The sequence below is a fragment of the Roseateles sp. P5_E4 genome, from assembly GCF_054049255.1.
In genome coordinates, this window is sequence record NZ_JBFUMS010000009.1 from 1 (window position 1) to 57,671 (window position 57,671).

General features: G+C 66.8%; 50 protein-coding genes and 1 pseudogene (1 of these 51 running past the window's edge). 14 read left to right on the forward strand and 37 right to left on the reverse strand.

All coding sequences use genetic code 11. The features are described from left to right. From ACXJLH_RS17740 to ACXJLH_RS17770, 7 genes and pseudogenes are all read right to left on the reverse strand, one after another. A pseudogene (locus ACXJLH_RS17740) lies at positions 1-307 on the reverse strand (hypothetical protein); the annotation flags it as partial. Further along, the gene (locus tag ACXJLH_RS17745; RefSeq protein ID WP_457355971.1) at positions 307-1,266 is read right to left on the reverse strand and encodes a polysaccharide deacetylase family protein; all 960 of its coding nucleotides are present in this window, start codon (positions 1,264-1,266) and stop codon (positions 307-309) included. The pseudogene ACXJLH_RS17740 and the gene ACXJLH_RS17745, both read right to left, overlap by 1 nt. After that, positions 1,263-2,579: a putative O-glycosylation ligase, exosortase A system-associated gene (locus ACXJLH_RS17750; RefSeq protein WP_056195828.1), complete on the reverse strand. Its 1,317-nt coding sequence runs from the start codon at positions 2,577-2,579 to the stop codon at positions 1,263-1,265. The genes ACXJLH_RS17745 and ACXJLH_RS17750 overlap by 4 nt, the downstream gene beginning before the upstream one ends. Then, positions 2,572-3,768, reverse strand: coding sequence for a glycosyltransferase family 4 protein (locus tag ACXJLH_RS17755; RefSeq protein ID WP_457445782.1), 1,197 nt, complete (start codon positions 3,766-3,768; stop codon positions 2,572-2,574). The genes ACXJLH_RS17750 and ACXJLH_RS17755 overlap by 8 nt, the downstream gene beginning before the upstream one ends. Before the next feature lie 5 nt (positions 3,769-3,773). Continuing rightward, the gene (locus ACXJLH_RS17760) at positions 3,774-4,979 is read right to left on the reverse strand and encodes a glycosyltransferase family 4 protein (RefSeq protein WP_457445602.1); all 1,206 of its coding nucleotides are present in this window, start codon (positions 4,977-4,979) and stop codon (positions 3,774-3,776) included. After that, entirely contained in the window at positions 4,976-6,292 is a 1,317-nt protein-coding gene (locus ACXJLH_RS17765; protein ID WP_457445603.1) for a nucleotide sugar dehydrogenase, read from the reverse strand. The genes ACXJLH_RS17760 and ACXJLH_RS17765 overlap by 4 nt, the downstream gene beginning before the upstream one ends. A gap of 26 nt (positions 6,293-6,318) precedes the next feature. After that, complete coding sequence (locus ACXJLH_RS17770; RefSeq protein ID WP_457445604.1) at positions 6,319-8,238, reverse strand: XrtA/PEP-CTERM system amidotransferase; 1,920 nt, start codon at positions 8,236-8,238, stop codon at positions 6,319-6,321. A gap of 249 nt (positions 8,239-8,487) precedes the next feature. Here ACXJLH_RS17770 and ACXJLH_RS17775 point away from each other — a divergent pair, with 249 nt between their 5' ends. Genes ACXJLH_RS17775 through ACXJLH_RS17785 form a run of 3 tightly spaced genes read left to right on the forward strand, consistent with a single transcriptional unit; the run spans position 8,488 to position 11,529 of the window. Then, positions 8,488-8,868, forward strand: coding sequence for a GtrA family protein (locus ACXJLH_RS17775; protein ID WP_056195815.1), 381 nt, complete (start codon positions 8,488-8,490; stop codon positions 8,866-8,868). A 13-nt stretch (positions 8,869-8,881) separates the two neighbouring features. Next, complete coding sequence (locus ACXJLH_RS17780) at positions 8,882-9,889, forward strand: glycosyltransferase family 2 protein (protein WP_457355976.1); 1,008 nt, start codon at positions 8,882-8,884, stop codon at positions 9,887-9,889. After that, positions 9,886-11,529, forward strand: coding sequence for a hypothetical protein (locus ACXJLH_RS17785; protein WP_056195811.1), 1,644 nt, complete (start codon positions 9,886-9,888; stop codon positions 11,527-11,529). The genes ACXJLH_RS17780 and ACXJLH_RS17785 overlap by 4 nt, the downstream gene beginning before the upstream one ends. On the opposite strand, the gene ACXJLH_RS17790 is transcribed toward ACXJLH_RS17785, so the two are convergent. From ACXJLH_RS17790 to ACXJLH_RS17845, 12 genes are all read right to left on the reverse strand, one after another. After that, complete coding sequence (locus tag ACXJLH_RS17790) at positions 11,484-12,623, reverse strand: TIGR03088 family PEP-CTERM/XrtA system glycosyltransferase (RefSeq protein WP_457445605.1); 1,140 nt, start codon at positions 12,621-12,623, stop codon at positions 11,484-11,486. The two genes, ACXJLH_RS17785 and ACXJLH_RS17790, sit on opposite strands and share 46 nt — an antisense overlap. An 83-nt stretch (positions 12,624-12,706) precedes the next feature. Then, the gene (locus ACXJLH_RS17795) at positions 12,707-13,987 is read right to left on the reverse strand and encodes a nucleotide sugar dehydrogenase (protein ID WP_457355979.1); all 1,281 of its coding nucleotides are present in this window, start codon (positions 13,985-13,987) and stop codon (positions 12,707-12,709) included. A 42-nt stretch (positions 13,988-14,029) separates the two neighbouring features. Continuing rightward, positions 14,030-15,589 carry an exosortase A gene (xrtA, locus tag ACXJLH_RS17800; protein WP_056195804.1) on the reverse strand — a complete coding sequence of 520 codons (1,560 nt, stop codon included), beginning with the start codon at positions 15,587-15,589 and terminating at the stop codon, positions 14,030-14,032. After that, positions 15,586-16,779, reverse strand: coding sequence for a TIGR03087 family PEP-CTERM/XrtA system glycosyltransferase (locus tag ACXJLH_RS17805; RefSeq protein ID WP_056195801.1), 1,194 nt, complete (start codon positions 16,777-16,779; stop codon positions 15,586-15,588). The genes xrtA and ACXJLH_RS17805 overlap by 4 nt, the downstream gene beginning before the upstream one ends. Before the next feature lie 10 nt (positions 16,780-16,789). Further along, positions 16,790-17,839, reverse strand: a complete 1,050-nt coding sequence (locus tag ACXJLH_RS17810) for a FemAB family XrtA/PEP-CTERM system-associated protein (RefSeq protein ID WP_457445606.1) — start codon at positions 17,837-17,839, stop codon at positions 16,790-16,792. Then, positions 17,840-18,733, reverse strand: coding sequence for an XrtA system polysaccharide deacetylase (locus ACXJLH_RS17815; RefSeq protein ID WP_457322867.1), 894 nt, complete (start codon positions 18,731-18,733; stop codon positions 17,840-17,842). Between the two features lie 13 nt (positions 18,734-18,746). Next, the gene (locus tag ACXJLH_RS17820) at positions 18,747-19,844 is read right to left on the reverse strand and encodes an XrtA/PEP-CTERM system-associated ATPase (RefSeq protein WP_056195797.1); all 1,098 of its coding nucleotides are present in this window, start codon (positions 19,842-19,844) and stop codon (positions 18,747-18,749) included. 194 nt (positions 19,845-20,038) lie between these two features. After that, positions 20,039-21,586, reverse strand: coding sequence for a TIGR03016 family PEP-CTERM system-associated outer membrane protein (locus ACXJLH_RS17825; protein WP_457445607.1), 1,548 nt, complete (start codon positions 21,584-21,586; stop codon positions 20,039-20,041). Beyond that, entirely contained in the window at positions 21,567-22,556 is a 990-nt protein-coding gene (locus ACXJLH_RS17830) for an XrtA-associated tyrosine autokinase (protein WP_056195792.1), read from the reverse strand. Before ACXJLH_RS17830 ends, ACXJLH_RS17825 begins: the two co-directional genes overlap by 20 nt. 1 nt (position 22,557) lies before the next feature. Then, entirely contained in the window at positions 22,558-24,147 is a 1,590-nt protein-coding gene (locus tag ACXJLH_RS17835; protein WP_056195789.1) for an XrtA system polysaccharide chain length determinant, read from the reverse strand. A gap of 69 nt (positions 24,148-24,216) precedes the next feature. After that, entirely contained in the window at positions 24,217-24,795 is a 579-nt protein-coding gene (locus ACXJLH_RS17840) for an XrtA/PEP-CTERM system exopolysaccharide export protein (protein WP_235531973.1), read from the reverse strand. A 297-nt stretch (positions 24,796-25,092) separates the two neighbouring features. Further along, the gene (locus ACXJLH_RS17845) at positions 25,093-26,679 is read right to left on the reverse strand and encodes an FAD-binding oxidoreductase (RefSeq protein ID WP_457445608.1); all 1,587 of its coding nucleotides are present in this window, start codon (positions 26,677-26,679) and stop codon (positions 25,093-25,095) included. A 220-nt stretch (positions 26,680-26,899) separates the two neighbouring features. Here ACXJLH_RS17845 and ACXJLH_RS17850 point away from each other — a divergent pair, with 220 nt between their 5' ends. Continuing rightward, complete coding sequence (locus ACXJLH_RS17850; protein ID WP_457322870.1) at positions 26,900-27,634, forward strand: PEP-CTERM sorting domain-containing protein; 735 nt, start codon at positions 26,900-26,902, stop codon at positions 27,632-27,634. Positions 27,635-27,750: 116 nt separating this feature from the next. On the opposite strand, the gene ACXJLH_RS17855 is transcribed toward ACXJLH_RS17850, so the two are convergent. The 9 genes from ACXJLH_RS17855 to ACXJLH_RS17895 form a co-directional block, all read right to left on the reverse strand. Further along, positions 27,751-28,530 (reverse strand): S1C family serine protease, encoded by a 780-nt coding sequence (locus ACXJLH_RS17855; RefSeq protein WP_457445609.1) that lies wholly within the window; start codon positions 28,528-28,530, stop codon positions 27,751-27,753. Continuing rightward, complete coding sequence (locus ACXJLH_RS17860) at positions 28,527-29,810, reverse strand: GNAT family N-acetyltransferase (RefSeq protein ID WP_457445610.1); 1,284 nt, start codon at positions 29,808-29,810, stop codon at positions 28,527-28,529. Before ACXJLH_RS17860 ends, ACXJLH_RS17855 begins: the two co-directional genes overlap by 4 nt. Before the next feature lie 40 nt (positions 29,811-29,850). Further along, positions 29,851-32,637, reverse strand: coding sequence for an XrtA/PEP-CTERM system TPR-repeat protein PrsT (gene prsT, locus ACXJLH_RS17865; protein ID WP_457445611.1), 2,787 nt, complete (start codon positions 32,635-32,637; stop codon positions 29,851-29,853). Beyond that, positions 32,634-33,995: a PEP-CTERM-box response regulator transcription factor gene (prsR, locus tag ACXJLH_RS17870; RefSeq protein ID WP_056197184.1), complete on the reverse strand. Its 1,362-nt coding sequence runs from the start codon at positions 33,993-33,995 to the stop codon at positions 32,634-32,636. The genes prsT and prsR overlap by 4 nt, the downstream gene beginning before the upstream one ends. Positions 33,996-34,140: 145 nt before the next feature. Next, a complete protein-coding gene (gene prsK, locus ACXJLH_RS17875) occupies positions 34,141-36,225 on the reverse strand; it encodes an XrtA/PEP-CTERM system histidine kinase PrsK (protein WP_162247761.1) in 2,085 nt (694 codons plus the stop codon). 131 nt (positions 36,226-36,356) lie between these two features. Beyond that, a complete protein-coding gene (locus ACXJLH_RS17880; protein ID WP_457445612.1) occupies positions 36,357-37,739 on the reverse strand; it encodes a TIGR03013 family XrtA/PEP-CTERM system glycosyltransferase in 1,383 nt (460 codons plus the stop codon). 688 nt (positions 37,740-38,427) lie between these two features. Continuing rightward, entirely contained in the window at positions 38,428-39,570 is a 1,143-nt protein-coding gene (locus tag ACXJLH_RS17885) for a branched-chain amino acid ABC transporter substrate-binding protein (RefSeq protein WP_457445613.1), read from the reverse strand. Positions 39,571-39,687: 117 nt separating this feature from the next. Further along, the gene (locus ACXJLH_RS17890) at positions 39,688-40,110 is read right to left on the reverse strand and encodes a DNA polymerase III subunit chi (RefSeq protein ID WP_056195768.1); all 423 of its coding nucleotides are present in this window, start codon (positions 40,108-40,110) and stop codon (positions 39,688-39,690) included. Beyond that, entirely contained in the window at positions 40,111-41,574 is a 1,464-nt protein-coding gene (locus tag ACXJLH_RS17895) for a leucyl aminopeptidase (protein WP_457445614.1), read from the reverse strand. A gap of 30 nt (positions 41,575-41,604) precedes the next feature. Here ACXJLH_RS17895 and lptF point away from each other — a divergent pair, with 30 nt between their 5' ends. The 4 genes from lptF to ACXJLH_RS17915 all read left to right on the forward strand — a co-directional run bounded on the left by lptF (position 41,605) and on the right by ACXJLH_RS17915 (position 45,215). Beyond that, positions 41,605-42,705, forward strand: a complete 1,101-nt coding sequence (gene lptF / locus ACXJLH_RS17900; protein ID WP_457355990.1) for an LPS export ABC transporter permease LptF — start codon at positions 41,605-41,607, stop codon at positions 42,703-42,705. Then, positions 42,702-43,829, forward strand: coding sequence for an LPS export ABC transporter permease LptG (gene lptG / locus ACXJLH_RS17905; RefSeq protein WP_457445615.1), 1,128 nt, complete (start codon positions 42,702-42,704; stop codon positions 43,827-43,829). The genes lptF and lptG overlap by 4 nt, the downstream gene beginning before the upstream one ends. Before the next feature lie 64 nt (positions 43,830-43,893). Beyond that, positions 43,894-44,274: a sirohydrochlorin chelatase gene (locus tag ACXJLH_RS17910; RefSeq protein ID WP_327082878.1), complete on the forward strand. Its 381-nt coding sequence runs from the start codon at positions 43,894-43,896 to the stop codon at positions 44,272-44,274. After that, positions 44,271-45,215: a CysB family HTH-type transcriptional regulator gene (locus ACXJLH_RS17915; RefSeq protein WP_457445616.1), complete on the forward strand. Its 945-nt coding sequence runs from the start codon at positions 44,271-44,273 to the stop codon at positions 45,213-45,215. Before ACXJLH_RS17910 ends, ACXJLH_RS17915 begins: the two co-directional genes overlap by 4 nt. Positions 45,216-45,303: 88 nt before the next feature. Here the strand turns inward: ACXJLH_RS17915 and ACXJLH_RS17920 are convergent, their stop codons facing one another. Then, complete coding sequence (locus ACXJLH_RS17920; RefSeq protein ID WP_457445617.1) at positions 45,304-46,959, reverse strand: type IV pilus assembly protein FimV; 1,656 nt, start codon at positions 46,957-46,959, stop codon at positions 45,304-45,306. 177 nt (positions 46,960-47,136) lie between these two features. Between ACXJLH_RS17920 and ACXJLH_RS17925 the strand changes: the two genes are divergently transcribed. Continuing rightward, positions 47,137-47,841 carry a Crp/Fnr family transcriptional regulator gene (locus ACXJLH_RS17925; protein ID WP_457445618.1) on the forward strand — a complete coding sequence of 235 codons (705 nt, stop codon included), beginning with the start codon at positions 47,137-47,139 and terminating at the stop codon, positions 47,839-47,841. Positions 47,842-47,917: 76 nt separating this feature from the next. After that, positions 47,918-48,991 carry a phosphotransferase gene (locus tag ACXJLH_RS17930; RefSeq protein WP_457445619.1) on the forward strand — a complete coding sequence of 358 codons (1,074 nt, stop codon included), beginning with the start codon at positions 47,918-47,920 and terminating at the stop codon, positions 48,989-48,991. A 14-nt stretch (positions 48,992-49,005) separates the two neighbouring features. On the opposite strand, the gene ACXJLH_RS17935 is transcribed toward ACXJLH_RS17930, so the two are convergent. Continuing rightward, a complete protein-coding gene (locus ACXJLH_RS17935; RefSeq protein ID WP_056195743.1) occupies positions 49,006-49,743 on the reverse strand; it encodes a hypothetical protein in 738 nt (245 codons plus the stop codon). A 61-nt stretch (positions 49,744-49,804) separates the two neighbouring features. On the opposite strand from ACXJLH_RS17935, the gene ACXJLH_RS17940 reads away from it, so the two are divergent. Next, complete coding sequence (locus ACXJLH_RS17940; RefSeq protein ID WP_457445620.1) at positions 49,805-50,497, forward strand: glutathione S-transferase N-terminal domain-containing protein; 693 nt, start codon at positions 49,805-49,807, stop codon at positions 50,495-50,497. A gap of 9 nt (positions 50,498-50,506) precedes the next feature. On the opposite strand, the gene ACXJLH_RS17945 is transcribed toward ACXJLH_RS17940, so the two are convergent. The 7 genes from ACXJLH_RS17945 to ACXJLH_RS17975 form a co-directional block, all read right to left on the reverse strand. Continuing rightward, complete coding sequence (locus ACXJLH_RS17945; RefSeq protein WP_457391587.1) at positions 50,507-51,304, reverse strand: hypothetical protein; 798 nt, start codon at positions 51,302-51,304, stop codon at positions 50,507-50,509. Between the two features lie 44 nt (positions 51,305-51,348). Further along, positions 51,349-52,041: a sulfur oxidation c-type cytochrome SoxA gene (soxA, locus tag ACXJLH_RS17950; protein ID WP_457445621.1), complete on the reverse strand. Its 693-nt coding sequence runs from the start codon at positions 52,039-52,041 to the stop codon at positions 51,349-51,351. A gap of 83 nt (positions 52,042-52,124) precedes the next feature. Beyond that, positions 52,125-52,451 carry a thiosulfate oxidation carrier complex protein SoxZ gene (locus ACXJLH_RS17955; protein ID WP_457445622.1) on the reverse strand — a complete coding sequence of 109 codons (327 nt, stop codon included), beginning with the start codon at positions 52,449-52,451 and terminating at the stop codon, positions 52,125-52,127. After that, positions 52,451-52,861, reverse strand: coding sequence for a thiosulfate oxidation carrier protein SoxY (locus ACXJLH_RS17960; protein WP_056195729.1), 411 nt, complete (start codon positions 52,859-52,861; stop codon positions 52,451-52,453). Before ACXJLH_RS17960 ends, ACXJLH_RS17955 begins: the two co-directional genes overlap by 1 nt. Beyond that, positions 52,858-53,223 (reverse strand): sulfur oxidation c-type cytochrome SoxX, encoded by a 366-nt coding sequence (gene soxX, locus ACXJLH_RS17965; RefSeq protein WP_056195726.1) that lies wholly within the window; start codon positions 53,221-53,223, stop codon positions 52,858-52,860. Before soxX ends, ACXJLH_RS17960 begins: the two co-directional genes overlap by 4 nt. Continuing rightward, on the reverse strand, positions 53,223-55,373 hold the full coding sequence (locus tag ACXJLH_RS17970; protein ID WP_457445623.1) for a molybdopterin cofactor-binding domain-containing protein: 2,151 nt from the start codon (positions 55,371-55,373) through the stop codon (positions 53,223-53,225). The genes soxX and ACXJLH_RS17970 overlap by 1 nt, the downstream gene beginning before the upstream one ends. A 71-nt stretch (positions 55,374-55,444) precedes the next feature. Beyond that, entirely contained in the window at positions 55,445-55,939 is a 495-nt protein-coding gene (locus ACXJLH_RS17975; protein ID WP_457445624.1) for a (2Fe-2S)-binding protein, read from the reverse strand. Between the two features lie 89 nt (positions 55,940-56,028). Here ACXJLH_RS17975 and ACXJLH_RS17980 point away from each other — a divergent pair, with 89 nt between their 5' ends. From ACXJLH_RS17980 to ACXJLH_RS17990, 3 genes are all read left to right on the forward strand, one after another. Further along, a complete protein-coding gene (locus tag ACXJLH_RS17980) occupies positions 56,029-56,787 on the forward strand; it encodes a type 1 glutamine amidotransferase domain-containing protein (RefSeq protein ID WP_457445625.1) in 759 nt (252 codons plus the stop codon). 94 nt (positions 56,788-56,881) lie between these two features. After that, complete coding sequence (locus ACXJLH_RS17985; protein WP_457445626.1) at positions 56,882-57,349, forward strand: (2Fe-2S)-binding protein; 468 nt, start codon at positions 56,882-56,884, stop codon at positions 57,347-57,349. Further along, positions 57,346-57,671 carry the 5' end (the start) of a molybdopterin cofactor-binding domain-containing protein gene (locus ACXJLH_RS17990; protein ID WP_457445627.1) on the forward strand. 1,990 nt of this gene lie beyond the right edge of the window, so the window shows 326 of its 2,316 coding nt (coding positions 1-326); the start codon lies at positions 57,346-57,348; its stop codon lies off the right edge, out of view. Before ACXJLH_RS17985 ends, ACXJLH_RS17990 begins: the two co-directional genes overlap by 4 nt.

Here is a 57,671-nt window from a genome sequence, read left to right on the forward strand (position 1 = left end):
CTTCGGACCGCGCACGCAGCCGCCAGGCCAGCGCCGCGACGGCGCGCTCACGCAGGCGCCCGGGCAGCCAGCCGGCCCAGCGGCGGGCCAGCACGCGGCTCTGCAGCGGCACGCGCTCGACCCGCGTGCCAGGCCTGACCTCACTCAGCAGCTCCGAGTCGACGTGGGAGCGCGGGTCGGGCTCCAGGCTCAGCACCAGCGGCTCCCAGCCCAGATCGGGCAGATGGTTGGCGAAAGCGAGGCTGCGCCGCGTGCCGGAGTTGGTGATCGGCGGGAACAGATAGGCGATGAAGAGGACGCGGCGCATCAGCTGAGCAGGTTGCGCGCCAGCCGCAGGCCGAACTTCAGCCGGTCGCGATCCCAGGGCGTGAAGCGCGGGATCTGGAACACGTCGTCGCCACGGCGGGCCGCCGCCCAGCGCGTGGACACGGCCGCATCGAAGCCGAGTTCGCGCACGAGGGCGGGATGCACCTCGGGCAGGTAATCCGTCCCCGGCTTGCCGTTGGGATAGGCGAACAGGCCGACCTTCTCGCCCAGCAGCTGCTGCAGCACATCGCGGCTGCGGCCGATCTCGTCGGCGGCCTGGCTGGCGTCGAGCGTGGCCAGGATGGGATGGCTGACCGTGTGAGCACCGATCTGCATGCCGGCACGACGAAGGCTGCGCACCTGCTCGCTGCTCATCATCAGGTCGTCCGGCGGGTTGACCTCGGCGCGCGCCGCGATGGCATTGACGCAGGCCAGCCGCGGCTCGGGAGGCAGGTATTTCACGCGTTCGATGAGCTTGCCCAGCATCGCGCGGCGGCCAGCGGTATCGCCCAGTGCCAGTTGGCCCAGGTCCTCGCCGCGACCGTCCTGCAGGCCGCGCAGGTCCAGCATGGACTTGGCGCTGAGCCGCACCGATTCGATCAGCGTGTCGTTCCACATGCGGCCGCCATCCAGAAAGCCGGTGGCGACAAAGAAGCTGCAGGGCAGGCCGTGCTTCTGCAGCAGCGGCAGGGCGACGTCATGGTTGTCGGCATAGCCGTCGTCGAAGCTCAGCGCGGCAGCCCGTGCCGGCAGGCTGCCATCGTGAAGCTGCCGGATCGCCGTGTCCAGCGGCAGCACGTTGAACCAGGACTTGGCCCAGCCCAGCAGTTCATCGAAGCGGGCCGCGTCGACCTCGTCGGGAAACAGCGGGTCGAGCTCGCGCAGCACGCGGTGGAAGATCAACACGGTCAGGCGCGCACGCGCGCCGGCCGGGGACAGCAGGCTGAACAGGGGCTTCATGGCAGGGGGATGCTTTTCTTCTTCTCGAAGCGCTTCTTCAGGAACTCGGGCCAGTAGATGACCGGCTCCTCCTTCTCCCGCAGCCACTCCTTGCGCTCCAGCCAGCGCCGGCCGACGACGGCCAGCACCAGCACGTTGTACGGCAGGTCCCAGTAGCTCAGGCTCAGGAAGGCGCCGCCCACGGCATAGCCGGCCAGGCTCACCTGCAGCATGCCGCCGAGGTCCGACAGCCATTGCGTCTCGGGCTTGCCGCGCGCCTTCGTGCGCAAGGTGCCGGCCGTGAACCAGCCCATGGTGAACAGCGCCAGGAAGATGAACAGGCCGACGAAGCCCTGTTCGCCCAGCACCATGAAATAGATGCTGTGGGCCGCGTGCACGTCGTTGGGGTCCGGGCCATAGACGGCAAAGATGACCCCCGTCCAGATCATGAAGCCGCCGCCGAAGAAGTTGGATTTCGCCAGATTCCAGGCCATGCCCCAGGCATTGATGCGGCCCATGGCCGACTCGTCCTGCTGGTAGGTCTTGATGGTGTTCATGCGTTCCCACCATTCAGCCGGCATCAGCGACAGCAGGGCCACCGCGACGACGACCATCGTGACCGCACCCACCATCTTGTTCTTGCCGCGCCACCACAGCACCAGCGCCATCGCGGCAATGGCCAGCAAAGCGCCGCGCGAATGGCTGCCCAGGGCCGCCATCGCCATCAGCACCATGCAGATGGTCATCGTCGTCTTGGCCCATTTGGCCTTCATCTGCATCTGCAGGAAGCGCATCAGCGGGATGACGATGACGATGGCCAGCGCGATCTCGTTGTTGCCTTCGATATAGGTGTTCTCGGGCCCCCAGACTTTGTAGCTGCCGCCGGTCAGGACCGTGAAGGCGCCCCCCTTGACACCGAAGAAACCGATGGAGGCGACCAGCACCCAGGTCAGCAGCATCATGTGGCGCTTGCTGTGCAGCAACACCATGGTGACCAGGATCATCAGATCGATCTTCATGACCCGGCTCCACAACTCGAAGCTCTGATCAAAGATCATCGAGAACGGCAAGGTGATGCACATCCACAGCATGAAGACCATCAGCGTGACGTTCTCGCGGTTCAACGAATAGTCACGTCTGTCCTTCGTGATGAAGAGGCCGATCAGCGTCGCCCCGCCGATGGCGGCGGCGAAGGGCATTGTCTTCAGCGCCCAGGACAGCTGGTGGGGATTCATGATGCTGAGCCAAGTCCAGCCGAGGATGCCAATCCAAGGCCGCCTGAACGCCTGCAAGAAGATCCAGCCCAGGATCACCAGCAATGTCAGATCACGCATGCGCGGCCACTCCGGTGATGGACTTGAACAAGGCGATCTGACCGTCCGTCGTGGCCTGCCAGCTGAAGCTTTCGGCATAGCGGCGCGTGGCCGCGCGGTCTATACCCTTGGCCAGCAACGCCCCGATGGCCGCGGCGAACGCGCTGCCCGTGCGTTCGCTCACCAGCCCACCCGCCTCGGGTGCGGCAACAACCTCGGGCGTGCCCCAGATATCGGTGGCGGCGACCGGCGTGCCACAGGCCATGGACTCGAGCAGCACATTGGCCCAGCCCTCGCGGCTGGAACACAGCAGCAGCACGTCGGCGGCGCTGTACCACTTCAGCAGCTCGGTGTTGGGCAGCGAGCCCGTCAGGCGCACCTTGTCGGCGACGCCCAGACGCGCTGCCAGCGCCGTCAGTGCCGCCCTCTCCTCGCCCTCGCCGATGACGACGAGGCGGGCTCCGGGTCGTTGCTTCGCCAGCTCTGCCAGCGCCTCGATAGCGATGTGGTGGCCCTTGCGTTCGATCAGGTGCCCCACGGACAGCAGCAGCGGCTCGCCGGACACACCGAGCTCCGCGCGCATGTCGGCCTGCGGCAGGGGGCGGAAGCGCTCCAGGTCTACGCCATTGCGCAAGGTATTCAGCTTCGCCGGGTCATGGCCCCAGCCGCGCAGCACGTCCATCAAGGCGGCGCAGACGCCGATGGAGCCTGATGCGCGCCCGGCCGCCCACTCGATCATGCGTTTGGGCAGGGCGTACTGGGGAATGAGGTTCAGGTCGGTGCCGCGCGCGGTGATGGTCAGCGGCTTGTTGAACCACTTGGACAGCAAAGCCGCAGCGACGCCGTCGGGGTAGTAGTAGTGCGCGTCGATGAGGTCGAAATCGAAGCCCTCGTCGATCAGTTTCTGCACCGCGCCACGCGCGCCCAAAGCCAGCGTCAGCGGCGCCAACGTCATGCCCACTTTGGGCAGCAACAGATAGCGCGGGTGCAGCACATCCAGGCCGTTGCGCTGCTCACGCGCCGGCGTGGCGGCGAACCTGGCGTAGTCGCCCCAGCGAGGGCTGGTGGACGGGAACCAGGGCACGGGGGCCACGACGCGAGATTCGACCTCGCCGCTCTTCATCAGCTCGCGCAGCCGCGTCTCCACGAAGATGCCGTGGCTGGGCCGCACGCTGCTCGGGAACAGCGTCGAGAAGGTGAGGACCTTCAGCTTTCTCACGCGACGGCCTCCACGGCTTCGATCAGGATGCGGCCGAAGACGTCGGCGGCCACGCGATGACCGAATTGGGCCTCGACCAACCGACGCGCCGCCTGCGACAGCTGCAGGCGCAGGGCGCCGTCATGGATGAGCCTGAGCGTCGCCTCGGCCAGCGCCTCGGCGCCGTCGGCGCGCAGAAAGTGGGTGCCGTCGTCAACGTCCAGGCCCTCGATGCCGATGCTGGTGGACACCACCGGCAGGCCCATGGCCATGGCCTCGAAGGCCTTGATGCGGGTGCCGCCGCCGACACGCAGCGGGATGACGAAGGCCTGGGCATCACGGGCATGGTCACGCACGTCGTCGACGAAACCCGTGAAGCTGACGCCGGGAACATTGCGCTGCACCAACGACGCCGGCGGATTCTTGCCGACGACGCGCAGCTGTGCATTCGGTACCTGGGCGCGCACACGCGGCCACACCTCTTCGATGTAGAAGCGGATGCCGTCGACATTGGCTTCCCAGTCCATCGAACCGGTGAAGACGACGGTTGGGCTGCCGTTAGCCGGTGCCTGCCAGGAGAAGAAGTCCAGGTCCACGCCGGTGGGGATGGCGCGGGCCGTCTTCAGCCCGTCGTTTTTCTCGAACATCTTGGCGTCGCGCTCGGACACAGCCACCACCCGCGTGAAGCGGGCCAGCGCCTCGCGTTCGAAGCGGCGCATCTTGGCCGCCTGCGAGGCCCACAGCCAGCGCAGCGGCGCGCTCGCCGCTGTCTTGGCATGGCGCTCGAAGATCTCGGCCTCGACGTTGTGCGTGAAGCAGACCGTCGCGCCTTTCAGCTTCTCTGGGCGCAGCACGGCGGCGTGGACGAAGTCGAAGACGACCACGTCGAAGTGCTCGGCTGCCAGCGCCTGCTCGACCGCGGCCACCGCGGCCGGCGTGCGGTCGTTGACCACGTTGATCGGTAGCGAAGACAGCAGGTCAGGTGCGCGCTGCCAGCGGGGGCGTGCCTCGCTCGGCTGCCAGCCGATGAAGCGTTCGCACAAACGGTCGAGTTCGCCCTGCCATTCACGCTGCTGCTCAGGCGTGGCCGGCGACAGCAGCGTGACATCGAACCGGTCGCTCTCCTTCAAGCCGCGCAGGATGTTGCCCGTGCGGATCTTGCCGCCGGCATCGGCCGGGAACAGGAAAACCGGCGAGACGAACGCGACCCGAAGTCGGTTCACCAGCAGATGCCCTCGTACTGTGCGAATCCAGCGTCGCGCAGGTCGGCGTAGCCGTTCAGGTCGACCACGCGCGCTTGCTTGCCCAGCGCGATGATGCGCTGGCGGGTTTCGGCGTCGGCATGGCCGACGACGATGATCTCGGCGCGAGCCAGCACGGCGTCGGGCGTCTCCTGCAGCAGCTTGTCGAGGTGGGGGATCTCGCGGTCGATGTATTCCTTGTTCTTGCCGAGCAGGCGCGCGATCTTGACGAACTTGTCGTAGATCGTCAGATCGAAGCCCTTGCCCAGCAACTTCTCGGCCAGCACCACCAGCGGCGAGTCGCGCAGGTCGTCGGTACCGGGCTTGAAGGCCAGGCCGAACAGGGCCACGGGCTTGCGGCCGTTGGCGGCGATCAGCTCATAGGCACGGCCGATGTGGGCGTCGTTGCTGTCCAGCAGCGCGCCAAGCACGGGGATGTTCACGCCGCGCTCGCGGGCGATGGTCAGGAAGCCCTTGACCTCCTTGGGCAGGCAGGAGCCGCCGAAGGCAAAGCCAGGGCGCAGATAGGCCTTGGAGATGTTGAGCTGGGTGTCGCGGCAGAACAGCTCCAGCACGTCGCGCGAGTCCAGGCCGGTTTCCTTCAGCACGGCGCCGGCTTCGTTGGCAAAGACGATCTTCAGCGCGTGGAAGACGTTGCACAGGTATTTGACCGACTCGGCCACGCCCACCTCGGCCGCGACGAAGTTGCCCGGCACGCCGGTGTACAGGCGCTTCATGACCTCGACGCCAGGCTCGTCCAGGCTGCCGACGATGGTCTGCGGCGGATTGTGGAAGTCGGACACCGACGAGCCCTCGCGCAGGAACTCGGGGTTGAAGACCAGCGACAGCCGATCACCGATCTTGCGGCCGGCGGCCTTCTCCAGCAGCGGCGCGATGCGGGCGCGCGTGGTGCCCGGCGCGACGGTGCTGCGGATCACCAGCGTGTGCTGGCCGTCTTTCTTGGCAATCTCGGCGCCGATCTGCCCGACGACGGCGTCCAGCGCCGTCAGGTCGGGCATGTAGTTGGGCAGGGACGGCGTGGCCACCGAGATCAGCGAGATCTCGGTGTCGCGCACCGCGGCGGCCACATCGCGCGTGGCCGTCAACTTGCCGGCCTTCACGGCGGCGCCAATCAGCTCCTCGATGCCTTCCTCGACGACCGGCGACTGCCCGGAAGCGATCAGCTCGACCTTGAGCGGGTTGATGTCCACGCCCACCACTTCGTGGCCGAGTTCGGGCAGGCAGGCGCAGGAGACCGCGCCGACGTAGCCGAGACCGAAAACCGAAACCTTCATGTCGTCCCTTTATCTCTTGAAATCGTTCAGGCCGCGGCGCGCGCGGTTGCGGCGCCCAGGCCTGCATTGCGCAGGAAGGCATCGAACATCAGCAACACCCACAGCGGCTGGGCGTGGTCCATCACGCCGCGCTCATGCTGGTCCAGCAGGCGGCCGATGACGGTCGGGTTGAACCAGCCCGTCTGGGCCAGCGCGCCCTGCTGCAGGGCCTGGCGGGTCTGCTCGCGCAGCGGGCCGCGCAGCCAGCGTGCCAGCGGCACCGCGAAGCCCATCTTGGGCCGGTACAGCACGTCATGCGGCAGCATGGGCTCCAGCGCCTTCTTGAACAGGTATTTGCCTTCCTGGCCGCGCAGCTTGAGGTCGGAAGGCAGCGAGGCGACCCATTCGACCAGTTGGTGGTCCATCAGGGGCTCGCGCACCTCCAGGCTGTGGGCCATGCTGGCGCGGTCGACCTTGGTGTTGATGTCGCCCGGCAGATAGGTGTGGATGTCCAGGTACTGGATCAGCGCCAGCGGGTCGTCGGTGTTGGCGCGCTGGGCGTGATGGTGGAAGACCTCGCTGGCATGCCAGCCCTGCAGGTCGCGCTTGAAGGCGTCGCTGAACAGCTCCTGGCGCAGCGGGTCGCGCACCAGGCCCATGGTGTTGAAGTAGGCGTCGACCGAGTTGCGGGCGATGGCCTGGAAGGTGGTCTTGGCACGGAAGACGCGCGGCGCCCAGTCGGCTTTCGGGTAGAGCTTGGCCAGCGGGCCGAACACGCCCTTGCGCAGGGCCAGCGGGAAGGCGCTGCGCATGCGCTCTTCCATCATGTGCATCTTGTAGCGACGGTAGCCGCCCAGGCTCTCGTCGCCGCCGTCGCCGGACAGCGCCACCGTGACGTGCTTGCGCGCCAGCTCACAGACGCGGTAAGTGGGAATGGCCGACGAGTCGGCATAGGGCTCGTCGTAGAGGTGGGCCAGCAGGTCGACGAGGCCGAAGTCGTCGCTGCTGACGACCTCGACGCGGTGGTTGGTGCGATAGCGGTCCGCCACCTGCTGGGCGAACTCGGTCTCGTTGAACTTGGGGTCGTCGAAGCCGATGGAGCAGGTGTTGACGGGTTGGTCGTCCAGCTGGGCCATGGCCGCGACGACGGCGCTGGAGTCCACGCCACCGGACAGGAAGGCGCCCAGCGGCACCTCGGCCTTCAAGCGCAGCTTGACCGACTCGGACAGGCGCCGGCGCAGTTCCTCGGCGGCCTCTTCCTCACCGATCTTGGCGTCGAGCGTGAACTTGACGTCCCAATAGCGCTGCGGCGTGCCGATGGGCTGGCCGCGCTTGACGAGCAGGCGGTGGCCGGGGGCGAGCTTCTGCGCGTGGCGGTAGATGGTCCAGGGGTCGGGCACATAGCCCAGCGCGAAATAGGCCTCGACGGCGCGCGGGTCGATCTCCTGGCGCAGGCCGCCGTGGGCCATCAGGCTCTTCAGCTCGGAGCCGAACAGCAGCCAGCCGTCCTCGGTCATTGCGTAGTGCAGCGGCTTCACGCCCAGGCGGTCGCGGGCCATGAAGAGGCAGTCGCGCTTTCGGTCGTGGATCATGAAGGCGAACATGCCGCGCAGGTGGTGCACGCAGTCCTCGCCCCAGTGCTCCCAGGCGCGCACGATGGCTTCGGAGTCGCTCTTGGTACGGAACACATAGCCGTGGCCGCGCAGCTCGTCCATCAACTCCAGGTAGTTGTAGACCTCGCCGTTGAAGACCAGGGCCACCGTCTTGTCGTCGTTGAAGATGGGCTGCTGGCCGGTCGCGATGTCGATGACCGACAGGCGCCGGTGGCCGAAGCCCACGCCGGGCTCGATGTGCAGGTCGCCCTCATCCGGCCCGCGGTGATGCTGGGACTCGTTCATCCGGTGCAGACGCTCGCGCTCGGGGAGGCGCTGGCCGCGGGTATCGAACAGACCGGTGATGCCGCACATGGGTTGGACCTGGTTCAGCCAATCATTGGGTAAAGCCGCGCCTGCCGAAACGGCAAGGCACGGGGAAAGGCGGATTCTTACCGAGCTTGGTGACCGCGCCGGGCGTTCGCTGTCCCTGGTGTGATGTCAGGCACGGGTTATCCCCCTGTCCGGGGGATGCTTGACCCGCGGGCAACGGGGGCTGCGGCCTGCCGGCAACGCCGATACTTCGGCGCCCTCCACCGCCCTGCTCCCAAAGCGCCGGCCATCTTGATCGCCCAGCTGTTCTCCTTCCTGTCCGTCGGCGTGCTCGCCACGGGCCTGCAGTACGTGCTGACGGCCGGCCTCGTGCTGGCGGGCTGGCTGCCGCTGGTGCCGGCATCCACCGTGGGTTTCCTGGTCAGCGCGACGTTCAATTACTGGGCCAATGCACGCCTGACCTTCGCCGCCCAGGGCAGCGCTGCGCGCAATCGCCCCCAGCAGTTGCGCTTCATCGCCATGGTGGCCCTGGGCTGCGCGCTGAATGCCGGCCTGCTGCGCGTCGCCGTGTCGCTGGGCCTGCACCCCGTCTTGAGCCAGCTCATCGCCACCGCCGGCGTGCTGGCCAGCAATTTCACGCTCAGCCGCCTCTGGGTGTTCCGCAAACCTTGACTGCCATCCCGCCATGGAACTGATCGACCCCGCCCAATTCCACCGTGCCAGCTGGGCCGGCGCCCAAGCGCCGGTCGTCAACTTCGTGCTGCCCTGCTACAACGAAGAGGCCGTGTTGCGCGAGACGGCCAGCCGCTTGGGGCTTTTGCTGAACGAGCTCAAAGCCGAAGGCCTGATCGCCGCGGCCAGCTCGGCCTACTACATCGACGACGGCAGCCGCGACGGCACCTGGGCCCTCATCGAGACGCTGGGCCGCGAGCGCGATGACGCCTGTGGCATCAAGCTCAGCCGCAACCGCGGCCACCAGAACGCGCTGCTGTGCGGGCTGATGACGGTGAGCGGCGACGCACTGATCAGCCTTGACGCCGACCTGCAGGACGACCTGTCCATCATCCCGGACATGATCCGCGCCTTCCGCAATGGCGACGAACTGGTCTACGCCGTGCGCCGCCGCCGCGACACCGACACCTTCTTCAAGCGTTTCACGGCGGAGGGCTACTACAAGGTCCTGGCCATGATGGGCGTCGAGGTCGTCTTCAACCACGCCGACTACCGGCTGATGGGGCGCCGCCCGCTGGAGGCGCTGCGCAACTATGAGGAAACCCACCTCTTCCTGCGCGGCATGATTCCCCAACTCGGCTACCCCAGCAGCGTCGTCAGCTTCGACCGCGCCGAGCGCTTTGCCGGCGAATCCAAATACCCGTTATCCAAGATGCTCAGCCTGGCCTGGCGGGGCGTCACATCGTTCTCCGCCGCACCACTGCGGGCCATCACGGGCCTGGGCGCCATGGTGTCACTCGTCAGCGTGGCCTTCGGTCTGTGGGCGTTGTTCATCAGGCTGTTCACCGAGGTCGCCCTGCCCGGCTGGGCGTCCACGGTAATCCCGATGTATCTGCTCGGCGGCATCCAGTTGCTCAGCCTGGGCGTCATCGGCGAGTACCTCGCCAAGGTCTACGAGGCCAGCAAGCAGCGCCCGCGCTTCCATGTGGAGGCCATTTCGGGCCACTGGGGCCAGAAGTGAGCGGCACAGCGCAACGCGCCCGCCCGCTACAGCTGCTGGGCGTCGGCCTGGCGGTCGCGCTGGCCTACGCCTGGCTGTGCTCGGCGCTGAAGGTCGATGACGTCGACCGCTACTGGCACGAACTGGGCGCCAACAGCTTCTTCTGGGACCTGGGCCACCTGTGGATGCAGCCGCTGGCGATGCTGCTGTATCGCGCCACCGGCGGCGTGCTGGGTGTGAACCACAGCCTGGAGGCGATCAATGTCCTCTCGGTGGCCTGGGGCTGCGCGGTCTTTTTCGCGACGCTGCGGGAGGCCGGCCATTCGATGCTGAAGAGCGTCGCCGCCGTCGTCTTCGTCGCGGTCAGCTTCAATCTCCTGACCCTCGGCCCCACGGCGCACATCAAGCTGATGGTGTTCCCGCCGCTGGCGCTGGCCCTGCACCATGCGCTGCGCTGGGAACGCGCCGAGGCCGCCGGCCAGCCCGGCACGCGCGACATGATCGCAAGCGCGGCCTGGTCGGGCGTGGGCGTGAACCTGCTCGTCAGCGTACTGCCCCAGGCCCTGCTGCTGGCCCTCTTCATGCTGATCCGCGGCGCACGCCGCCGGGGCTTCATGGTGGCACTTCGCCAGACCCTGCCTTATGCGATCACGCTGGCCGTCGTGGGCTTTGCGCTGCTGCTGGCCGCCTATGTGATGGCACGCCAGACCGGCACGACGCAGGCGCAGGACCTGCTGGGCTTCACGCTGGGTGGCCTGAAGGAGAAGCAGGCCTTGCAGAACTGGCTGGTCTCCTGGAAGGAGATGCCGGTGCGCTTCGCCTTCAGCCTCATCAACAACTTCGCCTTCCTGCCGTCCCTCGGTACGCTGGGCCGGGCCTATATGTGGGGCTGGCTGCCCGATGTGCATGCGGTGCTGCCATCGTTGCTGGGCCAGGCTTTGCTGGCGGCGCTGGTGGGGCTGCTGCTGGCAGCCATCGCCGTCGTGGGTGCCCGCCAGGCGCTGCGCAGCGCCGAGCCCGGCCTGCTGTCACCCTGGGCCTTTGTGCTGGGCGCGGCGGCCTTCTCGTACTACTACAACCTCAACGACCCGGAGCACTGGTTCCAGTTCACGATGCCGGTCGCGGTGCTGGCGCTGCAGTTGCGCCGGCGTTGGCTGGACGTGTGGCTGCTGGGCGTCGCGATGCCGGCGCTGCTGGTCGTCAACCTCATCGGCTACGGCATCCCCAAGGCGCGCTTCGCGCTGGCCGAGCGCCAGCAGGCGCTGCAGGCGGCGCTGGGGCCGCAGGGCTTGTACGTGGGTTTTGCCGCCTACCCGGGTGAGCCGGACAGCAGCCTCTTCGACACGCCGGGCGTCGAGCGCTTCAACATCGACCTCGTGCAGATGAACGACACCAAGGCCGATACGGCGGCGCTGCTGGCACGCCTGGATGCGCAGGTCGATGCCGCGCTGGCACGCGGCGGTCGCGTGCTGGTGTTCCGTGCGCTGGACGAGCAGGACTGGCGCGGCCCGGTCATGCAGGTGGCGCTGGCCGGCTTGCCGCGCGCCAAGCTGCGCGAACACCTGGCGGCGCGCTATGCGATCAGCGGCCCGGTTGATGCCGGCGGGTTCCCCGCCTACGAGCTTCGGCCGCGCGCCGCCGACGCGTACAAGGCCCCATAGGCGGCGATCATGCCGTCCAGGCTGAACTGCGCCCGTGCGCGGGCCAGCGACGCCTCGGCCAGACGCTGGCGCAGCGCCGCATCGTTGACGAGCCGGGCCAGCGCCGCGGCGAGCGCAGCGCTGTCCTGCACCGGCACGAGCAGGCCGTTCGCGTCGTTCTCCACCAGTTCGGGGTTGCCCCCCACGTCCGTCGCGACCGGCGCGCAGCCGCAGGCCATGGCCTCCAGCAGCGTATTGCTGATGCCTTCGGCCTGCGACGGCAGCGCAAAGATGTYGAAGTTCGGCAGCAGGGCCGCGACATCGCTGCGGTCGCCGGGCAGCCAGGCCTGATCGGCTGCGCTCCGTTCGGCCAGCCGCGTACGCGCCGCGTCGAACAGTGGGCCGCCGCCGAGCATCACCAGGCGCAAGCGCGGCCAGTCGGCCGGGCAAAGCTCGCGCAGGCTCAGGAAGGCGTTGACGAGGTTGAGCGGGTCCTTCACGGCCTGCATCCGTCCCACCGCGCCGATGACAAGATGCTCGCCGCGGCGATAGGGCCAGGCCTCGGGCGGGACGGCCGCGGGCATGAACCGCTGCGTATCCACGCCGTTGCAGATGCGCTGCACGCGCTCGGCCGCAAAGCCGACCGGGCCGGTCAGATAGGTTTCGATGGCCCTGGACAAGGCCACGAAGCGATGCACGCCAGAACCGTAGACACGGCGCAGGCGCTGGTTGGTGCGGCTGACGCCGCCGAGATCGTTGACGTCCCAGCCGTGCTCGCTGTGAACCCGCAGTGGCACACGGGCGGCCCAGGCCGGCAGCTGAAACTCCATCGCGCCGAGGTTGCGCGTGTGCACGACGGCGGGGCGCAGTTCGCGCAGCAGCCGGTAGACACGTGGATAGAGCCAGAAGCCCTGGCCAGGCGGCTTGTGCAGGGCGATGAACTGCGTGCCGGGCGCTTTCACCCGCTCCTTGAACGCAGTGATCTCGGTCACCGCCACCACCGCGTGCCGGAACGCCGGCAGGTGGTTGATGACGTTGACGACGCCGTTCTCCAGCCCGCCGGTGTCGAAGCGGTGCAGCAGATGCACGACCAGGGGTCGCAGGTCCGCTTGCACAGGTCAGCGCCGCCCGGCCGCCCGTAGGCGCTGACGCGCCCCCTCGGGGGGCAGCGTGCGAAGCACGCGTGGGGGCTCCATCCTTACAGGCGCCAGAGGCGGAAGCCCGCGTCCACCAGCGCCTTGGCGTCGAAGGCGGCCTTCACGTCGATGAAGGCGCCGCCCTTGACGAGCTTCTTGCCAATGTCCGCGGCGCTGAGGCCGGCGTACTCGCGGTGCGACACGGCGGCCACGATGGCATCGGCCTGCGGCAGGTCCTCGAAGGGCATCAGGCGCACACCGTACTCGTGCATGGCCTCATCAGCCTCGGCTTGCGCATCGGTGACGAAGATCTCGACGCCGTAGGTCTTGAGCTCGTTGATGATGTCGATGACCTTGGAGTTGCGCAGGTCGCCGCAGTTCTCCTTGAAGGTCAGGCCCAGCACGTTGATGCGCGCGCCTTTCACCGGGCTGCCGCTGGCGATCATCTGCTTGATGGTCTGCTCGGCGATGAACTTGCCCATGCCGTCGTTGATGCGACGGCCAGCCAGGATGACCTGCGGGTGGTAGCCCAGCATGTCGGCCTTGTGCGTCAGGTAATAGGGATCGACGCCGATGCAGTGGCCGCCCACCAGGCCCGGCTTGAACTTCAGGAAGTTCCACTTCGTGCCGGCCGCCTCCAGCACCTCGGAGGTGTCGATGCCGAGCTTGTCGAAGATGATGGACAGCTCGTTCATCAGCGCGATGTTGAGGTCGCGCTGCGTGTTCTCGATGACCTTGGCGGCCTCGGCGGCCTTGATGCTGGACGCGCGGTGCACGCCGGGCTCGACGATCATCTCGTAGACCTTGGCGACCGTGTCGAGGGTCTCGGGTGTGTCGCCGGAGACGATCTTCAGGATCTTGGTGAGCGTGTGCTCCTTGTCGCCCGGGTTGATGCGCTCGGGGCTGTAGCCGACGAAGAAGTCCTGCTTCCATTTCAGGCCCGATTCGCGCTCCAGCACGGGGATGCAGACCTCCTCGGTAGCGCCGGGGTAGACCGTGCTCTCGTAGACGACGATGGCGCCCTTCTTCATGTGGCGGCCGACGCTGGTGGAGGAGCCGATCAGCGGGCGGAAATCGGGGATGTGGGCCTCGTCAACCGGCGTGGGCACGGCGACGATGATGACGTCGGCCTCGGCCAGCATCTTGGGATCGTCGGTGTAGACGGCGTGCTTGGCCGCCTGGACTTCCTCGTCCGTCAGCTCGCGGCTCGGGTCGGTGCCGCGTTGGCAGGCTTCCACCTTGTTCTTGGCGATATCGAAGCCGATGGTGCGCACCTGCTTGCCGAACTCCACCACCAGGGGCAGGCCCACGTAGCCCAGGCCGATGACTGCGAGCGTATTCATGGATCGTTTCTCGTTGCTGTGATTTTTGAAGGCGCGTGATTGTCACTGCTGGCGCGCGGCGTCGCGGTCGCGCACCCCGCGCAAAGCGGTGTCCAGACTGCCCCAGTGCGCGTGCAGGAATTCGCGCAGCAGGGCGTCATCAGCGCCGGCGACGGTCTTGTCGGCATAGACCAGGATGACCGCCGCATCGTCGCCGTGGCCCAGCAGACTCTGCCAGGCGCCATAAAGCTTGGCCTGCCAGTCGCTGGTGAAGGGCCGGCCGTTGATCCAGTAGATCTGCCAGACGCGCAGCCGCGGCGCCATGTTGCCGCCGCCGCTGACCTGGTTCAGGGCCTGGCCGCGCAGCTCCCCGGTGCGCCAGGTCAGGCCGTCCAGCTGTGCCTGGCCGGCGCCCGTGCGCGACCATTCCTTGTCGTCCTCGTCATTGACGAGGTCGTTGACTGAGGTGACGAGCTGGCGACCATAACGCTGGTCGCGGTAATAGCCGACATAGACCCCCACCGGCGCGTCGCCGGTGGCGGGCGCGAACCGGCCACGCAGGACCGCTCTGGGGTTCTTGAAATGGGGGTTCCAGTTGGTCAGGGCTTCGGGCGACCAGGTCCAGCCCGCCAGTTGAGGCGCTGCAAGGCTGGGCTCGCCATGGGCACCCGAGTGCGCGGCCTGGGCCCGCATGCCCGAAGGCAGGGCCGCCAGCAGCAGCGCCGCCACCAGGACCGTCGCGAAGCGCGCAGGCGACAGCCCCAGTCCGGCCGCATCCGGCGAGGCCAGCACGGGCTCGGGGTCGGGGTCCGACCAGCGCGCCCCGATCATGAACATCGCCAGCATGATGAGTCCGAAGAAGACCCAGCCGTAGATGATGTGGTCTACGCCCACGGCGAGCTTGTTGCCCGAAAGATGGCCCAGCATGACGATCATGTAGGCGCGCAACCAGTTGGCCACCAGCGGCGTAACAATGGCCACGCCCACAAAGGCCCACCGCTTGCCGGTCGTGCGGTAATTCAAGTAGGCGAACAGCGTGCCCACCATGACCGAGGCCATCAGGTAGCGGATGCCGCTGCAGGCTTGCACCACGGACCACGAGCCCGACGGAATGACGAACTGCAGCGCCTCGCGGAACACCGGGATGCCGGTGGCGCGCAGGGCAACGATGGTGAAGTCGGCCGTGCGCTCCATCAGCCAAGGCGTCAGGAAGTCGCCGAAAGGCACGGCGAAGAACAGGAAGCCCAACGGGAAGGCAATGCGCCCGGCGGCCTGCGTGCCGATCAGCGCAGGCACCAGGGCCACGGCCATGCCGAGCAACGCGAATTGAGTTGCGGCATTGGCGGCGGCAAGGTCACCGATCAGCCACAGCAGGCCCAGGGGCAGCAAGGCCAGCAACCACCAGGGCGCTGGCCGCGGCGTGATCGACGCCAGCTCGGCGCGCCGACGCCAGACCAGCCAGGCCGAGATTGGCGGCACCACCCAGGCATGGGCAAAGGTCTCGGAACGGTTCCAGATCTCGACCATGGCGGCGCCGGTCGCGAAATACAGGATCGCGAGCAGCCCCCAGGCCAGGGCCAGGCCGAGCAGGGGCAGTCGCCAGGGCTTGGGCAGGGTGATCAAGCAACCTCCAGGTAGCGGTCCAGGCCAGCCAGATGGGCGTCCCAGCTGTAGGCGCCGAGCACGAAGTCGCGCGCCGTACGGCCGGCCGCATTGGCAGCCTCGTGATTGGAAAGCAGCGCGCCGAGGCGTTCGGCGTAGTCCGCTTCGGTATCGGCCGGCTGCAGCCCAGGCTGCACACCCGCCGCGATCGCACGCACGCAGGTACTGGCTGCGACAACCGGACGTGCCATGGCCATCGCCTCCAGCACCTTGTTCTGAATGCCACGTGCCAGCCGCAGCGGCGCAACAACCGCGGCCGCGTATTGCAGATACGGTCGCACGTCGGGCACAGTGCCGGTCACGTTGATGGTGTCGCCAGCGAGCGCCTGCACGGCGGGCGCCGGGCTGCGACCGACGATGTGAAAGCGCAGTGCCGGAAAGCGCTCGCGCAGCGCGGGCAGGATGTCGCTGGCGAACCAGGTCACCGCGTCGACGTTGGGCCAATAGTCCATGGCGCCAGTGAACACCAGCGGCAGCTCGCCGGACGCAAACGGGTTGGTGCGCGCCGCGTCCGGCGTGAAGAAATCGGCATCGACGCCGTTGCCCAGGGCCGCGAGGCGTAGCTCATGGCCGGGGCTCAACGCGCGGAACAGCGCGACTTCGTTGTCGGTGACGAAGAAGCTGCAGGCGGCGCCTTCTGCCACGCGCTGCTCGAAGCCAAGCAGCTTGGCGAACTCGCGGCGGTAGAGCCAGGACATCGGCCAGGCATGCTCGGGTGCGTAATCGCGCCACTTGGCGGAGTCGACGTCGACGAAGTCCACCAGCGTCTTCACGCCCTTCAGGCCGTGCGTGTATTGCGCCATCACGCCGCTGAAGACGACGACGGCATCGAAGCCGACACGGGCCGCGGCGTCGTCCACCCAGGCCTGCAGGCCGGCGTCGCGGTAGTACGGCAGGCTCAGCGCCTCGCCGCTGAGCAGGCCGCGCAGGCTCAGCAGCTTGGCCGAGCGCGGGTTCAGGCGCGCCACATGCACGTTCTTGCACAGCGCGCGCACGCGCGGCAGGTGCTGCTCGTCATCGGGGTCGTCGAGGAAGGTGCCGAGATGGACCTCGTGCCGCGCCGCCAGGTGCTTGAGCAGATGGTAGGAGCGCACCTTGTCGCCCTTGTTGGGCGGGTAAGGCAGGCGGTGGACGAGGTAGAGGATCTTCATGATCCGACGTTCACCCGAGGTTCTTCACGATGAAGGGCCCGAGCCAGTTCGCAAAGCCGATGGGCAGCTTGCGCCAGGCCTTGATCATCAGCTGGTACTTGGGGTTGTTCGGGTTGTTCTGGGGAATCGCGTCGCGCTTGAACAGCCGGTACTCGTAGCTCAGCGGCTGCGGCTCGAAGCCCCAGTTCTTCTTGAACGCATAGGGGCCGGTGCCCTGCTTGCTGCGGCCGTAGTCGAAGACCTTGAGGCCCCGGGCGCAGGCCCGGCGCATCAGCTCCCAATACTTGAAATCGTTCGCAGCCAGGTCGCGTGCCGCTTCATCGTCACCGGCGTAATAGGGCAGGCATTCGTCGCGGAAGTAGAACGTCAGCACGGTCGACAGCGGCTTGCCGCCGGGGCTCGTGACGGTCAGCACCTCGGCATCCGCGCCAAATTCGTCCAGCAAGGCCTGGAAGTACTTCTTGGGCATGGCCGGCGTGCCGTGGCGGTGCACGTTGTCGGCGTACAAGTCAAAGAAGCGGTCGACGTTGGCATCGATCTCGGCCTTGAGCTCGTTCTTGATGCCCTTGCGCACCATCGCTCGTTGCTTGCGAGGGATGGCCAGCATGTTGGCCTCCTCCTCCGCAAGGATCTCCTTGCGGAAGGTCACGTAGAGATCCTGGCGCGGCCAGTCGGCGTGGCGCGTGGGGCCGAGGTTGCGGTATTCGAGGTGCTCGGCGCCCTGCCCTCGCGCGATCTTCTCGGCCTCGGCCTCCAGCGCTGCGGTGGCCTCGTCGTTCAACGCGGCCACGCCGCCATAGACGCCGAACGGCAGGCTCGTGACCGAGTGGCCGAACAGCCGGCTCTTGACCTCGGCCAGCGGCAGCACGCCCTCGATGACACCGTCTCGCTCGGCGTAGAGGAAGAATCCCTTGTGGCCAAACACCGACTGGATGATGCGCAGCCAGCCGCTGCGGTGGAAGAAGGTCGCTTGCGGGTGGGCGAAGACGAAGGCGTCCCAGCGCGCGGACAAGGCTTTGTCTTGCGCGGCCAGGCGCGCAATGCGAAGGGGGGAGTTCATTCAGGCCGGGCTCAGCGAGGGCGCCGAAGCGCGCGGGCTGGCCTCACGGCCGAGGAAGATCTCGTCCATCCGGCCCCAGCGGAAATCGCCGAGCAGCCGCGCGATCCGGTCGTGGGTGCGCGGGATGTTGACGTAATGGCGGAAGCGCGTCTTGGCGTTGATGCCGGGGATGCGCGGCTGCTCGCTGTCGATCTCCCACGGATGGAAGTAGAAGACCGCTGGCTCGCCGTCAATCTCGTTGACGCGGCGGATCATCCAGCGTGACAGCGCATAGGGCAGCAGCCGGAAATAGCCACCGCCGCTGCTGGGCAGGTTGCGCGAGCCCATGCGCAGGGTGGTCACCGGGATCTCGAGCAGGCCCTCGCGCACCGGGTAGGCGAAGCGGGGCGAGTCGGGCATGCCGTAGTGGTCGTGGGCGATGGGGTAGACGCTGCTGGAGTAGCGGTAGCCGGCATCGCGCAGCACGTCGAAGGCCCAGAGGTTGGCCTTGCCAATGGAGAAGCTCGGCGCACGGTAGCCGATGACGGGCACGCCGCCCAGGTCCTCGAGCATTTTCTTGGCACGGCTGATGTCGTCCAGGAAGGCCGTCGGGCTGAGGTCGCTGGCACGCTCGTGGCCATAGCCATGGCTGGCCAGTTCGTGCCCGCCGGCCACGATGGCCTTCACCACCTGCGGATAGCGCTCGGCGATCCAGCCCAGCGTGAAGAAGGTGGCCTTGACCTGCTTGGCGGCCAGCAGCGCGAGGATGCGCTCGATGTTGCGCTCGACGCGGCATTCCAGGCCGTTCCAGTCCTCGCGCTTGATGTAGGGCGCGAAGGCGGAGACCTGGAAGTAGTCTTCCACGTCAATGCTCATCGCATTGCGCAGGGCCGGAGTCTTGGTGGGCATCAGCATGATCGGGACTCCATCAGTGCTGCTTCACGGCGTCCACCAGCTTCTGCAGCAGCGCCAGCGTCTGGAGATTGATCCGCTCCAGCCGCATCATGCTGCGCTCCAGGCGCTGCAGGCGGTCGGTGTGGTGATCGGCGCTGAGGGCCGCGATCTCGCTGGACAGGCCATCGACCTCGGCGACGCTCAGCTTCAGCCTGGACACGTCCAGTGCGCCAGGTGCACTGTCCAGCGCACCGGGGCGGCTGTCGGGCAGTTTGGCCGGCGTGCTGTCCAGCGGGCTGACGTCGCTGTGGCGCGGGATCTCGCTCTCCTGGGCGATGTCGCGCAGCACTTCCTTCACGTCCGCCAGCGTCAGATGGCTGCGCCCCTGCATGAAGCCCAGCAGCAGCAGGCGGTCGCACAGGCGATTGATGCGGCGTGGGATGCCGTTGCTGGCCTTGTGGATGGCCGGGAAGGCGTCGTGGTCGAAGGTCGGCTTGCCGGCGGAGCCCGCGCACTTCAGGCGGTGCTCCATGTAGCGCTGGGTCTCGTCTTCGTCCAGCGGGCCGATGTGGCAGGTCGCCGCGACGCGCTGGCGGAACTGCTCCATCTCGGGCTTCTGCAGGATGCCGCGGAACTCGGGCTGGCCGACGAGAAAGGTCTGCAGCAGCGACTGGTTGGCAAACTGGAAGTTGGACAGCATGCGCAACTCCTCGACCGCGCGGGCCGTCAGGTTCTGCGCCTCGTCGACGATGAGCAGGCAGCGCTTGCCCTGGGTGACCTGGTTGACGAAGAAGGCTTCCAGCGTCATCAGCAGCTCGGACTTGGGCGCATCCTTGACGCGCACGCCGAAGGCCGCGCCCACCATGCGCAGTGTGTCCTCGGCATCGAGCTGGGTCGTCACGACGTTGCCGATGACGACGTTGCTGCGGTTCAGGCTGTCCAGCAGGCCGCGCAGCAGCGTGGTCTTGCCGGCACCGATCTCGCCGGTGATGACGATGAAGCCGTCATTGCGGAGCACGCCATAGTCCAGATACGCCTTGGCCCGGCGATGCTGCTTGCTGCCGTAGTAGAAGTTCGGGTCCGGGCTGAGCTGGAAGGGCTTGCTGCTCAGGCCATAGAAGGCTTCGTACATGTCAGTTGTCCATTACGCATTCTCGGCGCACGAAACCGGCGTCTGCGGAGCCGAGCGCTGGGCCGCTCCCGAGCCGGCCCGTTTGGCGATGTGCTCGCGGCTCGATGCCGCGAGCATCGCCGTCCCCACGGGGGACCGGCTGGGCGCGCCCGCGTTCAGCGGGGCGAGACCGGACGAGGGGCTCCAATTTCATTTCAGAACTGTTGCGTCAGGTTGGCGTAGGCCGCATTCTCGGAATAGGGCCTGACACCTTCGAAGCGGCTGTGGCGCGCACCAAGCTGAATGCTGATGCGCGAACCCAGGCGGCTGTTCCAGTTGGCCATCAGGCTGGTCAGCTGGGTGCGGCGATTGCTGGAGTCGCCGATGGTCTCCTGGCGCGAAGCCGTCAACGACACCCCCGACACCGGCGTGAGCTGGTAGCTGCCCGACAGCGAATAGGAGCGCTGGTCGATGCGCGAGTTGTTGGCCAGATCGCCCTGGTTCAGATTGTCCCCCAGGCGGCTGGTGACGGAACGGCTGACCGTGGCCGTCACGTTGCTGCGCACGCCCTGGAGGGCAAAGCTGAGCATCTGGTTGCGCAGCTGGCTCGGCCCGGTGGACAGGAAGCCCACCGCGGCCTGCGCATCGGGCGACAAGCCCTGTGACAGCAGATAGGCACGCACCAGGGTGTCGCGCTTGATCGGGTCCGGCTCCAGCGATGCGAACAACAGGAAGTACAGGTCGTAGTTGGTCCGCACGCCGCCCGTGGCGCCAGCGTTGCCCAGCGTGACGTTGCGGGAGTCCGAGAAGCGCCAGACCGAGTTGCGCATGCGGTGTTCGAAGCTCAGGCCGTGGCTGTTGCCATAGCTGTGACGCTGCCAGTTGCCATTGACGCGCGTACGCGGCGTGGGCGTCCAATCGGCGGTCAGGCCGCCCGTGAGCCCGGTCTGCTCGCCGCCGCTGCGGCTGAGGTAATCATTGCGCTCCTGGCCCGCATTGACGCTGAAGAGCCAGTCGGGGTTGGGGTGGTAGTTCAGGCCCGCCGTCGCCGAGCTGGTGCGGTTGGAGAACGCAGCCTTGGGCCGTATCTGCTGTGTGTTCGCCTGAAGGAACCAACTCAGCACGCCGGCGCTGAGCTGTGCGATGCGCATGGAACCACCGCTGCCGTGACTGTCGCCCAGGGCGCTACCGCGCACCTCGGTGACCGAAAGATTGCCACGCAGATCCACGCTGGCCAATCCACCCAGCTGGCCGTGCAGCAACGGTGAGACGTTCAAGGTGCCCGTCTCGCGCCGGTTGGGGTTGTCCAAAGCGGACACCGAGCCTTGCGAGCCCAGCGTGGGTGCCGCCTGTGAGCCGAAGGCCGTTGCGTTCTGCTGCCCGATGCTGGCCTGCGCATCGACAAGGAAGGTACGAGGAATGATCTCGGCCTGGGCGGTTGCCGTCAGCGCGTTCTGCAGCTGGGACTTGTAGGTCGTCTTCAGGTAAGTGATGCCGTTCAGCGAGTAGTCCAGGCTGCCGCGCAGCGCACCCGTATTGCGCACGATGCTGACGCCGGGGGATACCGTCGCAATCACCGCCGCGTCCTTTTCTTGATCGTCGAGGCGCAGGTTGTCGGTCCAGCTCAGTGACACGCCGATGCGAGGCTGGATGGCGCCACCGCCGGCACCAGCAGCAGCGTCTCCCTGCTGGGCGTGAGCCGCGATCGCACAAAGGGCGAGGGCCAGAGGCAGATGGCGCGGCTCAGGTCTGAGCCGAGTCATTGCTGCCATATCCGTAGCCGTAGCCGTATCCGTAGCCGTAGCCATACCCGTAGCCGTAACCACCGGCAGCGTTGGGGCTGGCCTGGTTGAGCAGCATCATCTTGACCGGGCAGGTTTCGATGGCGGCGAGGGCCTGCTGGACGGCGCTCTGCGCCGTCTTCTCGGCATGGACGACGATGACGATCTGGCCCATGTGCGAAGCCAGTACGCGTGACTCCGTCGTCAGCAGCAGCGGCGGCGAATCGAAAATGATGATGCGGTCGGGATAGCGCTTGGCCATGTTGTCCAGCAGATGGCGCATGGCGTCGCTGGCCAGCAGTTCGGTCGCACGCGGGTGGGGCGTGCCGCTGGGCAGGATGGTCAGCTTCTCGACATTGGTGCGCAGCAGCACCTCGGACATCTCGACACGCTCTTCCAGCACGTCGAGCAGGCCGGGGCCTTGCGGCAGGCCCAGCATGCGCAACACCGACGGGCGGGCCACGTCGGCGTCGACCAGCATGACCGTGTTGTCCAGTTCGGCCGCGATGCTCAGCGCGAGGTTGATGGACGTGAAGCTCTTGCCTTCACCGGCCAACGCACTGGTCACCATCATCAGGTTGGCGTGGTTGATCGTTGCGGCGCCCTTGCCCATCGCGTTCTTGATCAAGGGGCGCTTGATGACCCGGTACTGGTCGCCCGTTTGCGAACGCGGCGTGTGGGGCATCAGGAAGCCCTGCGCAGCCAGCGCCACGACGTCCAGCTCCACGCGTTTGGACGACGGATGGAGCCCATCGTCCAGGACCGAGATGCCCACATGGGGCCGAGGCTCTGCCTGCGGCTGCGCAGGCAGAGCGGCGGCGGGCGCGGCCAAGGGCGCGACGACCGGCGGCTGCGCCGCCGCTGGCTGCGCCTGCTCGTCGCCGGGCAGCACAACGCCGGCCTGGCGCAGTTGCTCGAGCCGCTTGGCGGCTTGTTCAATCAGGCTCGTCATGTCAAACCACCTGCCGGCTCAGTTGCACAGCCAAGACCGTCAATGCGACGGCGAACATCGCCAGCAGCCCTCCGGCCCCCGCGGAGAAACGAATCAGGTCGACGCGCTGGCGGGCACGATCAGCATCCGTCACAAGCCGCGTCACGACGCCCAGGATGGGCAATTCCACGCGGGTGCGCAGGTCGTTCGCGTCATGGAAGACGGGGCGCAGCTGGCTGGCGGCAAAGGTCGTGAACAGGCCGACGCCCAGGGCCGCCGCCATTGCACCGGCGAGCAGCAGCAGGCGGTTCGGCGCGACCGGCTTGGGATTGGCGCGCGGCGGGTCGATGACGCGGAAGTCCGCCACGCCGGACGCCACATCAAGCTCGCCGGAGATCGACGCCTGTTCGCGGCGTTGCACCAGATCCTCGTAGTTCTTCTTGTGAATCGCGTAGTCGCGGTTCAGCTGGGCAGCCTCGGCCTCAACCTGAGGCGCCGTCTTCAGCGCCACCAGGGCCTGAGAGTAGCGCCCCGAGTATTCGTCGACGCGGGCGCGCAGGGCCGCGACCTGCACTTCGGTCGTCACCAGGACGCGCACCAGTTCCTGCGTGGCCAGGCTGCCGCTGTTCTGGCCCACGGAAGCCGTCGGGACATTCATGGCGGCCTTGCGCAGCTCGGCGAGCTCGCGCTTTCTCTGCTCCTCGAGATCCTTGATGAGCTTGCGCGTGGCGATGATGTCGGGGTGCTGGTCGGTGTAGCGCTGCAGCAAGGCGTCGAGGCTGCGGCGATGCTCCGCCAGGCGGGCGTCGAGTTCAGGCGTGCTGACGTTGGCGTTGGATTCCTGAATCAGGCTCTGGGCCGTCGTCTGGGCGCCGCCGCGGGCCTTCTCGGCCTCCAGCTGGGCCTTGGCGGCATCGCGCGCATTGACAGCCTCGCGGAACTCCAGGCGGGCGCGCTCCAGCTGGCCACTCAACTCCGCGATATGAGCCGCGGAGTCCTTCCCGTCACCCGACATATTGGACAGGTTCTTGAGCCGGAATTCCTTGAGCCGTGTTTCGGCCTCTTCCAGCTTGGCCTCATAGGACTTGATCTGCTCGTTGATGAAGGTCGTTGCCGTCGAGGTGCCCACGCGCGTCTGGCCCAGGCTGGATTCGACAAAGATCGACACCAGCGCCTGCACGACACGCTTGGCCGTTTCCGGATCGCTGTCGCGGTAGCCGAGGATGTAGAGGTTGTCCCGCCCGCTGCTCTGGATGGACAGATTGCTCGTCACCGTCTCGATGGTGGATTCCTGCTGGGCCTTGGACTGGTTCTTCAAGTCCAGGTCGGCCATGCGGACCAGCTTTTCGACATTGGGCCGGCTGATCAGCGTGCGGCTCAGCATCATCACCTGCTGCTCGACATTGGGCTGCACGGCCAGGCCGGACATCAGTGGCTTCAGGATGGACTGGGTGTCCACGTAGATGCGGGCGCTGGCCTCGTAGCGGTCAGGCAGCACGAACACCACCACGGCGCCGACCAGCCCGGCCACCCAGGCCACGACCAGGCCGACCCAGCGGTATTTCCACATCCGCCGGACGATGATCAGAAGCTGACCAATCAGCAATTCCATGGGGAACAGTCTCGGTTAAAGCTATGGCTAGGAGAGGCCGGCAGCGAACGCAGGTCCTCTCCCTTCAATTCAGAACAGGCTCTGCGGAATGATGAGGATGTCGCCCGGCCGCATTTCGACATTGGCCGACACGTCACCGCGCTTGATCAGGTCCTTCAGGCGCACCGAGTACTGCTTGTTGCCCTCGGCCGTGCGCAGGATGGTGGCGCTGTTGCCGGATGCAAAGTCCGTCAGGCCGCCGACGGCGATCATCACGTCCAGCACCGTCATCTTCTGCTTGTAGGGCAGGAATTGCGGCTTGGCCGCCTCGCCGACGACGCGGATCTGCTCGCTGTAGGGGCCAATGAAGCTCGTGACGATGACAGTGACGACCGGGTCGCGCACATATTTGCCGAGCTGCTTCTCGACTTCACGGGCCACCTGCACCGAGGTCTTGCCCTGCACGACCATCTCGTCCACCAGCGGGGCGGCGATCTTGCCGTCCGGGCGAACCGGCACCGACATCGACAGCTCCGGATTGCGCCAGACCTGGATATTGAGGTTGTCACCCGCGCCGATGATGTAGCTGTAGTCATCGTTGGCCACTGCCGCCGGCGCTGGCGGGAAGCTGGTGCTGGCGCAGCCGGCCAGCACGCCGATGGCAAGCATTGCCAGGGCCCGGCCCCACCACGCGCCGGCTGCCTTTGCCGCCCTCTGCGAGCCTCTTGCCGACGTCATTTGCGCATCACGGTTGTTGGAAGCGTTCAAGGCGAGTCCTCTGTGGGTCTGTTCATCGAAGGCCCCCGCAAACCGTTGCAGTCGAGAGGGAACGGCAAAACCTGCCGTCACCCAGGGCCAAAGCCTTGGAATGATGCCATAGCCCCACCCCATGTCTGGCAACCTAAATCGGGGGCTTCCCCCGGGCAACGCGGACTTTCACACGCGCGCGGCGACCGCGAAATCCGCTCAGGCGTCGGGCGCCCGAGCCAGGTTGTAGCGCCCCGGCGCAATCAGATTGTCCGGGTCGAACACGGATTTCAGCGCCCAGGCGGTGCGCCAGAACGAATCCTGGGGGTCGACCACGTCCTCCATCATGTCCGCCCGCGCCCGGTACACCTCCAGGCCGCAACTGCGTAAATATTCCCAGAGCGCTCGCGCGCAGGCTCGGGCGTTTGCCACCGCAGCCGCGTCGCCGCGGTCAAACAACAGATTGGCCACCGCCACCAGCGAGGTGGTCGTCTCGATATTCAGCGTCACATAGAGCTCATGGCCGAATCCGGCGGCGACCGCTTTCATGGCATCGACGACCTTCGCCACCGCCCCGCCTGCCATGGGCAGCGCCGGGTTGATGAAGATCAGGCCACAACCGGAAGCGTCCAGTTCCCGCGCCGGCAGCTGCGGCTGGCCATATCGCCACAACAGGTTGGTGATGGCGGCATCGGTCGGCCGGCCATCCGCCAAACCCTGCAAGGGCCGGATGGCCGAAATAGCCGCCGCATTGGCGCGCGCCCAGGGCCACAGGTTTCGCAAGGGATTCAGCAGCCGAAAACCGGCCGCCAGCTTGGCGTCGTCCACCACGGTCAGCTTGGCCATGCCGCCCAGGACCCGCCTGACCTCGGCAATCGCGGCCTTTACCTGGGCGGCGCTACCGGCGACGCCGCCCAGGCTGGTCCATTCATAGGGCGCCACCGTCGCCAGCGCCCGATCCGCCTCGGCCGCCAGGTCGCGCTCCGCAACACCGCAGGAAATACGCAGGTATTCACTGATGCCCGACATCATGCTGGCCCGCGTGCGCGCCTGATTGCCGACGTGGGTCACGCCAGCCATGACGCCCAGCCGCTTCAGCAGCGCCAGGCCATCCAGGAAGTCCCCTAACTTCGAGACATCACGCAGGGCCAGCGACACGGCAACCGAGCGGGCCGGCCGCGGCAGCAGTTTCAGGCAGGCGCTGGTGACGATGCCGTAATTACCCTGGAAGAACAGGCCATCCAGCATCGGCCCGAGGCCATAAGGGTGGGCATGCGCAAGCGGCGAATCCTCGCCCAGGCGGCGAAACCCGGTCCGCAGCAACTCCCCTCGGCCGGTCACCACCTCAAGCCCGAAAACATCCTCGCGGCGCGGCCCCAGATATCCCACGCCCCGGTCCAGCGCATTGCCGAGGATGCTGGTGTCCACCGACGAACCCGTCACGTTGAAGCTCAGGCCCGGGCAGGACTCGCTCAGGAATTCGTGCAACTGCCGCTGCGTCACCCCAGGTTCGATGACCGCGACAGGATTCGCTTGCGAGATCTCTGCCGCATTGCGTATGCGGTTCATGCCGCTCAGATCCAGCAGCACGGCGCCTGCCTGGGGCGGCGCAGCCGAGCCATACCCCCAGTTCAAGCCGGTCGATAGCGGGTAGAGCGAAATCCCCCGGCGGCGCGCCTCGTCCACGCAAGCCTTCACCTCATCGACAGTCGTGGCCCGCCAGCAGTCCAGCGCCCCGCGGTCCCAGCCGGTCACATTGCCAGAGTTCCGCCGCGTCACTCCATGCTCGCCTGACAGTCCGTCCACACCATCTCCCTGCCCGCCTGCCTGAGACGGGTGTCGGAGGACTTTACAGCGACCGTCAACCGGCCCTCAAAACACCGGCAATACGTCATCCAAGAGCACAGCAACTCGTTGTTTTAAAAGGGAAAGCAGGCGGCATCTTCAAAGCTGGCACGCGACCTGCTTATTACCCAGCGTCCGGGGCCGCGCCCCAACTTCTAGCAAGTGAATCAAGGAGATTCAAATGAGCAAGACCCTGAAGACGCTGGTTGCTGCAGCGGCCCTCGCAGTGGCCACTGCCGCATCCGCCACCCCCATCATCGGCAAGACGAGTGTCAGCCTGGGCCAAGTGATCGTGTCCTTCGGCACCGTCAACTGGGTTCCGGATCCCGCTCCCGATGCTTACCAGACCGCTGGCAAGACCTACGGCCAGTTCGCCACCAAGCAACTGGGCGGCACCGGTTCTTTCAATGACCCGGCGTTCGGCACGATCTTCGCTCCGACCGCTGGTTGGGTGCAAGACATGACCCAAGCTGCGGGTCCGAACAATGTGCCTATCGGCGTGAACGGCACGCCGATCCCCAACTTCCTGCACTTCGATGCCAAGCCGAACTGGCTGTTCAGCGAAACCTACCTGGCTCCCGGCCAGTTCGGTTCGCCCTTCATCTTCACCGACAACGCCGGCAATACGTCGGTCACGATGAGCATCCTTGGCCGTGCGTGTGATGACACCAACGCCAACAAGAGCTGCGACATCGGCGAAGACGAAACCAAGTGGACGGGCATCTTCTCGGCGCAGTACACGAACACCTCGACCGCAGCGCTGGTTGCCATCATCCTGGGTGGCGGCACCCTGGATCAGAACGACTGGTCTGCCACCATCGAAGCCACCAAGCTGCCTGAGCCCGCCACGGTGGGTCTGGTGGGTCTGGCTCTCGCTGGCCTGGGCTTCGCCGGCCGCCGTCGTCAAGCCAAGTGATGTGAACAGCGACGCCAGTCGTCGCTGCTCCGCACTCATAGAACCCCGCTACGGCGGGGTTTTTTATTGGCCGCGCGATTTGTCTCGCTGGACGGACAGTCGCCCGTCGACGCTGGTCAGTGGTCGATGTACTTCAGCATGGGCGCTGCATCACGGATCAGCACGGCGTAGCTGATGCCCGTGGGGGCGCTGAGCGCGGCCTCCCGGGTTCCCTTGATGGCCCCGCCCTGCAGGACGCCGATCACTTCGCCGGTCTCGATGTCCAGCACCGGCCCGCCACTGTTGCCCGGGAAGGCCAGGACATCCAGCTGCAACACCTCGAAGGCACCGGCACGCAGTTGCCGCACCGCGCGTTCGGTCAGGCCCGAGGGCGCGGCGGCGGGCGGCACGATGGCCGTGCGCGCCGACACGATGCCTCTGTGCGTCACGTGCACGTCATAGCCCAGCGCATTGCCGATCGGGAATCCGATCAGGGCGATGGAGGTGCCCTCCGGCGCCTCCCTGGCGGCTAGGCGCAGCGCGGGCGCGGGTGGTCCGTCCATCTGCAGCAATGCAAGGTCATGCGCACGATCCAGGCTGATGAGCTTGGCGCTTCGCATCACCCACTGCGCGTCGGGCGTCCAGATCTTGACCGCGATGCTGCGATCGACTCGATCGGGCGTTTCCGTCGGCACCACGTGCGCATTGGTCAGCACGTGCAGGCCGTCCGCGACAACAAAGCCTGCGGCCTTGAACCCGAAGCGGGGGTTGTCCATCAACCCCCAGCTGCCCACGACAACGACCGAGCGCTTGGCCCGCGCAATCAGTTCCGGCAGAGTTTCCGCACCGGCTGCGGTGCCGATGCATGCCAGTCCAGCCGCAAGGGCCAGCAGGCGACGACGGCCGGGGCTGTTCACAGCTCGCCTGCAACGTACTCGGTTTCCAGCGCACTGACGGCGCGGCGCCAGACGTCGTCGGGCTCATCCACGCGAAAGCCATAGAACTCGCCGRTGTCGGTGTGGTGGTGTCGCATCACCTTCACGTCCAGCGTGGCCTTGTCCTGCACGCCCAATTCCACCCGGACCGCGCCATCAGCCCCGATCGGTATGTCGAGCTTGGACTGCGCCTGGAAGCCCGACAGGGAAATTTCGATGACGGTCATCACGATGGAGCGCTCATCGCCGTCGAGCCGCACACGCAGCTCGGCCGGGCAGCGCAGCGAGAAGCGCTGATGCCGGCGCATCGGATGAAAGCCCGTGTCCGATCCACTCATCATCGGCAGAACGGCCCGGAACTCGGGCTGGTCGTAGATGGACCACAACAGCGCCTTGCGGCGGTCGTCCAGTTCCGCGAAGACCTGGCTGCGCTGATTGAAGAAGTGGTCGAGGATGTCCGGCGTCAACACCGGATCATTGGTCGTGAAATAGCGGCGCTTGGGCAGCTTGATGTTGGGCAGGCTCAGCTGGACGAAGTAGTTATAGAGGTTCTTGCGTTCCCTGCGCTTGCCGTAGACGCGCCGGAATATCTCTTTCGCTACCGGCAGGTCCAGAGTGGCGCCGACGGCTGGCGCACCATTGGCGAAGTCGTAGTTGGCAACGACGTTTTCCTGCAGCCGCTCAAAAAACAGCAGCGACTCGTAGAGCTCGATCTTGTCCGGATTGACCGCGATGACGAGGTGGCGCGTGTCGAAGTACTTGGTGCAGTACTCGTACATGAACTTCATCAGCGGGAACAGGATGGCGCCACCCGTCTGGCGGAAGTCCGGATGCACGGCCAACGCTGAAATCTCGGCGATCTGGCCCTGCTTGGCGCGCACCTCACTGAGGTCGAAGACCGACTGCAGCGGAAAGCCGAACACGCCCTCGCGGATCATGGACATGGTACCGACGACGCGGCCGTCGTACTTGGCGCACAGCGTGGTTGTCGTCGGCAGCGCGTGATACATGGTGACGCGCAGGCCTGAGGGCGACGGCTTCATGAAACCGCTGGCCACGTAGGCATCATGCAGGATGCGGAAGCAGTCCTCGAGCTCCTCGCGGGTCTCGGCGACCTTGAGCTCCAGCCTTGGATCCGGCGCCGGGTCGCAGTCGATCATGCCGCGATAGATGGCATGCCGTGTGTCGCGCGGCAGTCGGCCGAAGCCCCGCCGCATCAACTGGTGCAAGCGTTTTCTGAAGCTGGCTTGTTTGATCTTCATGACGCTGCCCGGTCGATCCGAGGGTTAGTTGAGCAACAGATTACAGCTCCGCCAGCAACTTCTGCACATCCGCAGTCCTGGCAAAACTCTTGCCCAGTTCGTTCAGCTTCTGCAACTCGATCTTGGCTTCGGCCTTCTGGTTGCTCTTGATCAGGTATTCGGCGAGATGAAGGCGGTGCAAGGGCTGCTCGGGATCCAGCTGAACCGCACGCCTTTGCAGCACCAGGGCCTTGTCCACGTGACCCGCACCCGCCTGGATTTCCGCCGCAGTGTCGGTGAGGGAAGGTGAATTCGGCGCCAGGCTGAGCGCCTTCTCGATCATTTCCAGTGCGCCGGGCCGGCCAGCACGATGCAGCAACCAGGCCAGATTGTTCAGCGCCACCGCATTGTTGGGCCGCACGGCAATCACCCTTCGGAAATGCCGTTCTGCCCGGTCGAACTCACCGCGTGCCAGCGCCTGGTCGCCCAGCAGGTAGTCGAGCGCCGGCGAATCCGGGTACTTGGTCAGCCAGTCGGCAGCCAGCTTGTCGGCCTCCGCCTGCGATCCCGCGCTGGCCTGTGTCAGATAAAGCTTGATGACCGTCTCTTCCAGCGGACGCTTGGACAGGCTGGTACGGAATGCCACCACCGCCGCCGGCCAGTTGCGCTTCGCGGCCTGCACATCGCCTTCAAAAGACCAGCCCTGCGGCTCGTTGGGCGCCTGGGCCTGCACGGACTTGGCGATGGCGAGGGCCTCATCCATCTTGCCGGCGCGCCCCAGCAGCGTGATCAGCCGCATCTGCGCTTGCAGATGGTCGGGCTTGATGGCCAGCACCTTGCGCAGCTGGCTCATCGCCGCTGGCGCATCCTTGCGCGCGTCGTACAGGTCGACCATGCGCATCATGGGCAGCACCGAGTTCGGCTGCAGCGTCGCCATCTTGTTGAACGCCTGGGAGGCCTGATTCAGGTTACCGACTGCCATCTCGGCCAGGCCCACCGCCTCGTAGACCTTGGGGCTGTCGGTGAAACGGCTGGCGGTCTCATTGGCGATCTGGCTCGCCAGCTTGTTCTCTCCAATTTCCATCAGATAAGAAACCAGCGCGAGGCGGGGCAACTGATGGTCCGGGAAGCGCCTGATGGCAGCGTCCAGCTGGCTGCGGATGTCTTCCGCGCGTGCGCCAGCCCGGGTCTTCGCCGAGATCAGTGCGACGGTGCCGTCAATTGACTGCGGATCTGCCGCGACGACCTTTTCGAAGCGGCCGACCGCGGCCGCCGGCTTGCCATCCTCGTAGTCCATGGCCGCCAGCACGGTGGCGGCAGCCATATAGGACGGCAGGCGCCGCAAAGCCTCTTCGTAATGTGCGCGGGCCTTGTCGCGATTGCCGCGCAGCTGCTCGGTACGCCCCCGCAACAAGGGTGCCACCGGCGTGCCGGGCTGCTTCTTTTCCACTGCATCGATGATCGCAGCGACGTCGTCCAGGCGATTGCGGCGGTACAGCGACATCGCCATCGCCACTTCGGCCTCGACACCGGGATCCTTGGCGGCGACGGACTTGAGCTCTTCCATGGCCTGCTCGGTCTGGCCCGCCGTCATTTCAGCCACGGCCAGGGCAGTACGGCCGCGCGTGTTGCCAGGATTGAGCTTGACGGCCTGGGCGTACATGCGCTTGGCCGCCTCACCGTTCCCCATCTGCAGATGGGCATCGGCGGCCACCGAATAGGCTTCGGAGCTGGCCAGCTTCTCGTCATCGAGCAGCGGCAGCACGAACCCCAGCGCCTTTCGCGCATCGCCGGCGCGGAGCTGCGCACGCGCCATCAGGACGCGCACGGGGCCTGGCGCCGGCGAATTCGGCAGCGCCTTGCCGAGGTGGGCCACGGCCTGGAGGTAGCCGCCTCGCTCGTATTCGATCGTGCCGGCCAGGTACAGGAAGGACGGGTTCTGCGGCGCCATCTTCAGCAGTTGCTGGGACAACTCGGCGGCCTTCTTCAGGTCACGCTTCTCGAAGGCCAGCGTGGCCGAGTAATACAGCACCAGGGGATTGTTCGGCTGCACCTTGCGCAGTGCGGCCAACTGCTTGTCGACGCCATCGAAGTCACGCTGCGCCATCAGCAGCCGCATCACGCCGACGTGGGCCTGCAGCTCGTCACCGTTGCGCTTGAGCGCTTCGCGATAGGCCAGCATCACCTGGGCGGGGTCAGCACCGTTGCTTTGCAGCAGCTCGGCCTTGGACACCCACGGCCGCGCCGATTCAGGATGGGCCTTGAGCGACTTTTCCACCTGCTCCATCGCACCGACCCGGTCGCCGGCGACGAACATCAGCTGGGAAACGGCGAGTTGCGCGACGATGTTGTTGGGATCAGCCTGCAGGGCGGCGTCTGCCGCGGCGCGCGCCTGCACATACTTGCCCTTGGAGCCATAGGCCGTGGCCAGCGCGGCCTTCAGCTCCGCCTGGCGCTTGGGGTCGGTGAGCTGGACATCCGCATATTCGGCGATGAACTTGGTGGACTCGCCGCGCAGGATCATCGCTGCGGCCATCAAAGGCACGAGCTCGTCCTTGCTGTAGCCACCTTCGCGCGCCTTCGACAACTCGACCCAGGCGCCGTTCGCATCGCCGGTCTCCAGCAGGGCCTTGCCAAGCCAGAAGCGGGCATCGACGAGCGACGCATCCTTCTGCAACGCGTTCTTGAACTCGATGACGGCCGCCTTGTATTCAGCCTTCTGCATGCGGGCCTTGCCCGACTCGACCATCTGCGGCGCCGACGGACCCCAGCAACCGGTCAGCAGCACCGAGGCCACGAGCACGGCACCGGCGAACCGCGCGGGTGTGGAATGCATCTTGTTGTTCATTTGATCTGCAACCGGTTCATCATGTCGTAGAGGGTTGGGCGGCTGATGCCTAACAGTTCGGACGCACGGACGATGTTGCCATCGGTGCGGGCGAGCGCCGTGATGAGGGCCTGGCGTTCGGCGTTTTCGCGCACGGTGCGCAGGTCCAGCGTCACGTTGTCATCGGCCGGTGCCGACGCCGGCCGCAGACCGAGGTCCACCGCCGCGATGCGGTCCTCCTCGGCCATGATGACGGCACGCTTGAGCATGTTCTGCAGTTCGCGCACATTGCCCGGCCAGCGATGCGCTTCCAGCGCTCGCACGGCATCGTCGGCCAGTGTGGGTACCGGGCGGCGCATTTCGGTCGCGAAGCGTCGCGCAAAGGCATGCGAAAGCAGCACCGGGTCGCCCACACGGTCACGCAGCGGCGGTATCTCGACGACGATCTCTGCCAGGCGGTAGTACAGGTCTTCACGAAAGCGACCGTCGACGATCCGGGCCTTGAGATCCTGGTGGGTCGCGCCGACGACGCGCACGTCGATGGGGATCTCCTGGCGGCCGCCGACGCGCTCGATGACCCGCTCCTGCAGGAAGCGCAGCAGCTTGGCCTGCAAGGGCATGGGCAGGTCGCCGATCTCGTCGAGCATCAGCGTGCCGCCGTTGGCGGTCTCGATCTTGCCCAGCGTCGACTTGTTGGCGCCGGTGAAGGCCCCCTTCTCGTAGCCGAAGAGTTCGCTCTCCAGCAGCGTCTCGGGGATGGCCGCGCAGTTGATGGCGACGAAGCGGCCCTTGCGCTTGGAGGCGTCATGCAGGCCCTGGGCGAGCACTTCCTTGCCGGTGCCGCTTTCGCCAAGCAGCAGCACGGTGGCGTCGCTGGGGGCCACCTTCTCGATCATGCGGCAGACGCGCTGCATGCCGGGGTCGCGCGTGATGAGGCCCGAGAAGACGTCGCTGCTTTGCTGCGTCTGCAGGCGACGGTTCTCCTGCTGCAGCTCATAGAGCCGGTAGGCGCGCTCGACGGTCAGGCTGAGCACGTCGGGATCGACGGGCTTGGCGAGGAAGTCGTAGGCGCCCATGCGGATGGCGCGCAGCGCATTGCCTTGGTCGTTCTGGCCGGTCAGCACGATGACCTTCACGCCGGGGTCGAGCTCCAGCAGCTTCTCCAGGCATCTGAAGCCTTCGGACACCGAGTCCCGATCAGGCGGCAGGCCAAGATCCATCGTGACCACAGCCGGGTTGTGACGGCGGAACTGCAGCACCGCGCTGGGGACATCATCGGCCGTGACCGATTCGAAGCGGTCCAGCGACCACTTGAGCTGCTTCTGCAGGGCCAGATCGTCTTCGACGATCAACAGCGGCGCATGGCGAGGCGTGTTCATAGGTGCACCCTTCGGCCTGCGGCCTTGCCTGACCGACAGCGCGGCCAGGCGTTCGCCAGGCACGGGATGCCCACAGGGCATCCCATGTCCGGGCTCACTCCCGCCAGGCGGGAGCGAGCTTGCTTGGGACGGCCCGGCGCGGCGCTCATTGAACGTCCAGCGCCGTCAAGGGTGCGTCCGCCTGCGCATGGAACAGCGGGAGTAGCAGGGTCACGGTGGTGCCCCGGTTCAATTCACTCTGCACGCTGATCTTGCCTCCCAGTTCCTGTATGTATTGATAGCTCTCGTGGGCGCCTATGCCCATGCCGCTGGCCTTGGTGGTCTGGAACGGCTTGAAGAGGCGATTCTGAATGAAATCCTCGCTCATGCCGCAGCCGCTGTCCTCCACGCGAACGCGCGCCTGGCTGCCCTGGGCATCCAGGGTCAGGCAGACCCGGCCGCTCGCGGGCGTTGCATCGAAGGCGTTCTGCACGACATGGCCAAGCACGCGCTCCACGCGCTCCGCATGCCCACGCGTGCTGACACCGCCCTGCAGCGTCAATTCCAGTACCCTGCCCTTGCTGGAAGCCGCAGCCGCAAGGCGCTTGGCGATCTGCTCCAGGTCGACACCGCTGGTCACGCCATGCGGCTTGTCGCCCTCGCGCAACTGGAGCATCAACTGGCGCATCTTCTCCAGCGAGTTCTCCACCGTATCGAGCATGTCCTGCTGGAATTCAGGGTTGTCGCGCAGGCGCTTGGCGTTCTTCATCATCAGCGAGAGCTGGGTGACGATGTTCTTCAGGTCGTGCACGACGAAGGCCGACATGCGGTTGAAGGCATCGAATTTGCGCGCCTCCAGCAACGCCTCCGTGGCCTGGGCCTGGTCCAGATAGCCTGACGCCTGGCTGGCGGCCGTGCGCAGCAGGTCGCGCACCTCCCAGTTCACCTCGACAACCACACGCGGCCGCCCCAATACCGCAAAGCCGATCAAGGCTTCGCGCACCAGCAGGGGCACCAGCAGCCAGCAACGTGGCTCCTCGGCCAGCCAGGCCGGCAATTCGAGGCCGGGGTAGGCCTCAGGGCGTTCACGACACTCATCCACGTCGACGATCCAGGCGCGCTCGCGCCAGAACGTCGCCAGCGGGCCATCGTGCGCCTCGCTGCCCAGTTCGGCGGGCAGGTTCCAGCGGGCGGCCTGCACGAAGTCGCCACCCGCGGCACGCGGCAACCACAGCATGCCGCTCGGGCTTTCGACCAGGTTGGCGAGGGCGCGCACCACGGTTTCGGCCGTGTGCTGGGGTTCTGCGCTGCCGGACAAGAGCTGGGTGAACCGCAGCCACTCCTCGCGGTAGTCGTAGCGATAGCTGAAGAAGTTCTTGCTGATGTAGACACGCAGGCGCGAACGCATCGACCCGGAGGCCATCAGCAGCGTCAGTGCCACCAGCGCGACGAAAACCAGGGCTACGGACAGCGCCCGCCCCCACTCGCCGCCGGTGTAGCGCACGTAGTAGCCCACGCCGGCCACCATCAGCAGGTAGACGCCGACCAGTAGCAGCGTCGCCGAATGGAAGACCGCCGCCCGCGACACATGCAGCCTGCCGAGCCAGTCGGCATAGCGGCGGGACGCCACATAGAGCAGCGGCACCGCCGCGGCATGGACCAGCGAGCGAACGCTGATCGCGTCACCGTCAAAACGCTGGAACAGCGCGGCCTGCGACCCGATGAAGAGGTCGAAGACAAAGATGGCACCCAGCCCCAGGCAGACCGGCTTGGCATTCCAACGCGCGTCGCCGGTCGCATTGCGCAGCATCTGCTCGACCATCACAAGGCCCAGCACTGCCAAGCCCAAGGCGGCGAAGGCCTGGGGACGAGCCAGGCTCTCCGCCGGTACGCTCTCGCCGACCAGGAGCAACACCAGACGCGCCAGCACCGCGACGACCGCGAGCGGACGCAACCAACCCAGGCCACCGCCCCGCCGCGGTGGCGGGAGCAGCATCAGCATGAAGGCAAACCAGAAGCTGATGCGCAGCAGGTCAAGGCCCGGAACGACCCAGGTCGGCAAGCGGTCGGACCAATGCCTCAGTTCATCCATCAGCGCCAGGCCGGCCCAGATCGAACTGGCTGTCAGCGCCGCCAGGAACACCATGGCGAGCACGGAGACGGGCATGCTGCCCCGCAGCAGCCGCTGCGCGAAGTAGAGCGCGAACAGCCCGTAGGCCGCACAGCAGATCAGATCGCCAAGGCTGCTCAAGGAGAGGAAGGGAGCCAGCGCCTCAATCATGGCGCCCGGGGCAGAGTCCAAATCGGCGACAAGAGACATGCATCATTCAAGCATGCCCCTGGCGTTCGGGCATCGGCGCTTACGCCGAAGCGCCGCCGCGCTCAGCGAGCGCCCTTGCCAGTCAGCACCACGGCCACCGTCTCCAGCATGATCAGCAGATCAAGGAAGAGGGAGTGGTTCTTGACGTAGTACWGGTCGTACTGCAGCTTCTCGACCGAGTCTTCGATGGTCGAGCCGTACTCATAGCGCACCTGGGCCCAACCCGTGACGCCCGGCTTCACGCTGTGGCGCACAGCGTAATAGGGGATCTTGCTGATGAGTTCGTCGACGAAGAACTGGCGCTCCGGGCGCGGGCCGACCATGCTCATCTCGCCCCACAGCACATTGAAGAGCTGGGGCAGTTCGTCGATGCGAACCTTGCGGATGAAGCGACCAATACGCGTCACGCGGTCGTCGTTCTTGGTGGCCCAACGCGGCTTGCCGTCCTTTTCAGCATCGGTGCGCATGCTGCGGAACTTGATGACGTTGAAGGGCACACCATTCAGCCCCACCCGCTCCTGACGGTAGAGCATCGGCCCACGCGATTCGAAGCGGATGGCCAGGGCCGTGATCAGCATGATGGGCCAGGTCACCGCCAGAATCAGCGCGGCGAAGACGATGTCGCACACGCGCTTGATCGCGGCGCGCAGCATGCCCTGGCTGAAGCCGTCGCCAAACACCAGCCAACCGGCATTGACATGCTTGATGTTGATCTGGGCCAGTGTCTTCTCGAAGTGAGTGGCGATATCCACCACGCGCACGCCGGACAGCTTGCAATCCWGCAGTTGCCGCAACGGCATGCTGCCGCCACGGCGCTCGCTGAGGGCCACGACGATCTCGTCGACGTTGTGCTTGAGTGCAGCCTCGGTCAGGTTGGCGCCGTCATTGATGATCTCGGCCCGCGGCACTTCGGGCTGGTCCTCGTTGGGGCCGGCGTAGAAACCGACGATCTGCGCATGCGGATCGGAGGCGCGCAAGGTATTGCCGACGGAGCGGGCCGCAATGCCGGTGCCGAAGATCAGGATGCGGCTGCGCATGCGTGCCTGAGTACCCGAATGGGCCGCATAGACACGATGCACCATGACTGCGGCGACAGCGCTCATGGCAACCAGGGTCAGCATGTCGCGGTGGCTGGTGTTCGAAGGCACCAGGCTGAAGATGGCATAGGCCAGCGGCAGGCCAAACAGCAGCCCGAACAGGGCCCGGGCGCAGGACTCCGTGATCGAGCGGTTGTGCACATGCTGGTAGAAGCCCGTAGCCGAATTGATCACGAACATGCAACCGGCCAGTGACAGGCCGTGCKACGCCGCGAACGGCAGCACCATCTGCGCCGACTCACCTTGGCTGAGCACAACCGCAATGACGGCGAAAACTATCAGGCCGAGATCGAAGAAGACCTGAAGCAAGGTCTGCTTATGCAGGTAATGGTTGAATATTCGAATCATTTGCATTCCCCGATCATTACTACTGGCGTTCCCGCATCTGCAATCCGATCAATGGAATTCGAATCAATATCGATATTCCATTCACCCTAGCGCGGAGACCGCCTGCCGTATCGCCACCTCGATGACAACCTCGACTGCGCAGACCTCCTCGGAGACCGCCCGGCCGGCTCTGAATGCCCGTTTCGGCCACACGCCGCAACGGACATATCCGACCWACCCTTGATCGCGCCGGCATCATGCCTCTGGCCCCCTGGCTTGAAAGCCCCCCGTTTAGAGGGTGCTTGCCCCTTGAATCCGCGTCGTGCCGCAGCCCGCGAGGTCTCCGCCGCGGTCATTTTCACAACGGGCCGCAGTAGAACCGAAAGCGGGCGACAACACCATGACAGGGATGGCGCCAGCCGCTGCAAAACGTGCGAAACGCACAGGCGTCACATTGAAATCCGACGAAACCCGATTCATGCGCTCTTGCGGCGGCGAGGTCCGGTTTTCGAGCAAATCAAATATTGCCCTGCTTATTTTCTGGGCAGTATTCACGATCGGCCGTAAGGCTTGTCGCAACGAGCACTCCTTTGTCGTCCTTGAATCTGATCGATCCCATTTCGGAGTTCCTCAAAGCGACGAACCCGCCAAGGGCGGGTTCGTCATGAAAAACGCCCGCCGAGGCGGGCGTTCTGGACGCGAATCCGAATCAGCGCACGACCGCGATCTGCTCGCGGGCGCCGCCCTTGTAGGTGAACAGCGTCAGGGCGCCGTTCTTGATATCGCCCTTCTCGTCGAAGGCGATGGTGCCCGTCACACCCTTGTAGCCGGCCGTCTTGGCCAGCACAGGCAGGTACTTGGCCGGGTCAGCCGAACCAGCCTTGACCATGGCAGCCGCCATCACATTGACGGCGTCATAGACGTACGGCGCGTAGATCTGCACATCGACGTTGAACTTGGCCTTGAACTTGGCCTTGAAGTCGTCCATCGACTTCTTGGCTTCGCCCTCGACACCACCGGCTTCGGCGCAGACGACCTGGCCATCGGCCATCGTGCCAGCGGCCAGCTTGGGCAGTTCGCCCGAGCAGATGCCGTCGCCGCCCATGAACTTGGCTTCGATGCCAAGCTGCTTCATCTGGCGCAGCATCGGGCCGGCCACGGCGTCCATGCCGCCGAAGAAGACGACGTCGGGCTTCTTGCCCTTCAGGGAGGTCAGGATGGCGGTGAAGTCCGTGGCCTTGTCGTTGGTGAATTCGCGGCCGACGATCTTCCCGCCCGCGCCCTTGACACCCTTTTCGAACTCGTCGGCAACGCCCTGGCCATAGGCCGTGCGGTCATCGATGACGGCAATGGACTTGCCCTTCAGGTCCTTGGCGGCGTAGCGGCCCAGCGTGCCACCCAGGTGCACGTCGTCAGCCACGACGCGGAAGGTCGTCTTGTAGCCGTTGCGGGTGAACTTGGGGTTGGTGGCCGACGGCGAGATCTGCGGAATGCCGGCGTCGCTGTAGACCTTGGWGGCCGGGATGGAAGTGCCCGAGTTCAAGTGACCCACGACGCCGTTGACCTTGGAGTCGACCAGCTTTTGCGCAGCAGCGGTGCCTTGCTTCGGATCGCCGGCGTCGTCTTCAGCCAGCAACTCGAACTTGGCCTTCTTGCCGCCGATCATGACGCCCTTGGCGTTCAGGTCCTCGATGGCGAGGCGGGCACCCAGTTCGTTGTCCTTGCCCAGGTGGGCAATCGCGCCACTGGTCGGTGCGACGTGGCCGATCTTGACGACCAGGTCCTGCGACATGGCAGCGCCGCTGAGCAGTGCTGCGACTGCACCCACCACGATATTCAACTTGATTTGCATGGATCAACTCCAGTTTGAAAGAGAGAGGAACAAACAGAGAACCGTTGATTTTTCAACCAATTGAACATACCCCAAATCCGGGGGGCTCTCATTCGGGAAAGCGTGGACGCAGCGTTGTCAACCCGCCGCGGAAAAGTGGTCCAGCTTGGCTCCCGACTGCTGGTAGACGCGATAGCGCGCACGCCCAGCTTGAACGCGCTCGGGGGCCTGTCCGATGACCTCCAGCACGCGTTCAAATGCAAGCGCATCCGAAGGCATGCCGTCGCGCAGGTTCAACAGCAATCCGCGGTGTGGCAGACGCGCCGCGTCATCAACCAAGAGGACCTCGCCCGGCGCGGGCGCCGTGGCGCCGTCCCAACGCCGATGCGGGATGAAATCCGCCGCGTCGAAGCTCCACAGCAACTCGTCTAGACGAGTTGCCTGCGCCGCCCCCACGCAGACACCCACCGGCTTGCCCGACGCGAGGGCGCGACGGATCAAGCGGCAGGCAAAGTGCAGCGGGTCCGCCGCGTCGCTGTAGAAACTGACCTGCAGGGTCACTTACTTCGCGTGACTCAACACGAAGTGCGTCAACAGGCCCACCGGCCGGCCGGTCGAGCCCTTGGCAGCGCCGCCCTTCCATGCCGTGCCGGCGATGTCGAGATGGCCCCAGCGGTACTTGCTGGTGAAACGCTGCAGGAACTTGGCCGCCGTGATCGAGCCGCCCGCGCGGCCGGCGATATTGGGCACGTCGGCGAAGTTGCTCTTCAGGCCTTCGGCGTACTCGTCGTCCAGCGGCATGCGCCAGCAAGGGTCGAGGGCCGCGTCGCCCGCTGCGGTCAGCGAAGCGGCGAGTTCGTCGTCGCTGGCGTACATGCCGCTGCRCACGCCGCCCAGCGCGATGACGCAGGCGCCGGTCAGCGTCGCCACGTCCACGACGACCGCGGGCTTGAAACGCTCCGCATAGGTCAGCGCATCGCACAGGATGAGGCGGCCTTCGGCGTCGGTGTTCAGGATCTCGATGGTCTGGCCGGACATCGACGTGACGACGTCGCCCGGCTTGATCGCGCGGCCGCTGGGCATGTTCTCGCAGGCAGCGACGATCATGACCAGATTGAGCTTGGGCTTGAGTTCGGCGATGGCGCGCAGCGTGCCGATGACGCTGGCCGCGCCGCCCATGTCGAACTTCATCTCGTCCATCTCGGCACCGGGCTTGAGCGAGATGCCGCCGGTGTCGAAGGTGATGCCCTTGCCCACCAGCACGACGGGCGCCACCGTCTTGGCCGCGCCGTCATAGCGGGCAACGATGAAGCGCAGCGGCTCGTCCGAACCCTGGGCGACGGACAGGAAGCTGCCCATGCCGAGTTTCTCGACGGCCTTCTTGTCCAGCACCTCGACCTTCAGGCCATGGGCCTTGCCCAGGCCCTGCACGACCTCACCGAGATAGGTCGGCGTCGCGAAGTTGGCCGGGCGGTTGGCGCATTCGCGCGCCAGTTCGACGCCGGCGGCAATGGCTTCGCCACGAGCCAGGCCGGCCTTGGCCGTCTTGATGTCAGCCTTGCCGACCAGCAGGGCAAGCCTGGCCAGCTTGGGGGCTGCCGGCGCACTGGGCTTGGTGTGGCGGTAGACATAGACCGCATCCGTGGCCGCGAGGGCGGTCTGTTCGGCCAGCGATTCGACGTTGCCGACGTCGAAACCCACAAACGCGACAGCCGCGCTGACCACGCCACGGGATTTGATCTGCGCCAGGCCTGCAGCCAATGCGGCGCGCCCGGCAGCCAACGTCGTCTTGCCGCTGGCGACGAGGACAAGGCGAGGCGCCTTGACCCCTTCGGCGTGGGTCAGCGTGAGTGCCTGGCCACCTTTCAGCGCGAAGTCGCCGAGCTTGATGGCCGCCTGCGCATGACGGGCAACCACTGCATCCAGGCCCTTGGGCAGCGCCTCACCGCCGAGCACGACGACCAGGGCGTCGGCACCGGCGCCCGCGAGCCCATCGAGCTCAGCGGTTTGAATCTTGAAGTCCATAATGACCAGAAGTAGGTAGAAGTACTTTTGATGTTATTCGATTCATCCACGCGATCCGAGCTGGCCAAGAGCTTCGGCGTCACGCTGGTGGTCATCCTGACCATCATGTTGACGTCGACGCTGATCCGCACGCTGGGCCAGGCCGCGGGGGGCAATGTGGCGCCTCAGGACGTCGTGCTGTTGATGGGCTACGCGACCATCGCCCACCTCGCGACCATGCTCATCCTGTCGCTGTTCGTTGCCGTCGTCATCACGCTCAGCCGCTCCTATCGCGAGTCGGAAATGACGATCTGGTTTGCCAGCGGCGTGCCGCTGTCGCGCTTCGTGCGCCCGGTGCTGCGCATGGCCTGGCCGGTGCTGCTCGGCGTCATCGTGCTCGAGCTGCTGGTCTGGCCCTGGGGCAATCAGAACAGCGCCGAATTGCGGGACCGTTATCAGAAGCGCGGCGACCTCTCGCGCGTGGCGCCGGGCCAGTTCCAGACCTCGCGCGACGGCAGCCGGGTCTTCTTCATCGAACGCGACGGCGACAACGCCGCCACCGGCCGCAATGTCTTCATCCTCGCCAACCAGAACGAACGCGAGTCGGTGACGACCTCGGCCCGCGGCCATCTCGAGATGGAAGGCGATGACCGCTTCCTCGTGCTGGATCACGGCCAGCGCAACGAGAGCCAGCTCAAGACCGGCGAGAAAAGCCTGGCACGCTTCGAGCAGTACAAGGTGATGACCGACCCGCAGGTGCTGGCCAATGCCAACCAGCTGCCGCCCAAGGCCATGGCGACGTTGGACCTGCTGCGCCTGCCCACGCCCAAGAACCAGGGCGAGCTGGCCTGGCGCTTCGGCATGATCCTCGCCGGCTTCAACATGGCCCTGCTCGGCGTCGGCCTGTCGGCATCCAACCCGCGCCGCGCCAGCAACTGGAATCTGCTGTTTGCGCTACTGGCCTTCGTCATCTACTTCAATCTCATCAACCTGTCGCAGTCCTGGGTAGGCAACGGTCGCACCAGCCTGCCCCGCGGCCTGCTGACCGTGCATGGCAGTGCCCTGTTCCTGGCCCTGGCCGTCATCTGGCTGCGCGACAACGCCAACCGCTTCTGCCTGCGCCGCCGCGTAAGCAAAGAGGCGATGGCATGAGGACCGTCCGCGCCCTGCTCTACAAGGACATCGCCGGTTCGGTGCTGATGGTCGCGCTGGCCTTCCTGTCGCTGTTCTTCTTTATCGACTTCGTCGACGAGATCGAGCGCATGACCCGCGTCGGCGCGGGTGCGGGCAAGGCCGCCGTGCTCGCAGCGATGGAGCTGCCTGGCCACTTCTACGAGCTATTCCCCATCGCCGTGCTGATCGGCGCCATCGTCGCCCTGGCCCGACTGGCGCAGAGCAGCGAGTTCACCATCCTGCGCACTGGTGGCCTCGGTCCCGCGCGGGCCCTGGCCCTGCTGGCCGGCCTGGCCGCCGCGTTCGCGGCGCTCACCTTCTTCGTCGGCGACTACGTGGCGCCGCGCTTCGAACGCGAGGGGGACGAGATGCGCGCCCGCTTCGTGCACGACAGCAACCCGGCCAAGCGCGGCGCCTGGCTGAAGGACCACCAGAATATCGATGGTCGGGAGCGCAGCTATTCAGTCAAGGTTGGCCGCGTTGGCGGCGGCGGCGAACTGGAGGATGTGCGCATCTTCGAGTTCGACGCCGAAGGCCGGCTGATGTCGCGCACCGAAGCGGAAAAGGTCGACGTCGACGCTCAGGGCATGTGGCATCTGCAGGCGGTCAAGCGCACGGTCTGGAACCCCGGCACGGCGACGGCCAGCGGCAGCGTCGGCGACGTCGTCATCAGCGAGCAGCAGCTCGACAAGCTCGACTGGCAGAGTTCCCTGCACGCCGGCGTCATCGCCGCGGCCGTGCTGCCGGCCATGTCCATGTCGACGCTGGAGCTCTACCGCTACACCAAGCATCTGTCGGCCCAGGAGCAGTCGGCCCAGGCGCACAACATCCAGTTCTGGCGCAAGGCCTTCTATCCGTTTGCCTGCTTCGTCATGGTGGCCCTGGCCCTGCCTTTTGCCTACCTGCATGGGCGCTCGGGCGGCATCAGCATCAAGGTCTTCGGCGGCATCATGCTGGGTATCAGCTTCGTGCTGCTGAACAACGTGACCGGCCATCTGGGCCTGCTGAAGAACTGGACACCCTGGGTGGTCGCGGCAACGCCCAGCCTGGCCTACCTCGGGTTGTCGATGGCGGCCTTCACCTGGCTCGTCAGATACCGCTGATGAAGCCCCCACGGTCACTTCGTGCCCTGCCCCCCGAGGGGGCGCCAGCGTCCTTCGGGCGGCCGTGCGGACGCTGATGGAAGGCCTGCTGCTCTTCGCCCATGGCGCCCGCGACCCAGCCTGGGCGCGGCCCTTCGAGACCATTGCCGAACGGCTGCGCGCCGCGCGTCCCGGCACGCCGTTGGCGATGGCTTACCTTGAGTTCATGTCGCCCGGCATCGAGGAAGCGGCCGAGCAGCTGGCCGCGGCCGGCTGCACACGCGTCCATGTGCTGCCGCTCTTCCTCGGCACCGGTGGCCATGTGCGCCGTGACATCCCGCCCCTGCTCGACCGCCTGCGCGAGCGCCATGGCGACGCCATTCAATGGCTGCTCCATGCGCCGCTGGGTGAACAGGAAGCCGTGCTCAACGCCATCAGCCTGGCCTGCCTGGCAATACTCGAATGAACCTGCATCAATTCCGCTTCGTCCAGGAAGCGGCCCGCCGCAACCTCAACCTGACCGAGACAGCCAAGGCGCTGTTCACCTCCCAGCCGGGCGTGTCCAAGGCCATCCTCGAGCTCGAGGAGGAGTTAGGCGTGGACATCTTCTCGCGGCACGGCAAGCGGCTGCGCCGCATCACCGAACCGGGCCAGCAGGTGCTGGCCTGCATCGAGATCATCCTGCGCGAAGTCGGCAATCTGAAGCGCATCGGCGAGGAGTATTCGCGCCAGGACAGCGGCACCTTCTCCATCGCGACGACCCACACCCAGGCCCGCTACGTGCTGCCTGCGCCGGTGGCCCAGCTGCGCAAGAACCTGCCGCAGCTGCGCATCAGCCTGCACCAGGGCAGCCCGGACCAGGTCGCCAAGATGCTGCTCGACGAGACCGCCGACCTGGGGCTGGCCACCGAGTCCCTGGCCCAGTACCCGGAGCTCGTCACCCTGCCCTGCTATGAGTGGCAGCACGTCATGGTCGTGCCGCGCGACCATCCACTGGCCGGCGTCGAGCGCGTCAGCCTGGAACAGCTCGCTGGCGAGCCGCTGGTGTCCTACCACCCCAGCTTCACGGGCCGTACCCGCGTCGACAAGGCCTTCGCCTCGCGTCATCTGACGCCCAATGTGGTGCTGGAGGCCATCGACTCCGATGTCATCAAGACTTATGTGCGCTTGGGCATGGGCGTGGGCATCGTGGCCGAAATGGCCATGCGTGAGGAGCCCGCCAACAGCGACCTGGTCGCGCGGCCACTGGGCACGCTGCTGGGCAGCAACGTGACGCGCATCGCCTTCAAGCGCGGCGCCTATCTGCGCAACTACGTGTACGCCTTTGCCGAACTGCTGTCCGAACGACTGTCACGCAAGCTCATCGAGAAGGCCATGAACGGCGACTCGACCGACTTCGGGATCTGAGTTGGGACCGAGAACAGGCCCTGCGGCCTGTTTGACGCCCAATGAAGGACTGCCAGCATGCAAGCTGGCAGGCATGAGGCCTCAGGCCTCAGGATTGGCGGCCGAAGCTGGAGTCGATCGGCAGCATCAGGTCCACCTCCTCACCGCGCAGGCCGGCCTCGAAGAGATCGCGCGCCACGCTGTAGAGGGTCAGCAGATCGCGGTAGGCGGGCAGCTCGAAGCTCGGCACGCCCGGTCCGCCGCCGCGGGCGAGCAGGTCCTGCAGCATCTGCAAAGCGGTGCCCGGTTCAGGCCAGACGACCTGCAGATGAGCGATGACGCTGGGGCTGGCATCCAGGCTGCGGCCACGCGCCAGGCTCTGCGACCACTGCGGCGCCAGCACCCGGAAACGCTGCTCGAACTGCTTGACTAGCTCAGCGAATACCTCGGGCTCACCGCGCTGCTGGCAGAGCTCCATCAGCATCAGATAGGGCATGGCGCCGGCATTGCCACGCGCCAACCGCGTGGCCAGCAGGTCGGCCGCCGCTTCTTGCTGGCCGAGCAGCTGCAGGAAATCGACCTGTTGCTGCAGGTCCAGCAGCTCGTCCGCCACGGTCAGCTCGTTGGACAGCACCGGCGCGGCCGCGGCCTGGACCGGCAGACGCATGGTCGCCTGCATGTCCATCGCGGGCGGTGCGACAGCGGGTGGTGGCGGTGATGCAATGGGCGCCGGCGGCCACGCCATCGGTCGAGGCTGTGGCCGCGTGACCTGGTGCTGGCCTTCGTCCGGCAGCGCCGCGGCCTGGCCGACGACAGGCGGCGCCATGCCCGGCGAGTGCTGTGGCACCACCGCCGGCAGGCCGGCCCCTTCGGCGGCATGCAGGGCACGCCAATAGGCAAGCTCGCGGCGGGCCCGTTGATCGCGCCAGCGGCTGAAATAGAAAGCCGCCGAGCCCGCCAGCAGGCTCAGCCCCAACGTCAGCACCCAGGTCATGGGGTCGCGATAGGGCGAGGCATGTGCGCTGCGCACCGCCACGGGCGGCGGTGCCACGGCCGGTGCGGAGGCCGGCGGTATGGCCACCGCCGAGGCCGCGGCGGCTTCGGCCTGCAGCCGTGCCTCCAGGTCGGCGCGCAGCTGGGCCACGGTCTGCTCAAGCTGAGCGATCTGGGCTTCCAGCTCGGGCGTGAGCTCCATCTCGGGCGCGCTGGCGGCAGGCTGGACGGGCCGCGGCGCTTCGGCCACCAGCACCTCAGGCCGTTCCAGCACCAGGCGTGGGCCACTGGCGCGCGGCTTGGAGCGGGTTTTTTGCCGTACCACCGGGCCTGGCGCCGGTGCGGGCGATGCCTCGGCCATCACGCTCGTCGGCGGGGCGACCACCGGCGGCGCCGCAGGCGCGGGCGGTGCCGGCACTGTGGCGGCATCGGCCGCAGGGTCGACGAAAGCATTGAACTCGCGCGTCAGCCGCAGCGGGCAGCCCAGGGCCAGCGTGATGCGCAGGGCCGGCTCGTCGATGCGCGCCAGGCTCTGCAGGCGAATGCGTTGCTGGCCGGGTTCACCCTCGACACGCATTTGCAACAGCCCCGCCGGCACCCGTGCGTCGCCAGCGGAAACCTCGGCGCGCACGCAGGAATCGGTCAGTCGTTCACCATCCGCCAGCGTCAGCGGGATGCTGGCGTCCAGCGGTTTGCCGAGGGCAGAATGAATTTGCGGCCGTCCCAGGCCCAGAGCCTGGGCGTCTGGCGCCAGGCCAAGCAGCAGTGCCAAAGTGGGTGTGAGAGCACCCAGCAAGGTCGGGCGCAAGGCCGTGAAGGGCATTGACTGCGGGCGGCTAGCTATCGGTTGAACGAGGGGGTGAAGACGGCGCGGATCACTCTAGCATGGGGCCACCTCGCCAACGGCCCCATTCCCAGGGAACCGCGGGCGGCACAATGCCCCCAGACCATGAACGCACTCAGCCTCACCCCCGCCGAACGCCAGCTGATCGATCAGGGCGCCTGGTTCTCCAAGCTCTCCGAGACCCTGCGCAACGACATCCTGCAGCGCGCCTTCGTGCGCCGCCTGCCCGACGAGACCATGCTGTCCCACCGCGGCGAGCCTGCCGAGGAGTGGTCGGCCGTGGCCAAGGGCGCCGTGCGTGTCAGCTCGGTGTCCCTGGCCGGCAAGCAGATCTCGCTGACCTATGTCGAGCCAGGCACGTGGTTCGGCGATATCGCCCTCTTCGACGGCCTGCCCCGTACCCACGACGCCTATGCGCACGGCGAGACGACGCTGCTGTGCGTGCGCAAGTCCGATTTCCGCGCGCTGTTGCAGGCCCACTCCGAGCTCTATGACGCCTTGCTGCGGCTGAACTGCCGCCGGCTGCGGCTGATGTTCGACATGATCGAGGACCTCAACACGCGCCCACTGGCCGCCCGCCTGGCCAAGCAGGTACTGCTGCTGGCGCGCTCTTATGGCGTGCAGGAGGGCGACGAGATTCGCATCGGTTTGCAACTGGCCCAGGAAGACCTCGCCCAGTTGCTCGGCGCCTCGCGCCAGCGCGTCAACCAGGAGCTCAAGGCTTTCGAACGCGAAGGCGCGGTGCGCGTCGAGCCGACCCGCCTGGTCGTGCTCAGCCGCGAGAAGCTGCTAGCAGCCGCATCCCGATAAGGCTGGCGCCGAGGAGACACGGCAGCCGGGCCTCGACTCGCAGAATGGACAGTTGGCGTTCTCTACCCAGACATCCATGGAAGCATTCACCGGCACCCGTCCCCTTGCCCAAGCCCTGGACACCACGGCTCTCGAAGCCTGGCTGGYCGCGCATGTCGACGGCTTTGTCGGGCCGCTGGCCATCGAGCAATTCAAGGGCGGCCAGTCCAACCCGACCTATCTGCTGAAGACGCCGGGCGCGCAGTACGTGATGCGCAGCAAGCCCGCCCCGGTGGCCAAGCTGCTGCCGTCGGCCCATGCCATCGAGCGTGAATTCCAGGTCATGGGGGCTCTTGCCGGCACCGACGTGCCCGTGCCGGCCATGTACGCGCTGTGCGAGGACGAGGCCGTCATCGGCCGCGCCTTCTACGTCATGTCCTTCATGCYCGGCCGCGTGCTGTGGGACCAGAGCCTGCCCGGCATGACCAATGCCGAGCGCGTCGCCCATTACGACGAGATGAACCGGGTCATCGCGGCCCTGCACCAGGTCGACTTCAAGGCCGTGGGCCTCGCGGCCTACGGCAAGCCGGGGAATTACTTCGAGCGCCAGATCGGCCGCTGGAGCAAGCAATACCTGGCCTCCGTCACCGAGCCCAACCCGGCGATGGATTCGCTGCTGGCCTGGCTGCCGGCCCACATCCCGGCCTCGGCCCGCGACGAGAGCGAGGTGGCCATCGTCCATGGCGACTACCGCATGGACAACGTCGTCTTCCACCCCAGCGAGCCTCGCATCATCGCCGTGCTGGACTGGGAGCTTTCGACGCTCGGCCATCCGCTGGCCGACTTCAGCTACCACTGCATGAGCTGGCACATCCAGACCTCGGGCGCCGCGCGCGGCCTGGGCGGCAAGGATCTGGTTGTACTGGGCATTCCGAGCGAGCGCGAGTATGTGCAGCGCTACTGTGAGCGCACCGGCCGTGGGGACGCCGGCACCGTCATGGCCGACTGGAACTTCTACATGGCCTACAACATGTTCCGCATCGCGGCCATCGTGCAGGGCATTGCCAAACGCGTGGTGGACGGCACGGCCTCCAGCGCCCAGGCCAGGGAGACGGCCAAAAGCGCCCGACCGCTAGCGGATCTAGCTTGGAGCTTCGCGCAGAAGGCCTGAGACCTTGGACGGCCTCAGGTCACATCCCCCGGGCGCGTCGAGGGCGTCCAGGCGATCGACGTCGTCGTCGGCCAGGCCCCGCTGTCTGACAGCCGCCCGTTCACGCGCTGCGCCTCACGCGCTGCGACTTCCAGCAGCTTCACCAGGGCCTGCAGCCTGGGCAGGTCGGCCTCACTCATTTCCGTGCGCAGATAGAGGTTGCCGCGCATCGCCATCAGCACGAAGGGATGGCCTTCGGGCAGCAGGTCCTGGCTGGCCTGAACCAGGGCTTCGCTGAGTTCGCCCTCGATCCACGCGCCGGTCAGATCCTTGGTCACGCCGACGATCCCATAGCGTTGGCGCAGCATCTGCGAGGCGGCGTTGTTGAACTTAGGGAACATCACCAGCCAGCGCATCTCTTCCGGCGTGTCGGTATCGACGCGGGTCTTGAGCGTGTCGGTGTAGGCCTCGAAGACAGCACGCTCAAGGTTCTCCATCAGCGCCCGGCACAGCACCATCATCTGCAGATCATGGTGCAGGCCCATCTCACAGCGCATGCGCAGCTCAAAGCCGGGCAGATAGCTGCGCTGCGACACACCCCATTCGATGCGCAGCGGCCCCGGCGACGCCTTGGGCTGCTCGACGAGGAAGCCCAACCCGTCCCGCGTCTGCGTGAATCCGGCCCCGCGTGCCTCGGCCCAGTCCTCGATCGGACGCCAGCGCGACGCGTTGGCGCGCGTCACGAGCCAGTGCTTGACTTGCTTTACCACCATGAGTCGTGAGGAAGTCTGAGAATGGGGCCTGCTTGCTAGGCACACCGCATGGAGGCGACGAATGATTGAAGTGTATTCATGGCCCACGCCCAACGGCCACAAGGTGCACATCATGCTGGAGGAGTGCCGCCTCGCCTACCGGGTGCATCCCGTGGACATCGGCGCCGGTGAGCAGTTCGCACCCGACTTCCTCGCCATCAGTCCCAACAACAAGATCCCCGCGATCACCGACCCCGACGGCCCCGGCGGCCAGCCCATCTCGCTGTTCGAGAGCGGTGCCATCCTGCTCTACCTGGCTGGCAAGACGGGCAAGTTCCTGCCCGCCGACGTGCGTGGCAAATACGAGGTGCTGCAGTGGCTGATGTTCCAGATGGGCGGCGTCGGCCCCATGCTGGGCCAGGCGCATCACTTCCGCATCTACGCGCCCGAGAAGATCGACTACGCCATCGATCGCTACACCAACGAGGCCAAGCGCCTGTACAGCGTCATCAACAAGCGCCTGGCCCATGCCACCTATCTCGGTAGGCCGGACTACAGCATTGCCGACATCGCCGTCTTCCCGTGGCTGCGCTCCTGGAAGAACCAGGGCGTGGAGATGGGCGACTACCCGCATCTGAAAGGCTGGTTCGACGAGATCGCCAAGCGCCCGGCCGTGCAGCGTGGCGTGGAGGTGCTGGCCGGTGCGCGCAAGCCGCTGACCGACGACAAGGCGCGCGAGGTGCTGTTCGGCAAGCGCCAGCTGGAACAGCGCTGAAGCGCGGCGTCAGACAGGCGCCAGGCGCAGCTCGCGATGCGCGGGCGGCAGGCCATGACTGGCGAGGATGAGGGGCTCGTGCGCCGCCACGACGCCCGGCACAAAAGCCGCCTGCCCTTCGACGTCGGCCAGCGCGACCACCGCCGGCTGGTCGGCGAAGGCCATCACATCGGGCGCGCCCAAGCCCATTGAAGCCAAGCCCAGCGTCGGATCGGCGAAGACCTGCAGCACTGTCGCTCCGACGCCGCCCGGGCGAGGCGGCGGCAGATGCAAGGCCAGCCTGCCCTCAGCATCGCTCGCGCCTTCGTGCACACGGCCTTCGCCATCGATCAGGCACACGCGGGCCCAGGCCGCCGGCTCGCCGTCGCCCTGCCAGGTGAGCAGACCGTAGACGCTGCAGACACCCGGCGGCGGCCTGCGTGTCGGTGCGCTGAGCAAGCCCACCCGCATCATGCGCATGCCTCCCAGCACCCGGTCACTGAGGATCTGGCCCACCGGTCGGACCGGCAGCGGCCAGGGCAGGTTCAGGGGCTGGAAACGCTGCAGTTCATCGCGCACCAGCACGTCGGCACAGACGCCCTCCTGCGGTTGGCGCCAGCGCTCGGGCAGGTCCGGCCACACATGCAGGCCCGACGGCGTGACGACCGAACGACCGAGCAGCCGGCCACCGCCACGCTGCACCAGGCTGCAGCGCAGACCCGTCGTGATGAGGTCGCCACTGGCCAGGTCGATGAAAACCAGCGCTTCGCCCACCGACAGCCGCAGACGCTCCAGTGTCGGTTCGCGCCTTGTTGTCGTGACTGCCATGGCCCCATACTAGGAAGGACGCGGTGTAACAGTCACCCTGCTTGTTAGGGGCGCACACCCGGCGGCTGCATCGCCATGCCAGCCGAGCGGCGCGACAGATACACCTCCAGCGCCAGCAGTTCGGCGCTGTCCCAGTCCCACACTGTCGCGCGCACGCCGCTCAGGCAGCCACGCAGGCGGCGCTGCAGGCTGCCCAGCGACTGCCATTCCAGACGAAAGACGGGGTAGTCGTCGACATGGCCCTGGGGAATGAGGCTGCCGCCCAGGCGCAGGCCCGCACGCTCGTCGTGGCATTGGGCGCAGGACAGGTTGAGCGCGCCGATGCGGGCCGTGTAAAGACGCTGGCCTTGCTTGGCGGCTGCGTCCAGCTCGGGGCCGCGCGGCGGGCTGAGCGGCATGCTGCGCGACTGCTGGGCGACGAGAGCGGTCAGCGCGAGCAGTGGTTCCGCCTCAGGGGTCCAAGCCGGCTGCTGCTGTTGGCGAACACGGCAGCGCTGGATGCGGGCGGGAAGGTCGAGCAGGCCCTGGTCCCACGCCGGGTAGCGCGCCGCCGCGCCGCGCAGCTTCTCGGGCTCGCCATGGCAGCTGGCGCAGGACTTGGCCCCCTGGCTCCACAGATCTCTCCCGAAGGCCAGGCCGAGCTGGGCGGGGTGTTGAGCGTCGTCGGCCTGCAGAGTTCGCAATGCCGGGCTCATGGTGTCGCGGCCGGAGCGGCGCTCGTCGGCATGAGCTGTCAAGCAACACAGCCACAGAGGCACAGAGACACAGAGAACTCGTGCAAGCGCCTGGCCTCTGTGCCTCTGTGCCTCTGTGGCTGTGTTCATGGGCCGACGTTCAGTGATCGCGTCTCACGGTGCTCGAAGCCGTTGTCGCCGCGCCAGACAAAGCTCAACTCGCCAGGTCCTTCAGCCCGCAGCCAGAAGGCGAGATAGGGGTTGGCCGAAACAGCCGCAAACAGGTCGGCGGCAAACACCAGTTCGCCGTCCAGGCGGCATTCGAAGCGCCTCACCAGGTCGCGCGGCAGGCGGGCGCCTTCATCGCTGCTGCGGTAGCCGGTCTCCATCGCATGGGCGACGGTCACGCGCACCTCGAAAGGCTCACCGGCCTTGATGGCAGCAGGCAGGGTGATGACAGCGCGCGTCGCCATCAGGGCTCCACGCAGGCGGCCAAGGTCACGATGACATCGACTCCGCTCTGCCAGCAGCGCCCATCGGCTGCCTTGGCGACGGCGACGATGCGCTGGCTGCGCGCCAGGCGCATGCGGGTGCTGAACTCGGGCCTGTCGCTGTTGGCGCCAAAGGCGACATGCACGACCTCGGGCTCGGGGTTGAGCGGCGTGAACAGCGCCAGGCCCACGACAGCCTCGCTGGCGGCCACACGCACCGGCACCGCATTGCCGTTCTCCACCAGCTCGGCCATCTCGATCTTCAGCACGCCGGGCTCGGGGTCGCGACCGGCCCAGGCACGGATGGCTGCACGCATGACTTCGTCGGACGCGCGAGCCTCCGGCAGCAGCGCAAGCGCCGCGGCGGCCAGCGTGAACTCGCGCCGCTTCATTTCGCGAGCGTGCCGAGATAGGCCACGATGTCGTCGAGCTGCTGCTCGGTCAGCGCCGCCCGGCCCGCCCAGGCGGGCGCCACATCGCGCAGCCCCTCCGTCGAGCGGAAGGGCGGCATGACCGTGGACGGGTTGAAGCGCCGCATGTCGGCGATGCGATCGCGCAGGCCCTGCGCATTCAAACGCGTCGCCACTGCATCCAGCGGCGGCGCTAGATTGCCCTGGTTGGCATCTCCTGAGGCCGTCAGCGCATGGCAAAGCAGGCACAGGCTCTGCGTGCGGTCGGCCACCAGCGCCCGGCCACGCTCGACGTCGCCGGCATGCGCGCTGGCGGTCAGCACGAGTGCCAGCAGCGCACGCATCACACGAGCTTGTTCTTGCTGAGCGGCAGGTCCCTGATGCGCTTGCCGGTCGCCGCGAAGATCGCATTCAGCACGGCCGGGGCCGCCACCGCGATGGTGGGCTCACCCACGCCGCCCCAGAAGCCGCCCGAGGGCATGACGATGGTCTCGACGGCCGGCATGTGCTCCATCTTCAGCACCGGGTAGGTGTCGAAGTTCTGCTGCTCGACGCGCCCATCCTTGACGGTGATCTCGCCAAACAGCGCCGCCGACAGGCCATAGACGAAGCTGCCCTCGACCTGGGCCGCGATCTGCTGCGGGTTGACCGCATGGCCGGGGTCGGTGGCGGCAACGATGCGATGGATCTTGAGCTCACCCTTCTTGGACACCGACACCTCGGCGCAGGCCGCCACATAGCTGCCAAAGCCCATGATCTGCGCCAGGCCCAGATATCTTCCCTTCGCTCGTGGCTTGCCCCAGCCGGCCTTCGCCGCCACGGCATTCAATACGGCCAGGTGCTTGGGCGAGTTGGCCTGCAGCTCGCGGCGCAGCTCCAGCGGATCGCGCTTGGCGGCGTGGGCCACCTCGTCGATGAAGCACTCCAGGTAGACCGCGTTCTGGTTCAGGTTCACGCCGCGCCAGAAGCCCGGCGGCACCGTCGGGTTGCGCATCGCATGGTCGATGAGCAGATTGGGCACCGCGTAGCCGAGCGCACCTTCCGCGCCACCGGCGCTCAGGCCCTGGAAGACGACCGGGTCCTTCCCGTCCTTGATGTTCTGCGGAAAGATGCCCGCGATGATGCTCTGGCCCGAGATGCGCATGTGCAGGGCCGTCAGCTTGCCCGACGCGTCCAGCCCCGCCGTCAGCTTGCACTGCGTGACCGGGTGGTAGCGGCCATGGGTCATGTCCTCCTCGCGGCTCCAGATCAGCTTGACCGGCGTGCCCGGCAGCTCCTTGGCGATGGCTACGGCCTGGCGCACCCAGTCGTGCACCGCGCCGCGCCGGCCAAAGCCGCCGCCCAGGTGCAGCTTGTAGACCTCGCAGGCCGAGGGCGGCAGGCCCGAAGCCTCGCTCGCCGCGGCCAGCGCCGCCTCGCCGTTTTGCGTCGGCGTCCAGACCTCGCAGCGCTCCGGCGTCCACTTTGCCGTGGCGTTCATCACCTCCATGGTCGCGTGGTTCTGGTGCGGGAAGCTGTAGACGGCTTCGACCTTCTTCGCGGCACCCGTCAGCGCGGCCTTCACATCGCCCTGGCTGCTGCCCACGGCGGCGGTGTCGGCTTCCAGGCCGGCCTTCAGCGTGGCCGCGGTGTCGGCGCTGCTCTGGCTGATGTTCACGCCCTCGTCCCAGACGATGGGCAAGGCATCCAGCGCGGTCTTGGCCCGCCACCAGGTGTCGGCCACGACGGCCACGGCCGAGTCGCCCACCTTCACCACCTTCTTCACGCCCGGCCGGCCCTCGATGGCCGCCGCGTCGAAGCTCTTGAGCTTGCCGCCGAAGACCGGGCAGTCCTTGATCGCCGCATTCAGCATGCCGGGCAGCTGCAGGTCCATGCCGTAGACCTGCGAGCCGTCGAGCTTGGGGCGGGTATCCAGCCGCTTCATCGGCTTGCCCGCCAACGTCCACTCCTTGGCCGGCTTGAGCTGGATGTCGGCCGGCGCGGCCAGCTTGGCGGCCTCGGCGGCGAGCTGGCCGTAACTCAAGCGCTTGCCGGCATGCACCACCCAGCCCGCCGAGGTCGTGCACTCCACCACCGACACCTTCCATTGATTGGCCGCCGCCTGGATCAGCAGGGCCCGGGCGAGCGCCCCGCCCTTGCGCACGTATTCATGCGACTCGCGCACGCCACGGCTGCCGCCGGTACTCATGCTGCCCCAGGCGCGGTTGCGCGCCAGGTTCTGGCCCGGTGTCGGGTACTCGGTCTTCACCTTGGCCCAGTCGCACTCCAGCTCCTCGGCGACGAGCTGGGCCAGGCCGGTCAACGTGCCCTGCCCCATCTCCGAGCGCGCGATGCGGATGACGACACTCTCGTCCGGCAGGATCTGTACCCAGGCGTTCAGTTCGGGCGAGGCTTCGCCCTCGGCAAGGCCTGGCACGTGGAAGCCCACCATCAGCCCGCCGGCGGCGGCGCTCGTGGTGTGCAGAAAGCTTCGACGGGAAAGAACGGCGCTCATTGGTGCACCCTTCGCGCTGCGCGCTGTCCCGCCAAGCGGGCGTTGAGCCCCTTCGGGCGGCCGTGCGGGGCTCATGCCTGGCCCCCTTCGATGACGATGGGGATCTGCTTGCGCTGCACCTGGCCGGCAGCCAGGTGGATGGCGGCGCGCACACGGTTGTAGGTGCCGCAGCGGCAGATGTTGGTCATGGCCGCGTCAATGTCGGCATCGGTCGGCTTGGGCTTGGCCTTCAGCAGCGCCGCGGCGGCCATCAGCATGCCGCTCTGGCAGAAGCCGCACTGCGGCACGTCCAGCGCATCCCAGGCCTTCTGCAGCGGGTGCGAAGCATTCGGCGCCAGCCCCTCGATGGTGGTGATCTTCTGCGCCGCCGTCAGCGCCGAGGCCGGCATCACGCAACTGCGCACCGGCGCGCCGTCGATGTGCACCGTGCAGGCGCCGCACTGGGCGACGCCGCAGCCGTATTTGGTGCCCGTGAGGCTGAGCTGCTCGCGCAGCACCCAGAGCAGCGGCGTGTCGGCCTCCGCCTCGAACTGCACCCGCTTGCCGTTGACCGTCAACTCCGCCATGCCCTTGCTCCCCTCCGCCACCGCTGGCGGGCGCCGGGCAGCCTAGCAGCATCAGCGCCTTCCTGTCTCGCCCTCCTAAGATGATCGACATGGCCCGTATCCTGATCCCCCTACCCGCCCAGGACTACGACCCCTCAGAGGCCGCCATCCCGTGGAAGCTGCTCAGCGCGCGCGGCCACACCCTCCGTTTCGCGACGCCCGACGGCCAGCCGGCCCAGGCCGACCCGCGCATGCTGGACGGCAACGGCCTGGGTATCTGGCGGGCCGTGCTCCGCGCCGACACGACGGCTCGCGACGCCCACGCGGCCATGGTGCAAAGCGAGGCCTTCCGGCAACCGATTCGCTATGCCGACATCGACGATGGCACCGTCGACGCCCTGCTGCTGCCGGGCGGCCATGCACCGGGCATGAAGGTTTATCTCGAATCACCCCGGCTGCAGACCCTGGTGGCGGCGCAGTTCGCGGCCGACAAGCCGGTCGCCGCCATCTGCCATGGCGTGCTGCTGGCGGCGCGCTCAAAACGAGCCAATGGCAAATCCGTGCTGCATGGCCGGTGCACCACTGGCCTGACCAAGCAGCAGGAGATGACGGCCTGGCTGATGACGGCCGCCTGGCTGGGCAGCTACTACCGCACCTACCCCACACCACTGCAAACAGAAGTGCAGTCCTTGCTGGCCCGACCGCAGGACTTCGACGTCGGTCCGCCACCGCTGATGCGCGACGATCTCGACCACCTCGGCCGCGGCTTCTCGCTGCGCGACGGCCACTACCTCAGCGCGCGCTGGCCGGGCGACGCCCATGCCTTCGCGCTCGCCCTGGCTCAGATGCTGGACGAGCGCCCGCACTGAGCGCCAGCAGATTTGGCGGGAAACGTGTAGCGTTCGCGGCTGCTGTAGCCGAATGCGCCGGTTCCGCGCACGTTTGCGATCCGTGGAGACTTCGATGACGACATTGCAGATCAATGGCCAGTCGATGACGGTAGAGGCAGGCGAGGACACCCCGCTGCTGTGGGTGCTGCGCGACCACCTCGGCATGACGGGCACCAAGTTCGGCTGCGGCCTGGCGCTGTGCGGTGCCTGCACGGTGCACCTGGACGGCCAGCCGGTGCGCGCCTGCCAGACGCCGCTTTCCGCCGCCGCGGGCAAGCGCATCGTGACCATCGAGGGCGTGGGCGCCACCAAGACCGGCCAGGCCGTGCAGCACGCCTGGGTCAAGCTCGGCGTGCCGCAGTGCGGCTACTGCCAGGCGGGTCAGATCATGAGCGCGACGGCATTGCTGGAGCACAAGCCCAAGCCCACCGACGCCGACATCGACGCGGCCATGAGCGGCAACCTGTGCCGCTGCGGCACCTACACGCGCATCCGCAGCGCGATCAAGACGGCCGCCGGCCTGGAAGGCGGTGCCGCATGAACGCCTTCATTCCCCCGCTACTGCTGAGTGACACGGGCCTGAGCCGCCGCTCGCTGCTGAGCGCCCTGCCCTTGACGGGACTGGTGCTTGCCGTCGGCCTGCCCGGCATGGCCGGCGCCGACGAGCCCAAGAAATACGGCGGCGACGGCATGCCCCATGGCATCCAGGACAGCCCGCGCACCTTCGTGGCGATTGCACCCGACGGCACGGTCAGCATCGTCGTCAACCGCTCGGAGATGGGCCAGGGCGTGCGCACCAGCCTGCCCAAGGTGCTGGCCGACGAGTTGGAGGCCGACTTCGCCCGTGTCAAGGTCGTGCAGGC

Excerpts from the sequence above, each read along its gene's own strand:
- ACXJLH_RS17745 (WP_457355971.1), bottom strand. The coding sequence starts at position 1,266 with ATGAAGCCCCTGTTCAGCCTGCTGTCCCCGGCCGGCGCGCGTGCGCGC.
- ACXJLH_RS17750 (WP_056195828.1), bottom strand. The coding sequence starts at position 2,579 with ATGCGTGATCTGACATTGCTGGTGATCCTGGGCTGGATCTTCTTGCAG.
- ACXJLH_RS17765 (WP_457445603.1), bottom strand. The coding sequence starts at position 6,292 with ATGAAGGTTTCGGTTTTCGGTCTCGGCTACGTCGGCGCGGTCTCCTGC.
- ACXJLH_RS17770 (WP_457445604.1), bottom strand. The coding sequence starts at position 8,238 with ATGTGCGGCATCACCGGTCTGTTCGATACCCGCGGCCAGCGCCTCCCC.
- ACXJLH_RS17780 (WP_457355976.1), top strand. The coding sequence starts at position 8,882 with ATGGAACTGATCGACCCCGCCCAATTCCACCGTGCCAGCTGGGCCGGC.
- ACXJLH_RS17795 (WP_457355979.1), bottom strand. The coding sequence starts at position 13,987 with ATGAATACGCTCGCAGTCATCGGCCTGGGCTACGTGGGCCTGCCCCTG.
- ACXJLH_RS17805 (WP_056195801.1), bottom strand. The coding sequence starts at position 16,779 with ATGAAGATCCTCTACCTCGTCCACCGCCTGCCTTACCCGCCCAACAAG.
- ACXJLH_RS17810 (WP_457445606.1), bottom strand. The coding sequence starts at position 17,839 with ATGAACTCCCCCCTTCGCATTGCGCGCCTGGCCGCGCAAGACAAAGCC.
- ACXJLH_RS17815 (WP_457322867.1), bottom strand. The coding sequence starts at position 18,733 with ATGCTGATGCCCACCAAGACTCCGGCCCTGCGCAATGCGATGAGCATT.
- ACXJLH_RS17820 (WP_056195797.1), bottom strand. The coding sequence starts at position 19,844 with ATGTACGAAGCCTTCTATGGCCTGAGCAGCAAGCCCTTCCAGCTCAGC.
- ACXJLH_RS17825 (WP_457445607.1), bottom strand. The coding sequence starts at position 21,586 with ATGACTCGGCTCAGACCTGAGCCGCGCCATCTGCCTCTGGCCCTCGCC.
- ACXJLH_RS17830 (WP_056195792.1), bottom strand. The coding sequence starts at position 22,556 with ATGACGAGCCTGATTGAACAAGCCGCCAAGCGGCTCGAGCAACTGCGC.
- ACXJLH_RS17835 (WP_056195789.1), bottom strand. The coding sequence starts at position 24,147 with ATGGAATTGCTGATTGGTCAGCTTCTGATCATCGTCCGGCGGATGTGG.
- ACXJLH_RS17840 (WP_235531973.1), bottom strand. The coding sequence starts at position 24,795 with ATGCTTGCCATCGGCGTGCTGGCCGGCTGCGCCAGCACCAGCTTCCCG.
- ACXJLH_RS17850 (WP_457322870.1), top strand. The coding sequence starts at position 26,900 with ATGAGCAAGACCCTGAAGACGCTGGTTGCTGCAGCGGCCCTCGCAGTG.
- prsT (WP_457445611.1), bottom strand. The coding sequence starts at position 32,637 with ATGAACAACAAGATGCATTCCACACCCGCGCGGTTCGCCGGTGCCGTG.
- prsR (WP_056197184.1), bottom strand. The coding sequence starts at position 33,995 with ATGAACACGCCTCGCCATGCGCCGCTGTTGATCGTCGAAGACGATCTG.
- lptF (WP_457355990.1), top strand. The coding sequence starts at position 41,605 with ATGTTATTCGATTCATCCACGCGATCCGAGCTGGCCAAGAGCTTCGGC.
- lptG (WP_457445615.1), top strand. The coding sequence starts at position 42,702 with ATGAGGACCGTCCGCGCCCTGCTCTACAAGGACATCGCCGGTTCGGTG.
- ACXJLH_RS17915 (WP_457445616.1), top strand. The coding sequence starts at position 44,271 with ATGAACCTGCATCAATTCCGCTTCGTCCAGGAAGCGGCCCGCCGCAAC.
- ACXJLH_RS17925 (WP_457445618.1), top strand. The coding sequence starts at position 47,137 with ATGAACGCACTCAGCCTCACCCCCGCCGAACGCCAGCTGATCGATCAG.
- ACXJLH_RS17935 (WP_056195743.1), bottom strand. The coding sequence starts at position 49,743 with ATGGTGGTAAAGCAAGTCAAGCACTGGCTCGTGACGCGCGCCAACGCG.
- ACXJLH_RS17940 (WP_457445620.1), top strand. The coding sequence starts at position 49,805 with ATGATTGAAGTGTATTCATGGCCCACGCCCAACGGCCACAAGGTGCAC.
- ACXJLH_RS17945 (WP_457391587.1), bottom strand. The coding sequence starts at position 51,304 with ATGGCAGTCACGACAACAAGGCGCGAACCGACACTGGAGCGTCTGCGG.
- ACXJLH_RS17955 (WP_457445622.1), bottom strand. The coding sequence starts at position 52,451 with ATGGCGACGCGCGCTGTCATCACCCTGCCTGCTGCCATCAAGGCCGGT.
- ACXJLH_RS17960 (WP_056195729.1), bottom strand. The coding sequence starts at position 52,861 with ATGAAGCGGCGCGAGTTCACGCTGGCCGCCGCGGCGCTTGCGCTGCTG.
- soxX (WP_056195726.1), bottom strand. The coding sequence starts at position 53,223 with ATGCGTGCGCTGCTGGCACTCGTGCTGACCGCCAGCGCGCATGCCGGC.
- ACXJLH_RS17970 (WP_457445623.1), bottom strand. The coding sequence starts at position 55,373 with ATGAGCGCCGTTCTTTCCCGTCGAAGCTTTCTGCACACCACGAGCGCC.
- ACXJLH_RS17975 (WP_457445624.1), bottom strand. The coding sequence starts at position 55,939 with ATGGCGGAGTTGACGGTCAACGGCAAGCGGGTGCAGTTCGAGGCGGAG.
- ACXJLH_RS17980 (WP_457445625.1), top strand. The coding sequence starts at position 56,029 with ATGGCCCGTATCCTGATCCCCCTACCCGCCCAGGACTACGACCCCTCA.
- ACXJLH_RS17985 (WP_457445626.1), top strand. The coding sequence starts at position 56,882 with ATGACGACATTGCAGATCAATGGCCAGTCGATGACGGTAGAGGCAGGC.